Raw genomic sequence first — 57,671 nt, forward strand, 5'->3', positions numbered from 1 at the left:
AGTTGATCGAACGCGCGGTTCAGAAACACCATCTTCGGATGCATGCGGTGCAGCATGATCAGGTCGTCGTCGAGCAGATCGTGGCCGATCACCACCACGCCGTCGCAGTCGCGGCCGATCAGGAAACGCACCGCCTCGATCGCCTGCTCGCGCGGCGACAGCTCGCCGCAACCGGTCGCCACCACCACATGACGGCGCACCGCGCGCAGTTCCGCGTCGGTCTGTTTAAGAATCGTCCCGTAATAGGAGCCGAAAAAGGTCGGCACGAAAATGCCGACCATGCCGAGCGACTGCGTCGCCATCGCGCGGCCGATCGACGACGGCCGGAAGTTCAGCGTTTCGATCGCCGCCTTCACGCGGGCGGCCGCATCGGCCGAGATCGGCCCCTTGCCGGAAATGGCGCGCGACGCGGTGGACATGCCCACGCCGGCCAGTGCCGCGACATCCTTGAGTGTAGCCACGCGGATCTCCGTCAAACCTTGTTGTAGTTGGTCGCGCCGCACACATCGTCATACGGTTGCGCCGCGGTCGTGCCGCAGTTTCGCCGCAGTTGCGTTACAGGCGCTCTCCTCCTGCTTCGTCGAACAGCGAGACATGGTCCCCGGCGAACGAAAACGCCACGGTATCGCCGGTCTCCACCGGCCTCCTGCCCTGATCGATCGAAGCGACCTGCACTCCATGATAGTCGAGCCAGATGACGCGGTGGTTGCCCATCGGCTCCACCAGCGAAACTTTCGCCCGCTCGCTCATCCCTTCGCCGATCTTCACGTCTTCGGCGCGCACGCCGAGCACGCAGGCGGCGCCCCGCGCCGGCGGTTGCCTGAACGCGTAATGGGACACGTCGAGACGCCATTGCGGCGTGCAGAAATAGACGGCAGCGTCGCGCGTTTCCAGCGTGCCCTTGAGCAGATTCATCGCCGGCGTGCCGAGGAAGGTCGCGACGAACAGATTGTCCGGTCGCGCATAGACTTCGGCGGGCGTGCCGAACTGCTGGATCACGCCGCCGCGCATCACCGCCATGCGCGTCGCCAGGGTCATTGCCTCGACCTGGTCGTGGGTCACATAGATCATCGTCGCGCCGAGACGCTGATGCAGTTGCTTGAGTTCGCGGCGCAGTTCGGTACGCAGTTTGGCGTCGAGATTGGACAGCGGTTCGTCGAACAGGAACACGTCGGCTTCGCGCACGATCGCTCGGCCAATCGCCACGCGTTGCCGCTGGCCGCCCGAGAGTTGCGCCGGTTTGCGCTTGAGCAGCGGCCCGAGTTGCAGCATGTCGGACGCACGCGCCACGCGCCGCGCGATCTCCGCTTTCGGCGTGCCGTTGATCCGCAACGCGAACGACAGATTACGCTCCACGCTCATGGTCGGATACAGCGCATACGACTGGAACACCAGTGCGATGCGGCGATCTTTCGGATCGGCCCACGTCATATCCTCGCCGGCAATTTCGATGCTGCCGTCGCTCACGTCGATCAGTCCGGCGATGCTGTGCAGCAAGGTGGACTTGCCGCAACCCGAGGGCCCGAGCAGCACCACGAATTCGCCGGCGCGCACGTCGAGATCGAGGTTGTCGATCACGGTGTTCGCGCCCAGACGGATCGTCAGATTGCGTACCGCCACGTTGGCCGGATTCGTCAGACCGGCCGCGCCCGTCCTGTCCGCCGCGCCTTCGTTATCCTCCGCATGCGTCATGCCGCCCGCGCTCGCCGTCAGATTCGTCGTTGCCATGCCCATTACCCCTTCACCGCGCCGGATGCGATGCCGCGCACGAACCAGCGGCCCGACACGAAGTACACCGCGAGCGGCACCATCGACGTCAGAATGGTCGCCGCCATGTTGACGTTATAGAGCCGCTCGCCGGTCGTCGTGTTGATGATGTTGTTCAGTTGCACCGTCATCGGCAGGTTTTTGGTGCCGGCGAAGACGAGGCCGAGAATGAAGTCGTTCCAGATGCCCGTCACCTGCATGATGACGGCCACCACGATGATCGGCGTCGACATGGGCAGCATCAGTTGCGCGAAGATGCGCCAGAAACCGCCGCCGTCGATGCGCGCGGCCTTGAACAGCTCCTGCGGAATCGACGCATAGTAGTTGCGGAACAGCAGCGTCATCACCGGCATGCCGAAGATCGTGTGGATCACCACGATGCCGGGCAGGGAGCTGAACAGATGCACGCTGGCCAGCACCCGCACGAGCGGATAGACCATCACCTGCACGGGGATGAACGCGCCCATCAGCAGCACGCCGAACAGTAGCCCCGCGCCGCGCGGACGCCAGAACGACAGCGCGTAGCCGTTCACCGCGCCGATCGCGATCGACAGCACCGTGCTCGGCACCACGATGCGCACCGAGTTCCAGAAGCCGACGCGGATGCCGTTGCAATCGAGCCCGGTGCAGGCGGACTGCCATGCGGCGCGCCAGGGCTGCAGCGTGAAATGCGCGGGAAACGCGAGCAGATTGCCGAGCCGGATCTCGCTCATCGGCTTCACCGAGGTCACCAGCATCACGTACAGCGGCAACAGGAAAAACAGTGCGGCGCTCAGCAGAAACGCGTAGACGCCGAGGCGCGCCGGCGAGAAGACCGCACGACGCCGGCGCGGCCGCGCGCGGCCAGGCACGGGCGCGCCGCCCTTCAGCGGAGAACTGACCGTATTCATCACCTATCCTTGCGTAAGGCCGCGCGGTTGCGGGCATAGAAGAACGGCGCGAGAATCGCCAGCACGGTGGCGAGCAACACGATCGACGCCGCCGACGCGAGGCCGATGTTCGCGCGCCCGAACAGATAGTCCATGATGAACTTGGCCGGCACTTCGCTGGCGGTGCCGGGACCGCCTTGCGTCATCGCGACCACCGCGTCGTAGAGCTTCACGACCATCACGAACAGCAGCACGAAGGCCGTGGACATCGACGGCCCCAACATCGGCACGACGATGCTCGCATAGACGCGCCAACGCGGAATGCCGTCGATGCGCGCAGCCTTCCACAACTCGTCGTCGATGCCGCGCAGGCCCGCGAGCAGCAAGGCCATCACCAGCCCCGAGGCCTGCCAGACGGTGGCGATCACGATCGTGTAGATCACCCAGTCCTGATCGACGATCCAGTCGAAGCGTGCGTGCGCGAAGCCGAGCTTGTGCAGCACGGCCTGCGCGCCGAGTTCGGGATTCAGGATCCACTGCCAGACGAGCCCGGTCGCCACGAACGACATCGCATACGGATAGAGAAACACCGTGCGCAGCACGCCCTCCGCCACCACCCGCTGATCGATGAAAATCGCCAGCAGCAAACCGATCGCCATGCACGCGACGATGAAGCACGCGCCGTAGATCACGATGTTCTGCAGCGACAGCAGCCAGCGGTCGTTATTGAAGAGCCGCACGTATTGCGTGAACCCCGCGAAATCGCCGGACGGAAACGTGCGCGAATTGCTCAACGACACGCGCGCGGTCCAGACCATCGTGCCGAGATACGCGCACACGACGGTCAGGATCATCGGCAGCAACGCAAGCCAGGCTGCGACGGAAAACCGCTTGCCGAGCGGCTTCCTTTGCGGCCGGCCGTGCTGCCGCCTGCGCGCGGCCGAATCCCGCGCGCGCGCCGCGTCTTTCGCCGCGCCGCCGGACGCCTTGAGCGCATGCATCTCGCGCCCCTAGCTCTTCAGCGCGCTGGCAAAGGCTTTCTGCGCGTCGTCGACCGACTGGTTCTTGTTCCAGAAGTTGGTGATGACGTCGATCAACGCGCCCTGCGTATCCGGCGACAGCAGCATTTCCGGATTCGGCAACTGACGCGATTTGTCCTTCATGATCGCGATGCCCTCCTTCGCGCAGATGTCGAGACTGCTGGCGTCCACGTCGGGACGAATCGGAATCGAGCCTTTCTTCGCGCTGAACGCGACCTGCGCGGACGGCGAGGTCATCACCGTGGCCAGCAGATTCTGCGCCTTGATCGCGGTGGGATTATCCGTCTTCGGAAACACGAAGACGTCGCCTGCTACCAGATACGGCGAATGCGGGCCGAAGCCGGGGAAGCAGCCGAAGTCCTTGCCCGCGACCTGGTTGGCCGCCGAGAACTCGCCCTTGGCCCAGTCGCCCATGATCTGCACACCCGCCTTGCCGGAAATCACCAGCGCGGTCGCGTCGTTCCAGTTGCGCCCGGGCGAGCCCGCATCGACGAAATCGTGCAGCCGCTTGAACGCGGCCAGCACCTTTTTGAAGGCGTCGGACTTCACCGCGTTCATGTCGCGGTCGCGATACACCTTCAGATAAAGGTCGGGACCGCCGACGTCGGCGAACACCGCGTCGAACGTGATCTTCTCCTGCCATGGCTGGCCGCCCAGCGCGAGCGGAATCACGCCCGCCGACTTGAGCTTCGCGAGATCGGCGAGGAACTCGTCGTAGTTCTTCGGCTCGGCGGCAATGCCGGCCTTCTGGAACACGGGCTTCGAGTAGAAGAACCAGGCGGGCATGTGAATGTCGACGGGCGCCGCGTAGTAATGCCCCTTCACGCGGATGCTGTCGAGAATGGACGGCGGAAACACGCCGTTCCAGTTTTCCTTCGCGGCGACCTCGTCGACATTGTTCAGCAGACCCTGATCGATCAGGTCGTGAAACTGCTTCGACGTATTGAACTGCGCGGCCGTGGGCGGATCGCCGCCGACGATCCGGTTGATCGCGGTGGAGCGCGCCTGATCGGCGCCCGCCACCGCGTTGTCGATCCATTGGCCACCGGCCTTGTTATACGCATCGGCGAACTGGCGAATCGCGGCCGACTCGCCGCCCGAGGTCCACCAGTGAATCACGTTGGCCTTCAAGGGGTCCGCATGCGCGACGACGCCATACAGCGCCAGTGCCGCCACCACACCTCGCAGGGCCATTTTTCTGCTGTTCATTCCGTCTCCCATGTTTCCAAGTCGACATACAAACCAGCGCTGACTGCCTTTCTACCCGCTCGCCATCGTTCTTATCGCCGCGACCGGTGACCCTGTCATGAAGAACGCGCGTTGCGCTCCTTCAAAAACTTCGCCACCAGTTGCGCGCTGCGTTTGAGCGTGCGTTTCTGCGTCGCATAGTCGACGTGCACGATGCCGAAGCGCCGCTCGTAACCGAACGCCCACTCGAAGTTGTCCATCAGCGACCACAGGAAGTAGCCGCGCACGTCCACGCCCGCCTTGATCGCCTGATCGACGGCGGCAAGATGGCGCTTGAGGAAGGCGATGCGCTGGGTGTCGTCGACCTGGCCGTCGGTCACCTTGTCGTCGGACGCCATGCCGTTTTCGGTGATGTAGATCGGCGGCAGGTTCGCGTACGTCTGCCTGAAGCCAACTAGCAGATCGCGCAAACCGTCCGGGTGGACCTCCCAGCCCATCTGCGTGCGCTCCACGCCGGCCAACGGCACTTCCCTGAAACCCTGCGCGCCGTCGCTCTCGACATTGGTGCGGAAGTAATAGTTGACGCCGAGGAAGTCGAGCGGCGCGCTGATGGTCCGCATGTCGCCGTCGAGCACCAGCGGCTCGGTCCCCGGCCACAGGTCGAACAGATCGCGCGGATACTCGCCCTTGAGCAGCGGATCGAGTATCCATGCGTTGTGCTGCACTTCGAACAGATGCGCCGCGCGGCGATCCTCGCGGCTCTCCGTGTTCGGCGTGCCGCGCCCCATGTTGGCGACGATGCCCTTCAACGAAGCGGGATCGTTCGCGCGCAATACCGGCACCGCGAGACCGTGCGCGAGCAGCAGATGGTGCATCGCCTGCGTCGCGAAGCGGCCGTCGGCGAGACCCGGCGCGTGGTGGCCGTTGCCGTAGCCGAGATACGCGGAACACCACGGCTCGTTGAGCGTCGCCCAGGCGTCGACGCTGCCGGCCAGCTCGCGGCTCATCAGGTCCGCGTAATCGGCGAAGCGGTACGCGGTATCGCGATTCAGCCAGCCGCCGCGATCTTCCAGATGCTGCGGCAGATCCCAGTGATACAGCGTGACGGAGGTGGTGATGCCCTGCTCTTTCAGATGCGCGAGCAGGCGCTTGTAGAAGTCGAGGCCCTTGCGGTTCGGCGCGCCGGCCGCGTCCATCACGCGCGGCCATGCGATCGACAGCCGGTAGGCTTCCAGACCGAGGCCGGCCAGCATGTCCACGTCTTCGCGCCAGCGGTGATAGTGGTCGCACGCGACAGCGCCGGTGTCGCCGGCGAGCACCTTGCCGGGCGTTGCCGAAAAGGTGTCCCAGATCGATGGCAGGCGGCCGTCCTCGTGCACGGCGCCTTCGATCTGATACGACGCGGTGGCGGCGCCGAGCAGAAAATCCTTGCGCCACAGCGACGAGTCCGCGGGCGGCGTGAAGGGATCGGCGGTCGATTGAGCGGCGGATGAGCCGGAGGGAGCGGATACAGCGGATGCGTCGTGTGCCACGGATTCTCCTGCGCTGAGGTCGTTGAACCGGGTACGGCGGAAAGCACGGCGCCCGGGCGCCGGGCGGTCGGGCGAGTAGCGAAAGCGTGGTGAAAACGCAGTGGAAGCGCTTCCACACCGGTCCAGCGAACGATATCAGCGCGGCAATCCGCGCAGCAATCAGGGTTTGTCTGGAGCGCGGCGGGCATGCGCGGCGCTATGCTGCGCGGCGGCGTCGAACTCGCCGCGATCGTAGGCCTCGCAGTACGCGGCCCAGTCGGCGGCGACCTGGGCCTCGCATTGGGTCGCCAGTTCGATCAACGGCAACTGCCAGTCGCGGCGATTGCCGAACGCGATCAGTTCGTCCGCGATCGACGAATGCTGGCGTCCGCCGCTACGCAGATGCGCCCACGCGCTCAACTCGGCCATGCTGTTGATGACGGCTTCGAGACGCGGCAGGTCGCCGTTCCAGTCACTGAGCGCGACGCGGTCTTCCGAGGGCTGCAGACTGCGCAGTACATAGGAACGCTGATTGAAATCGACCGCGTGCAGAAACGCTTGCGATACCGCCTGATTGCGCCGCTGCACATCGACGACGCGTTGCGCCTCGCTGTGCCATGTCGGCTGCGGCGTGCGCACGTGCGGCGTGACCGACGAAGGCAGCGCTTCTTTCAGATCGATCAGGAAATTGCCGTCCGGCGAACCCTTGCCCTCCACCAGCATCACGTAACGATCCACGCCGAGACTGCCGGTGCCGGCAATGCGCCGCGCGACATCGAGGATGCGATAGAACGCCGGATTGGGCTGACTCGCCGCGAACTGGTTCATGAACGCCGTGACCGCCGCACGCTGTTCGTCGCTCACGGGCAGCGCCTTCTTGCCGTCCACCTTGAGCACGCGGGTCTTGCCCTTCAGCACGGTGCGCCGGTCCAGGTAAGCGGCACGCGGCCGGCTCGCGAGCGCATCGAACAGATCGCGCACCATGCCGACGGACGTCTGCCCTTCGATCCAGCGCGCCTTGCCGAATGCGAGCGCCGCGCCGTACGCATCGAGCGCGGTATGACAGAGCGCGAGGGCCTGCGCGCGGCTCAGCTTGAGATCGCTCGCGCCGACCAGCACGCTGGTCAAAAGACGCGCGAGCTCATAGAGATTGGGTGCGAGGCAGGCTTCGTCGAAATCGTTGTTGTCGAAATAGACGAGGCGATTGTCGCCCTTGTAGCTGCCGAAATTTTCCAGATGCATGTCGCCGCAAATCCACACTGGCGGCGCCTCGTCGAGCACTTTATCGCGCGGCAGGCGCGCGTAGAAAAGATGACAGGTACCGCGCAGAAACACGAACGGCGACGTGCGCATGGCACGGTACTTCATCGCGAGCCGTTCGGGGTCGCGGCCGGCATTGAAGCCGGCGATGATCTTGACGATGTCGGACATCGGGTTCCTCTTGATAACTGCGTTGCTTCTTCAATGTTTCGGTGCGTCAGGATGCCTCGGCGATTCTCAACGCGGACGGATCGAATCCGCGAGCGCATGCAGGTTCAACGGCTTCACGCGAATCACGCCGCCGCGCGGACTGTCGATATCCGCGATCAGCGTAAACGACAGCGACACCACCAGCGGCACGATCAGCAGCAACCCGGCGCCGGACTTCAGGCCGCGCGCGCCGTAGCCGACCAGCAGATTCGCGCAGACGGCCATCAGGGCCATCAGCGCCCACGCGGCGTACGGAATGCGATTCCACCACGCGGCCTGCGTATAGCCCTGCGTGTTCAGCACGTCGTTCATGCCGGCGACCGCCAGCGCGACCACCGGCGTGGGCTGCGCGCTCGCCGCGTTCTTCACCGCCGACCACATCGCATTCTGCAGGCGTTCGGTCTCGAGATTGACGCGCGCGAGTTGCTGATCGTCGCGCGTCACATAGAAATCGATGCGCTCGTCGAGATACGTTTTCAGCAAACCGCGCACGGCGGCGGCATCGGCAGCCGGCAACAGATCCGCGCGCACGTATTCGGTGCCGATCGCGTTCGCTTCCTCTTCCTCGTAGTTCTTGCGCTGATCGTAACGCCCCACCGCCATCGAAAACGTAAAGCCGATGATGAGCGCCAGCAGCGTCAGCGTGGCGGCCTGAATCACGCCGAAATCCTCGCGGGCATCTTCCTCGATCTTTCTGAAGCGCCGCAACAACGCCGCGCCGATGCGCGCCGCCAGCCACATCGCGATGAACGACACGATGAACACGAGCACGGGATAGTCGAGGATGTTTTGCATGGTTGGGCGTTCTGCTCGGAGGAGTGGATCGGTAAACGCTGTGCCGACTTCGATGCCGATACTGACCGATACTGACGACGTGGCACGACATGACACGACACGACGTGGCGCGCACCACGTCACATCACGTCGCTTCGCTCAGAAACCGGAAACCAGATAGTAGCGCCCGTCGGCAGTCACGTTGACACCGAATCCGCAGGCCGTTACCGATCCATGCGTGAGCACGTCGAGCGTATCCGGCGCGGAGAGCCGGAATTCGAGCAGGCATCGGTCGTCGTGCCGCTCATAAGGCGTGAGATTGCCGATCTTCGCGGTCGCCTCCAGCGGTGCATCGCTGCCGGTGTCGGGCACCGGCACGCGCGCCACGCCGTCGTGGAAACGCACATAGGCCGACACGTTGCCGGTGCTCGCGCCGGGTTGTCCATCGTCGCCGACGGTGGGATGCATGAAATCGCCGTCGATCCGGTACACGCCGTGCCGCCCTTTCACCGGCTTCATCGCAATGCTGTTCCATGCGTCGAAGTTCAGGTAGTGGACGAAATGCGCGCCACCCGGCGGCACGCCCTGCACCACGTCCTTGCCCGCGATCGCCGCGAGCCGTTCGCGCGCGGCATTCACGGCGCGGCCGAGCAGCACGTCGTTCGGGTAATCGTCGCCGCGGCTTACCGCCGTGCGATACGACGCGCGCGCGTCGGACAACTGGCCCAGCTTCGCCTGCACGTCGCCCTGATGCACGTACGCCATCGCCACGCGGGCCCGCGCCGAACTGCTGGCCTTTGGCGAGTTCTCCTCGTCGGCCTGCATCGTGGTCGCCTCGGCGAGTGCGCCTTCCATCGCGACGAGCGTCTGCGCTTCCTTGACGCGGCCCGCTTCGAGCGCCGCGACGCCCAGCGCCGCGCAGGACGCATTGGTGCGGCACGGCACCTCCTTGCCCGCCAGCAGCGCACGGCGGTACAGTTCGGCGCGCGTTTCGCCGCGTTGGGCCTGGGTCGGCTGGGCCTGGGTCGGTTGACCAGGTATCTGCGCCGCGACGATGCCCGGCGCGAGCGCGGTCACCCCGGCTGATGCGACCACGACGACAGCAGCGAAGACGGTTTTGACGTTCATTGGAAGTGACGGGACGGTGGCCATGACGCGTTCAAACGACGCGTTTCGAAAATCCGTTGCGTTGCGTTGCACGACTGCGTGCAAGCGTCCGCGCTATGCACTGCACATAAACCACGGCTGGCGTAGCGGCGCGAGCACTCGCCACGATGCTGACAGAAAAATGTCGATTGCGCGAACCTGTTGCGGATAGGCTCGCGACGCGCCGGTTTGTGCTAGGCCGCGCCGAACTTCTTGCGATACGCGGCGGGACTCGTCAACGCGATGCGCCGGAAATGCCGCCGCAACGACTCCTCGGAGCCGAAGCCCGCCAGCGCCGCGACACGCGACATGGACAACGGTGTCGGCGCCTCGAGTAGTTCGCGGGCCATCGCGACGCGTTCGCGCACAAGCCATTCGTAAGGCGCCATGCCGGTCGCGTCGTGAAACTGCCGTTGCAGCGTACGCGGGCTCATGGCCGCCCGCTCGGCCAGCGAGCGCAAGGTATGCGGCAAGGCCGGATGCGCGCGCACCCAGTCCATCAGCCGCGCGACGCGTCCGTCCTCGTCCGGCGGCATCGGCCGCGGCACGAACTGCGCCTGACCGCCCTCGCGATGCGGCGGCACCACGAGCCGCTGCGCGACCCGGTTGGCGACCGCGCCGCCGTGATCGCGCCGCACCAGATGCAGCAGCATGTCCAACCCCGCCGCCGATCCCGCCGACGTGATGATCTGCCCTTCGTCCACATACAGCGCGTCCGCCTGCACACGCACGTGCGGATAGCGCTGCTGAAGCTTCTCCGCGTAGCGCCAGTGGGTCGTGACGGTCTTGCCGTCGAGCACGCCCGCGGCGGCCAGCACGAACACGCCGGAACAGATCGAACAGAGCCGCGCGCCGCGCTCGTAGGCGGCGCGGATTTTTTTCAGCAGCGCGGGCGGCGGCACTTCGTCCGCGTCGCGCCAGCCGGGAATGACGATGGTGTCCGCGCGCGCCAGCATCCTCGGCGTATAAGGCGCGGCCACGGTGATGCCGCCGGCCGCACGGATCGGACCGGGCTCGATCGCGCACACGGCGAAGCGATACCACTCGACGCCGAGCTCGGGACGTTCGAGCGCGAACAGTTCGGTCACGCAGCCGAATTCGAAGGTGCAGAGCCGGTCGTAAGCCAGCGCGACGACGAGATGATTGTGCATGGCGCGATGTTACCGGAGTATCGCGATCGCGCCATGCGTCGTGACAGGTGACTCGTGAATCATGAGCGGGCGTCCGGGCGGTTCACCCGGCCCGGAATGTAGCGTATTGTTTGCTGATCGGCTTAACCGTACGACGGTGGTTCGGCGCCGGTGAGCGCCTTATATTGCCGGTCGGCATCGTCGTCCGACCAGCGGGTGAACGCACCGTCCGCATGGGCATGCGATGCCAGCTCCCTCGCGCCGATCGTTTCGAAACCGCTGCCCGCGTGCGCATGGCAAAACAGCGCCAGCGCCTTGGGTTCCCGCGAGGCGCGAAGCCCCGACGGCCCCGCGCAGGCCAATTCAACGCATTGTCTCGTGCGCGGCGATGCGAGATACAGCGCGGTCGTCACGTCCACATGCGCGCCTTCGCCGGCGGCTGTCGTATCGACGCTGTAAATCTGCATCACGCCTTGATTGGCAGCCGCCTGCTCGAGCGAGTTCTGTTGCTGTTGCGACGACACCGCGTTCTGAAACAGGATGCCTGTCGAATGTTGCATGGCCTCGTACGGCGTCTGCTGTGCCGCAGCCGGCAATTCGCGCGGCACATGAACATCGGTATGGGTAACGACGCGAGCCTTGTCCGGACCGGACGACGAAGATGTCATGCTGGATTCCCCCTCGGTTGAACGCGCCACGGGCGGCAGCCCGGATCGATGCGCGCAAGGCGCTGCCTCTCATTCGCAGCGTGCGGAATTCTGGCATGCGCGCGGGGTTTTATCCATGTCCGATACGTCGTCGTCCTGGCTCGGCACTTATCTGGCGCTTGTCTGGCGCTTGTCTGGATACTCCCCCGCTGTCACTCACCCGTCACGAGGTCGTAACCCTCGTCGAGCCAGCCGGTGACGCCACCGATCATCACCTTCACCGGACGGCCGAGCTGCGCGAGCACGATAGCCGCACGCGTCGCGCCGTTGCAGTGCGGACCCGCGCAATAGGTGACGAAAAGCGTGTCGGGCGGATAGGCGGCGAGCTTCGACGCGACGATCTTGCCACGCAACAGATTGATGGCGCCCGGCACATGACCGCGCGCGAAATGGGCGGGACTGCGCACGTCGAGCAGAACGAAATCGAATGCGTTCGGGTCGTCGCCCGTCATCGCCGCGTGGACGTCGGCGCAATCGGTTTCGAACGCCAGGGATGCACTGAAGTGAGCGAGCGCGGCAGCGCTGTCGGCGGCGGGCACGGCTGAGACTGGGGACATGCAAGGCTCCGGTTTGAGTGAATCGATGCCATGCATTGTCCGGTTCCCGCCTAAGCGCGACCAGCGGCGTAATCGACATAGTTCGGTAACATCGCGCCACAGTTGCGACGGGGCGGGTTGCGTGCGCTGAGCCCCGACGCCCGGCGCGGCTCACGCGATGAGGCTGAACGTCTAGATGGTCACCTCGATCAGATTGCCGTCCGGGTCGCGAATGACGGCTTCGAAATAACCGTCCCCTGTCCAGCGCGGTGCGGACACCAGGGTGCCTTTGGACGCCATCTGCGTCGCCATGGCGCGCACCGCGTCCTCGTTGCCGAGGGAAATCGCCAGATGCGCCCAGCCGATGCGCGGCCGTTTCTCCGAACGCGCTGCAGGAGAGCTTGCCGCCACCTCGGGCGCCGCCAGTTCCGGCAGGTACATCAGTTCGATGGCTGGACCGTCGGAGAACCGCGCGAAACGCGACATGAAGCCCGGCGTCGTGCTGCTGCGATACGGATCGCCGATCTCGGCCCCGAACGTCTCGCGATAGAAACGGCACGCCCGGTCCAGATCCGACGTCCAGAGTGCCACGTGAGCGATTTTCATAGCACGACGTGTCGCGGCGGGATCAGCGACTCCATCAATGCCTTCAATTCGCTCGCGACGCGATAGCCGTTCTGTTGCTGTTGCCGCCGGCAGAACAATTCGCAACTCCACCAGCCTTTGTAGCCGGTGGCCTTCACCGCGTCGGTCCAGTGCTGAAGATCGAGCACGCCCTCGCCGGTCGGCACGTCCCTGAGCACCACCTCGTCCGGAATGCCGCCGTCGAAACGTAGCGAGTCGCACACGTGCACGCCGTAGATCAGATTGCGGTCGAGCCTGGCGACGTCGTCAGGTGTCACGCCCGACGTATGACAATGCCAATAGTCGATCACGATCTTGACGTTCTCGCGCTCCGCACGGTCGATCAAACGAATCGACTTGTCCAGCCCGTTCACCGGCGACCACGAAAGCGTTTCGAGGTACAGCAACAAACCTGCTTCCCGAGCCATATCGGCCAGCACGGCGAGATTGCTCGCGGTCAGTGCGATCTGTTCGTCTTCCGTGTAACCGAGCACACCCGCGTAGCGATCCGTGCGGCCCGTCGCGGTCCACTCGATGACCGCCCGCACGTCCACCGGACCGGTCAGCACCTGCACGCCCTTTGCACCGGCGGCCGCCGCGAGGCTGAAAATGGTCCGCGCGCGGCGCCACAGCGCTTCGGTCTGTTCGCCCTGCCGTTCGATGTCGATCAGAAAGCCCATGCCCGGCACGTAGACGTCCGCGAGCAGTTTCCTCAGATCGTCGTTCGAATAGCCCGCGTCGAGATAGCTCTCGATCTTGGTGCAGGACAACTCCACGCCGTCGAAGCCTGCCGTTCGCATGATCTCGATATCGGTCAGCAGGTTCGAATACTTCGCGACGGTGGCGTGGAGAACGAGTGCGTTTTCCTTTTCAGTCATCTCCAGTTCCTCTCGTTTGCAACGAATCATTTGCGTAGCTGATCCGCGCCATGCGGGCCGGCCTGCTGGCTGCGATTGTGACCATCCGGAACGCCCATGGCAATTTCGCAGCCGCATCGATCGAAGACGCAAAACGACGCACTTTTTTCGCCGGTTTACGAGGAAGCACATCGACGCTCGACGCGCGTCAGTTCGCGTCGCAAAACGCCAGATAGCGAAATTGCGCACGTTAATTTGCCCTCGAATACTCGGAACTGCGCGTGACTCACCCGCAGTCGTGAGAACCGGCGACGAGTATCGAAACCCATGAGGAGAATGTGCTGTGAAAATGAAATTGAAGCAGGGGCAAGTGTTGGCGCGTGTCGTCGCATCCGCGATAACGAGCATCGCGATCAGCGGCATCGCGGCCGCGCAAACCCGCCAGGTCGAAGTGGTGCACCAGTGGACGTCGAGCAGCGAGTCGTATGCATTGCAGGCGCTCAAGGACGGTCTGCAGAAGAAAGGCGTGGGCTGGAAAGACAGCGCGATCGCCGGCGACGACGGCGCGAACCAGCAGCAGGCGCTTCAGGCGCGACTCGCCGCCGGCAATGCACCGGCCGCCGCGCAGGCGCAGCCCCAACTGCTGTTCTCGTACGCCGAGCAGAACGAACTCGCGAATCTGGATAGCTACGCGAAGGCGGGCAACTGGGATCATCTCGTCACGCCGGAACTGCTGCCTTATCTGAAGTACAAGGGCACGTGGTACGGCGTACCGATGGACGAGCACCGCGAGAACATGTTCTGGATCAACAAGAAGATCCTGCAGAAGTACGGCGGCAAGGTGCCGACCACGTGGGACGAGTTCAACGCACTCGCCGAGAAGATGAAGAAGGACGGCATCATTCCGGTGGCGCTCGGCGGTGAAGACTGGCAGGAAGCGGAAATCTTCAGCGATCTCGTGATCGGCATGGGCGGCCCGGCGTTCTACAAGAAGGCCATCATCGAACACGATCCGGCCGCCGTTCAGAGCCCGACGATGGTGAAGGTCTTCGACGAGCTGCGCAAGATCATCGGCTATACCGATCCGAACCGTGCGGGCCGCGACTGGAACGTCGCCACGCAGATGGTGATCGACGGCAAGGCCGGCATGCAGATTCACGCGGACTGGGCGAAGGGCGAGTTCCTGCGCGCGGGCAAGAAGCCCGGCGTCGATTTCGTTTGTTCCGCCACGCCGGGCAGCGGTCACGCCTTCATCTGGGTGCTGGATTCGTTCGCGTTCTTCAAGCAGCCCTACCCGGCGGCACAGGCGAATCAGGCCTTGCTGGCCAATACGGTGATGGACGTCGACGTGCAGGAGAACTTCAACCTGCGCAAGGGTTCGCTGCCTCCGCGCGTGGATGTGCCGCAGGATAAATTCGACGACTGCGCGAAGATCAACTTTGCCGACCGCACCGCCGGCAACAAGGCGGGCGAAGTACTGCCGTCGTTTATCGAAAACGCGGCACTCGAACGCGATATCCGTGCGGCGTACGTCGACGTGGTCACGCAATTCGTCAATACGCCTTCGATGACATCGGCCGATGCCGTCAAGAAGCTGGCCGCGGCCGCGAAGAACAGCTGATTTCAGTTCTGATTTCAGCGTCTGTGCGAAAGCTCTCCGTTCGAAGGAACGGAGAGCTTAAGTCGATCAGACCAGGCTGATCACGTTATCGACCACCCCGCCACTCGTTTGTCCGGCGCCCGCTTGTCCTCCCGCTTTTCCTCCCGCCTGAATCCCCTTGCCGCGAATCAGATCCGCAGCCTTCTCGCCGATCATGATGCACACCGAGTTCGGATTGCCCGAAATCAGATTCGGCATGATCGACGCATCCGCCACCCGTAGACCGTCGATGCCGCGCACGCGCAATTGCGCGTCCACGACCGCCGCATCGTCGGTGCCCATCCGGCAGGTACCAGCGGGATGCAGCGCGGCGTGCGCCTCCTGCTGACAGAAGCGGCGGATTTCGTCGCGATCGAGCACCGGTTGAAACGGCACGAAGCGCCGCTCGATATATTTGCGAATGGCCGGCTGATCCATGATGTCCATGGCCTTCGCGCAACCCTCGGCCACTGCGTCGAGATCGTACGGATCGCTGAAATACATCGGCGCGACGCGCGGGACGTCGAGCGGATCGCGGCTGTTCAGTGCCACGAAGCCACGCGAGCGTGGCCGGATCTGCCCGAGATTGACGGTGCAGCCGTTACCGCCGGGCACGCCGTCGACGCCCTCCTCGATCCCCGCGCCGACAACTAGAAAGTACTGGATGTCGGGTGTCAATTCCTCGGCATTGCCCCACCAGAACGCGCCGCCCTCGATCAGATTCGACGCCGCGGGTCCGCTATTGAACAGCAGGTACTCCAGACCCGCCATCGCCTTCCAGCGCAGCTTCTTGTACTTGTCGTAGCTATGCGGTCCCTTGAGCTGGTACACGAGCGAGATTTCGATGTGATCCTGCAAATTCTTGCCGACACCGTTCAGTTCGGCGTGAATGTCGATCCCGTGCTTTTCCAGTTCGTCTTTCGGTCCAATGCCCGACAGCATCAACAGCTTCGGCGAATTGATCGCGCCGGCGCAGAGAATGACTTCCCGTTGCGCGCGCAATTGTTTGAGCTTGCCCTTCTCGACGTACTCCACGCCGACCGCGCGGCCCCGTTCGATCAGAATCCTCGTCACGCGTACGCCAGTGCGTACGGTGAGATTGCTTCGGCCTTCGACAGGGTGAAGATAGGCCACCGCCGAACTGCTTCGTCTGCCGTCCCGCGCGGTGATCTGATAGAGCCCGCAGCCGGCCGGGTCGCCGGAGTTGAAGTCTTCGTTGTAGGGCAGGCCGGCCTGCTGACAGGCTTTCAGCCATGCTTTCGTCAACGGATGAATGCGGTCGATATCGGACACGCCCAATGGACCGCCCACCCCGTGCGCATCGTTGCAGAAGCGTTCGTTGTCTTCCGCCTTCCGGAAATAAGGCAGCACGTCGTCGTAACCCCAGCCTGCCGCGCCTGAATCGCGCCACTGATCGTAATCGGAGGGCACGCCGCGAATATAGATCATCGCGTTCACCGAACTGCCGCCGCCGAGCACGCTCGCCTGCACCATCGTCGGCGTGCCGGTGCGATGCTGGTCCGCCGTCGGTTCCCACGGAATGCGCTTCAGCAACGGCCCCTGGGCCGTCTTGTAGTACGCGCCGGGAATATGAATGTAAGGGCTCCGGTCGCGCGGCCCCTCTTCGAGCAGCGTGACCGTCGCACTGCTGTCTTCGCTCAGGCGGGACGCGATCACGCACCCCGTCGATCCGCCACCCACCACGATATAGTCGACCATTGCAAAACCCGTCCGTTTTCTATTTCCGGCTTCCCCCCGTCTCGCGTTGATGAACAGGCGGGAAGCCGATGCTCCGATTTATCCGTGCGTGCGCCGGTCGCGCTCGAACGCCGCGCGTTCGTCCTGCGTGAGCGCCAGGGTCGTCGTGCGGCCTTCGGCGGCCGACATGGCTGCCGCTTCCAGCAGCGCGATCAGCACGACCGCTTCGGCGGGCGTGACCGGATTCGGTCCCGCGCCGCGCAGCGCGCTTTCCAGTTGCACGTAAAACTGCGACTGGTCGCCGCGCGTCGCCGGTATCGCACGCCGCTCGCCCGCATGGCTGCGCGGGTCGTACACGTGGGCCTTATCCGGGTCCACGCCATACGCCGGGTTATCCGGCAGCAGGCCCGCGATCAACTGCTGTTCCTGAATGTCCTGGGCCTGTTTCAGCAGCGAGCGCTTCGTACCGTGCACGATGAAACGCATGCCGAATCCCGGCACGAGTTGCGCGCCGCGCAGAACGACACGCAGGCGGCCGTAGCCCAGAACCACCGTGAACCAGTCGTCGGTTCGCGCGCCATCGCGCTGCTGCGCGAACGACGCCGTGACGGACTCCGGCAAACCGAATTGCAGCAACGCCTGATCGGCGACATGCGGTCCGAGATCGAACCACGTGCCGCCCGCCGGCACGGGCTCCTCGCGCCAGGCGCGCGGCACCTCCGGCGCATAGCGGTCGATGTGCGATTCGAAATGGACGATATCGCCGAGATCTTCGTGACGGATCGCATTGCGCACCGTCAGATAGTCGCTGTCCCAGCGGCGGTTCTGGAATACGGCGAGATGCTTGCCCACGCGCGCGGCCAGGGCCGCCAGCTCTCTCGCCTCGCCGAGCGTCGGCGTAAACGGCTTCTCCACCACCACGTGCTTGCCCGCTTCGAGCGCAAGCTTCGCGAAGCGGTAGTGGCTTTCGTTCACGCTCGCGACGATCACCAGATCGACGGACTCCGCGACGGCGGCCTGCTCGGGGCTCATGACCGCGATGGCGTCGTCGTCGAGATCGACCTGATCGGGGCGTTGCGTGCCGATCGCCACCACTTGCAGACCCGGCACGCTGGATATCAGCGGCAGATGAAAGTGACGCGTGACGAAGCCATAACCGATGATCGACACCTTGATCCTGCTTTGTTGCACGGCAAATCTCCTGTGAGGCTATGAATGATCCGGCGTCGCGCGCGGCATGCTGCCCGCGCACAGCGCGATGGCAATCAGCATCGCGACGACCGAGAGAAAGGCGGCGGCGAGCGACGTATAGCGTGCAATCGCGCCGATCAGCGCCGGCCCGACGAAAATGCCGCAATAGCCGACGGTCGTCATCGCCGCGACAGCGGCATTCGTCGGCATGCGCGTCTGCTCGCCGACCGACGAGAACAGCACCGGCGCGATATTCGAACAACCGGCGCCGACCAGCGCGTAGCCGAACAGATCCACCGGCCACGAAGCCGCAAAAGCCGCCATCGCAAAACCGGCCGCCGCGCACAAACTCCCGCCTACGACGATGCGCACCCTGCCCAGCCGTTCGACAATCCTGTCACCCAGCAAGCGGCCGGCGGTCATGGTGGCGGCGAACGCGGCATAGCCGTAACCGGCGAACGCGTGCGGCATGCCGCGCTCGGCCGTGAGAAACACGCCGCTCCAGTCCAGCACCGCGCTCTCGGTCAGAAACACGATGAACGTGAACACGCTGAGCACCAGCACGACGCCGCGCGGCACGGCAAACAAGGTGGTCTGACTCCTGCGCGGTTCGGCGATCAGGCCGGGATAGGCGTAGCACGAGGCCGCGGCGATCAACGCCGCCGCCAGCGTCACCGACGCGCCTTGCGAGCGTCCCAGCGTCAGCAGCAGACTCGCGCCCGCGGCGCCGGCGATACCGCCGACGCTATAGAACGCATGGAAGCCCGACATGATCGAGCGGCCACTGTCGCGTTCGACTTCGATCGCCTGGATGTTCATCGCCACGTCGATCACACCTGCCGCCATGCCGAAGAGCGTCAGCGCGCACACCGCGGCGGGCACGTCGCCGACCAGGGCCAGCGCCGGCAGCACCGCGCACAGCAGCGCGGCAGATACGGCAATCACCGCGCGACAGCCGAAGCGCGCCGCGAGGCCGCCGGTGAACGGCATCGCGATCATCGAACCCGCGCCTAGACACAGCAACAGCAGGCCGAGTTGACCGTCGTCGAGACCGATACGGGCTTTGACGAACGGCACGAGCGGCGCCCACGATGCGCGCGCGTAACCCGCCACGAGAAAGATCGCGCGCGTCGCGGCGATCCGGTTACGAAACGCACTCTTGTGCAGCGCTAGATCGGGCGGCATTGAAATGATTCGATTAAGGCTTGATGGAATTCAGCTTGATGGAATTCACGCACGCGATGACGGAAACAGGCCGGGAACGGGCAAATAAGCCCCCCGGCCTTGCAGCATTTCCGTTTATCGCGCGGTCTCGACCTGCGTGTAACCCGCGTTTGCGACGTCGCTCTCGCGCGAGGTCGCGTTCATGACCGGCGGCCCAGGGAAGCGCCGCTTCTCCAGCCCGAACCACGCGACCACCAGAATCACGAAGAAACCGATGAAGTAGTGAACGAGGATGTCCGTCGGCGGCTGCAGTCCCACCCAGATGATGAAAATCCCGCCGATGATCGCCACCGCGCCGTACGGTTTCGACAGCACGCCAAGGCGATAAGGCCCATACGTACGATTGCGGGCGAACATCGCGGCGCCGATCGCCATCCCGTAAGCGAGTTGATAGAACAGCGCCGTTCCCGCGACGAGCGCATTGAACGCCGACGAATACAGCGTGACCGCGACGCCCGCGATGGCGCCCGCCCAGATGCCCGTGACGGGTGTGAGGAAACGCGGCGACACGCGGCTGAAGTACTTCGGCAATCCCTGATCGCGGGCGAACGAGTAGACCGCGCGCGACAAACCGGTCAATGCACTGGCACCGCACACGTATGCCGAGATCGTCAGCGAAATGATGATGGCGTCCTTGAGCAAGGCCGGCGCCTGGATCTGTTCGAACAGCATCGAAAAACCGTCGCCGCCTTTCTTCGCGACGGCGGCCGGATCGCTCATCGCCATGTAGAAGAGCACCAGCAACGCGGCACCCATCAGCACGGAGAGGATCACGGAATTGCGCATCGCCCTCGGCACCGCGCGCGCGGCATCGACGGTTTCCTCCGAGACGTGAGCGGCCGCGTCGTAACTGGTGACGATCCACATCGGCAACAGCAACGCGTAACCGAAGGTCAGCAACACGTTCTCGGTACGCGGCACGACGCCACCGCCGGCATCGCCCGTGTTGTTCGTGAAGCTGAACAGATGGGCGAGATTCGCGAGGTGAATGTTGTAGAGCATCACGCCGATCAGCGCGAGCGCGCCGAGAAACGTCACGTATGCGCCGACATTGACGAACCACGAGAGCGTGCGCACGCCGGCATGATTGAGAATCGCCCAGCTCGCCATGATGATCGCGACGCCAGCCACCTGCTGCCCGTAACCCCAATGCGACGTATCGACATGCAGCATGCCGTTCAGGATCAACTGGTTGAACAGCAGGTAAAACGCAACGGACGTGCCGCCCGCCGAGAACACATAGCCGATCAGGTTGATCCACGCGGTCGCCCATCCCCACGCCCGGCCGCCGAGCACCGACGACCAGTGATACAGCCCGCCCGCCGTGGGAATCGCCGAGCTGATTTCCCCCAGCGAGGCGGCGGTCGCATACGCGAGGCCGCCGCCGATCAGCCACGTCACCGTGAGGCCGAATGCACCGGCCGTACCGAGGCCCTGCTGCATGTTGGCGCCCAGCGCCCAGAACAACCCGATCGCCATGAACGACACGGCGAAGTTGCCGAAGCCCGACATGCCACGCGAAAGCTCCTGCTTGTATCCGAATTTCTCCAACAGGTCGGCGTCCTGCCGGCCAATGTCGAGGGGTGCACGGTCATTCATCTAAGTCTCCTGCGACGTCCGCCCGGTGAGAGCTGAACGAATCGAACTGCAACTGATATTCCGATGCGCGTCGCGAGCGGTTCGGCACGCGAAATCACATCACGTCACTTATACGTATAAGCCTTATATTCCACGCTCAAATTTTTGCTGTCAACAACGGCTAAGCCACTGTTTACCCTAGGGTTTACCTGACGCACATCGACCTGCGGCCTGCGTCACTCCGCGTCATGTCGCTGCACGCGGCTTCGAGACGAGCGACACGTCGAATCGTCTGTGGAAACGAAGCGGCTTTTTGCGCTTTCCTTTTGCGCTTTCTTCTGCTCTTCGCTACGCACGCATCCGGACAAAAAGGACGCCCAGGACCGGTGCAGGTCGTGGGCGCCAAGATCGCACTGCTTTGCTAACTCATCAAAACTTGTGACGCAAGCCGACGATCGCGAGCAACTGCGATTGCTTGCCCGCATCGACGTCATACGAACCCACGACGGCCTGCGCATCGCCCGCGCCGTTCTGTCCGTTGGCGTGCGTGTAGGCGCCGGTCAGGTAGACGTCGGTCCGCTTGCTCAGCAGATAGTCGACGCCGAGGTTGGCCTGGTGATACGTCGCGGAAGAATTGCCGCCGGACTTCGTGTAGTTGTAGCCGCCGATCAACTGGAACGCGGGCGTGATCATCCAGCTCGCGAACACCGAACCGTTCTGGAAGTGCTCGTCGCCGGTGAACAGCGACGATGCGTCCGCGCTGTAACGCGTGTACGAGTACGCGGCGCCGGCCGTCACCGGACCGATCACGTACTGGCCGCCCACGCGCGCGATGTTGATCGAGCGCGCCGACGCATACGCCGCGTTCACCGAGCTGTTGAAGAAACTGTCCGACGTGCTGGTGCCGCGCGTCGTCACCGTCGCATTGCCGTTATCGACGTGCAGGAAACCGCCGGCGACGCTCAGCGCGGCGCCGTTGTACGCGGCAGCCGCCGACCACGTCTGTCCGGAACCGGTCGCGCCGGCGACGCCGCCGAGCGCGTACATCGCTTCGACGACGACACCGCCCCACGACGGGCTCGTCCACTTGACCGCGTTGTTGAAGCGCGCGCTGTCGTCGTAGTTGTCGACATCGCCGGGCGTCGCGAACAGACCGCTGTAGCTGTCGGCGGTCAGCGGCTGCAGCAGATCGGTGATCGGATCGTACTGGCGGCCGAGCGTCACCGCACCGAAGGTCGTGCTGCCCAGTCCGACGAAGGCCAGACGTCCGAACTCGCGGCCGTTGTTCGACAACTGGCCGGACCCGAGATCGAAACCGTTTTCGAGCTGGAAGTTGGCCGTCAGACCGCCGCCGAGATCTTCCGTGCCTTTGAGGCCCCACTGATCGCCGGACAGATTGCCGGAGGACATCTTCCACTGCGAGCTTTGGCCGCCGCTGTTGTGGATATACGCGATGCCCGTATCGACGACGCCGTAAAGCGTCACCGAACTCTGGGCATGCGCGCCGGTCATGCAGGCAGCGGCGCCGAGCGCGACGACGGAGATAATCTGACGTTTCATTGATTCACCCTGCTGGATATTTGTATTGAGGACCATTCCGGCGCGCGTGCTCGACGACTTGCGCTTCGCTCTGCCGGACATATCGCTTGCCAGCTGCGTGGCTTGCGTGGACTCGCGGGAGAATCGGTACGCTGTGTCTCCTCACTTGCGTCGAAGTATTGAAATCCAATAAACGCGGCTCAATTTCGCAATTCATCTATTTGTGGCGCACAGCGACGCACCCGTTGCGTCATGAATGTTGTCCCCGATACGTTCGCCCCACGCGGACGTTTTGCATCGCAATTCGCCGTGCGCAATTCACCGTGCACCGTGCACAGCGCACAAAAAAAACGGCACTCTCGCGAGTGCCGAAGATGGAGCCAGCTGAACCGTCGAACCAATTTACGTCGGCTTGCCGAACCGGCGAATGCGGATATCCGCCTGTTCCTTATGTCCGGCAAACCCTTCCATTGCGCAAAGCCGCGAACAGTACTCGCCGACCAGCACCGAAGCCTCGTCGGTCAGCACGCGCTGATACGTGCAGGTCTTGATGAACTTGCCCACCCACAAGCCGCCGGTGTAACGCGCGGACTTCATGGTCGGCAGCGTGTGATTGGTGCCGATTACCTTATCGCCATACGACACGTTGGTCCGGTCGCCGAGGAACAGCGCGCCATAGTTCGTCATGTGTTCGAGGAAATACAGCGGGTCGCGCGTCATCACCTGAACGTGTTCCGACGCAATGCGATCGGCTTCCTCGATCATCTCGTCGAGCGTGTCGCACAGAATGATCTCGCCGTAGTCGTTCCACGCGACCGACGCGACGGAAGCGGTCGGCAGCACCGCGAGCTGGCGCTCGATTTCCGCGGGCAACGCCTCGGCCAGTTCGCGCGAATTCGTCAGGAATACGGCCGGCGAATTGACGCCGTGCTCGGCCTGCCCCAGCAGATCCGCGGCGACGATTTCGGCGTCGCACGACTCGTCGGCGATCACCAGCGTTTCCGTCGGTCCCGCGATCAGGTCGATCCCGATCTTGCCGAACAACTGACGTTTCGCCTCGGCGACGTACGCGTTGCCCGGTCCGACGATCATGTCGACCGGTGCGAATTGTTCCGTGCCCAACGCAAGCGCCGCCACCGCCTGCACGCCGCCGACGCAGTAGATTTCGTCGGCGCCCGCGAGATGCATCGCGGTGATGATCGCCGGATGCGGCTTGCCGTCGAACGGCGGCGCGACCGCGACCACGCGCTTCACGCCGGCCACCTTCGCCGTCAGCACACTCATGTGCGCCGACGCCAGCAGCGGATATTTGCCGCCGGGGATATAGCAACCCACCGAATTCACCGGCACGTTCTTGTGACCCAGAATCACGCCCGGCAGCGTTTCGACTTCCACGTCCTTCAGCGCCGATTTCTGCACCTCGGCAAAACGGCGCACCTGCTGCTGCGCAAACTTGATGTCGGCGATCTCGCGCTCGGACAGCGTCGCGACGCAGGCCGCGATCTGCTCGTCGGTCAGCCGGAACGACGCGGGGTCCCATTTGTCGAAACGACGCGAGTACTCGCGCACGGCTTCATCGCCGTTCGCCGCGACGTCGGCGATGATTTTCTCGACCGTGCCGCGAACTTGCGCGGCGATTTCCGTCTGTACTTCGAGCGGCTTGCTCTTCTTCAGGTACTCGATCACAACTGATCTCCAAAGACATTTCTGGATGCCGTGCCGCGCCGCCGGCATGACCCGGCATGCGCCAAGCGAAACGCGACACAGCGCACATTCCGGCCAATCTTCAACTGGACGAATCCATTCTCGTCGCCGCTTCGATCGAAGGCAATTTCGCACCCGCGCTCGAAGTGACGCCCTCTGACGCACTGTTTGCGTCGCTGTGCGTTGAACTTCGACGCCAACCCGAAATCGGCTCGAAACCCAGGCGTCAACCCACTTGACACGACGAATTTGAAGTCCCAGCATTGACGAACTTATACGTATAAGCTTATTTGACCCTCACAGGAGTTTTCACATGACACGCGTGCTGCATCTCTATGGCGGCTGGCCCGGACACTTCCCGTACGAGGTTGCCGCCTGGACGCGCGAACTGTTTTCGGAGCTCGACTGGGAAGTCGAGCAATCGACGGACATCTTCACGCTGGACCGCGACCTCACCCAGTTCGACCTGATCGTGATCGGCTGGAACAACGCGGTGACGACGGAAACGCTGACCACGTCGCAGGAAAACCGTCTGCTCGAAGCGATCGAGAACGGCACGGGGCTTGCCGCATGGCACGGCGCGGGCGCGGCGTTCCGCGCGAGTCTGCGCTATCACATGGTGCTGGGCGGATCGTTCGTCGAACATCCGGCGGGCGAAGGCTATCCGCATCCGTACCGGGTCAATCTGACGGACCGCACGCATCCGGTCGTGCAAGGCGTGGAAGACTTCGAAGTCCGTTCGGAGCAGTACTACATGCAGGTCGATCCGAACAATCACGTGCTCGCCGAAACCACCTTCGACGGCAATCCGTTCCCATGGCTCAAGGGCAACAAAAGTCCGGTCGCATGGGTCAGGCAGTGGGGCGAAGGCCGTGTGTTCTATCACTCGATCGGCCACGACGTCGGCAATCTGTCGGACCCCAACGTGCGGCGGCTGACCTTGCAGGGTCTTCAGTGGGCCGCGCGCCGCTGAGCGCGCTTTTCATTCGCTTTATCTCTCGCCCATTGCGGCGAAAACGCAGAACGCCGCGTGTCGGCAGCACGCCACGCGGCTATTTATCTCACCTTTGCAGGATCCAGTCATGGCAAAGCTCACAGGCAGTCAAATCGTCGCGCAGACGTTAAAGAACTACGGCGTCGAATACGTGGCCGGTATTCCCGGTCACGGCATCTGGACGCTCACCGACGCATTTCTCGAGAAGGATTCGGAAATCCGTTTCATTCAGGTGTTCCATGAACAAAGCGCGGTCCACCTCGCGGACGGCTACTACCGCGTAGCCGGCAAACCGATGGCGGCAGTCACGTCGATCGGCGCGGGCGCGAGCAACACGGTGATCGGCATGGCCACCGCCTTCACCGATTCGACCAGCGTGATGCTGATCACCGGCGGGCCGCCCACGCATATGCGCGGCCACGGCCTGCTGCAGGAGCTGGAGCGTTACACCGACAACGACTTCCCCAAGATCGCCGAAGCGGTGTCGAAGCGTCACTGGGTCGTGCAGCGCGTCGAGGAATTGCCGTTCGTCATGCACCGCGCGTTCAGCGCGATGGTGACGGGCCGCCCCGGTCCGGTGCATGTCGAGATTCCGATGGACACCCAGGCCGAAGCCGCGGAAGTGACCCTGCACGAACTGGAGGAACGCGTGCCGGTCGGCAAGGTGTTCCCCGATCCGGCCGCGGTGAGCAAGGCAGCCGACGTGTTGCGCAGCGCGAAGCGACCGGTCATCGTGATCGGCGGCGGCGTGATTACCGGCGAAGCTTCGGCGGAAGTACTCGCGCTCGCCGAAAAATGGCAGATCCCGGTGGTCACGACGTGGAACGGCAAGAGCGGCTTTCCCGAAGATCACGCGCTGTTCGCGGGCAGTGTCGGCCAGACCGGCACGCTGTGCGGCAACAAGGTCGCGTCCACCGCCGACGTGATCCTCGCCGTGGGTTGTCGCTTCACCGACTGGTCGTCGTCGAGCTACGCGAAGGGTGTGACCTTCTCGATTCCGCCGGGCCGCCTGATTCACATCGATATCGACCCGCACGAGATCGGCAAGAACTATCCGGTCGCCGTGGGTATCGTCGCGGACGCGAAACATGCACTCGCGCATATTGTCGATGCGTTGAAGAACGACACGCCCGAGCGCGCCGAATACCTCGACCAGGTTGCCGGCTACAAGGCGGAGTGGGAAGCGAAGCTCTCCACGCGGCGCGACTCGGACCGTTTCCCGTTCACGTCGCAACGTCCGCTCGGTGCGCTGCGCAAGATTTTCCCGCGCGACACGATCGTGGTGGTGGGTTCGGGCAATACCCAGGGCGCGGTCAAGCAGACCTTCCCCGTCTACGAACCGCGCACGCACCTCACGTCGGGCGGATTCTCGTCGATGGGTTGGGCCGTGCCCGCCGCGATCGGCGCGAAACTCGCGGCGCCGCATCGGCCGGTGGTCTGCATTCTGGGCGACGGCGACTTCCTGATGACCTCGCAGGAAATCGCCATCTGCGTGACGAACAATATTCCGGTGGTGTTCATCGTGCAGAACAACGCAGGCTATATGTCGATTCGCGGCGGTCAACGCAAGCAGACGAGCCGCCATATCGGCACCGAGTTCAATCATCCGGACGGCACGCCCTACTCGCCGGATTTCGAAGCACTCGGTAAGGCATTCGGTCTGAAGTCGTTCCGCGTGAACAGCAACGACGAACTCGAACCGATCCTGCAGGAAGCGCTCGACAGCAACGCGCCGGTACTGATCGAAGTACCGACCGATCGTGACGCGGCGGGTCCGTGGGTACCGGGATGGTGGGATTTCCCGATCCCGGCGTACATTACCGACGAACGTCAGGACGAGTACACGCAGTTCCGCCAATCGGAACAACATCTGTAAGACGAAGAGGCAGTATGAGCGATGCAACGATAGTTCATCGCGCTGCGTCCGACCTCGATGCCTACGCGCCGGTTCTCCGGCGCGAAGTGCACACGGTCGTTCCCGGCGCCGATGGCACGATGACGTGCGACGTGGTGATCCTCGGCTCGGGCATGGGCGGCTCCACATTCGCCCATAGTCTTGCCGGCAAGGACCTCGACGTGCTGATCGTCGAGCGAGGCGATTTCCTGCCGCGGGAAATCCAGAACTGGACGACCCAGTCGGTATTCGGCGACGGCCGCTATCGCAACGCCGAGCACTGGATCGACGATAGCGGCAAGCCGTTTTCGCCGGGCGTCTTCTACTACGTCGGCGGTAACACGAAGGTGTTCGGCGCGATGCTGCCGCGTTTTCGCGAGGCCGATTTCGGCGCGATCGAACACGCGGAAGGCGTATCGCCGGCATGGCCGATCACGTATGCGGAGATGGAACCCTTCTACGCCGCCGCCGAGCGTTTGTACAAAGTGCACGGCCAGCGCGGCAGCGATCCGACCGAGCCCTGGCGCTCGGGCGAGTATCCGTTCCCGCCGCTCGAACACGACCCGGCGCTGCATAAGCTGCATGCGTCGATGCGCGCGCAAGGTTTGCGTCCATTCGCGATGCCGGCCGCCGTCGACTACGGCGAAGGCCGCCCGTGCGTGCTGTGTTCGACCTGCGACGGTTATCCCTGCATGGTCGATGCGAAAGCGGACGCGGAAGTGTCCGCCTTGCGCCCGGCCGTCGGCAGCGGCCGCGCGCGTTTGATGGTGCGCACGAAGATCGATCGACTCGTCATGTCGTCCGACGGCACACGAATCGAGGAAGCGCACGGCACGCGAGACGGCATGCCCGTTCGCATCAAGGCCAACCGCTTCGTGCTCGCCTGCGGGGCAGTCAATTCGTCGGCGCTGCTGCTGCGCTCGGCGGACCGGCAGCACGCGCAAGGGATTGGCAATAGTTCCGGTCTTCTCGGCCGCAACTATATGGTGCACAACAGTACCTTCATGCTTGCCGTGGACCCGCGCCGCGTGAACGACGTGTTCTTCCAGAAGACGCTCGCCGTCAACGACTGGTATCTCGCGTCGAAGTGGAGCGGCTTTCCGCTCGGCAACGTCCAGATGCTCGGCAAGATTCGCGAGCCGATGGTGACGGGCATGGCGCCGTGGCTACCGAAGGCGGTCTCGCGTTACATCACCGATCACAGCGTCGATCTTTATCTGACGAGCGAAGATCTGCCCGATCCGCAGAACCGCGTGACCTTCAACGCCGAACAAGGCCGCATTCAGGTGCGCTGGCGTCCCAACAATCTGCGGGCGCATGAAGAACTCGTGAAGAAGACCGTCGGCATGATGCGCAAGGCCGGTTATCCGTTCGTCTTCACGAAGCGCATGGGCATTGCGACCAATTCGCACCAGTGCGGTACCGCGTTGATGGGCACGGACCCGGCGAAGAGCGTGCTCGACACCAACTGCAAGCTGCACGATGTGGACAACGCGTGGATCGTGGATAGTTCGTGGTTTCCTTCGTCGGCCGCGGTGAATCCCGCGTTGACGATTGCCGCGAATGCGATGCGGGTCGCGCAGGGTTTGAGTTGACGACGCATTAACGCCCCACCGGGTCGGTTCCACCCTCTCATGCCGGCGCGAGCGATGCTCCGTCGGCATGTTCAATTGATCAAGCGCGTTTCTTTCTGCGCGGCTGAATCGCTTGCGTCGTCGCCCGCACCACGAGTTCCGTGGGCAGTACGACTCGGGGCACCGCGGATTTCCTCGCCGGCGGATTGTTCAGCAACTCGGTCAACACGCGCGCGGCGTTTCGGCCTTTCTCGATCAACGGTTGCCGGATCGTGGTGAGATTGGCGCCGGCGGCTTCGGGTATATCGTCGAAACCGATCACGGAGAACTGCGCGGGAACGGCCACCTGCCGTTCGGCGGCGATCTTGAGAAACGACAGCGCCATGACGTCGGAGGTGGCGGCGACCGCCGTCAAACCTTTGTGCGCGAGCATCTGCGCGGCCGCCCAATCGCCGTGCGCGTAATCGAATCCACCGGCTTCGATGATCACCAGATCCTCGAATTCGACGCCCGCCGCGTGCCCCGCTTTCAGATAACCCTCCAGGCGAGCCCGGACCACGTTTTCCGTCGATTGCTGGAAACGCTCGCGCGTCACTTCGCCTCGCAGGCCATCGGGCCGCAGACGGTCGGCAATGATGCCGATCTTCCTGTGCCCGAGTTCGAGCAGATGTTCCATCTGCATGACGCCCGAACCGAAGTCGTCGATACCGACGAACGGCGTGCCTTCGATAATCGGCGCGTCCACCACGACAAAGGGAATGTTCTGCTTGCGCGCCATCTCGATGACCGGATAGTCGTCGGGCAGGTTGTAGATGATCAGACCGTCGACGAACCCGCGCACGGCGAGACTGACGCTGCCCGGTTCCGCCGGATGATTGGCGAGGTCTTTCTGCAAGGGGAAAAGTGCGAGCGCGACGTTCGCCAGCTCGCCGATTTCACCGATACCGCGCAGCAAACCCGTGGTGGACGGGTCGACGAATGCGTACGGCAGCTCGTCGGAAATCATCAGGCCGATCGCGCCGACGCGGCCCGATCGCAAGCTGCCTCCGCGGACGTTCGGCCCCGGATAGCCGAGCTTTTTGGCGACCTTCAGAATGTGCTCGCGCTGAGCTTCGGAGATCTCGGACGGTTTGTTATAAGCGTAGGAGACGGCGGGCTGCGAAACGCCCGCAGCCAGCGCGACGTCCTTCATCGACACGGTTCTTTTCATTTCGAAAGAGGGCATCCAATCCTTGTACAGCCGACGCGGGTATTGCGCAGTGACTGCGCGATCATTGTACAGGCAGCGTCGGACCGTCCGACATGGGATGCCCTCCTGGACAGCGTGCTCTCAGGTATCGTGGCGGCGTCTTTCGGGTTCTTGTGCTTTTGACGTTCCCGCCGTTGCCGGTCAGGGCACGCGCTGTTCGGTCACCGCGTCGAAGATCAAGGCCTTGGCCGCGTTCGCACTCAGGCGCACGGACTCGCCGGCTCGTCCGACACCCGGCGCGAAGCGGGTCATGATCGACTCGCCCGCTGCCGACACGAGGACGAAGTTGTCCGCGCCGGTCGGTTCGACGACATCGACGGTCGCATCGAACGCGTCGGCATGTTCGGCGAGCGCGAACCATTCCGGCCGGATGCCGAGCACGATGTCCCGCCCGATATAACGCTGCTGCCCCGGCGACAACGCGCCGAGCGCGATCTTCAACGGCTGCTTCCGGTCCTGCCCGCCGACGAAGGATGCCGCGGCGCCATCGCCCTGCAATCGGCCTCTCAGGCAATTCATCGCGGGCGAGCCGATGAAACGCGCGACGAACAGATTGCTCGGCCGGTCGTAGACATCCTCGGGCGTGCCGATCTGTTGAACCTCGCCGCCCTTCATCACCACGATTCTCGTGGCGAGCGTCATCGCTTCGATCTGATCGTGGGTCACGTAGACCGTGGTGGTGCCCACGCGCTGGTGCAGCTTCTTGATTTCCGCGCGCATGTCGGTACGCAGCTTCGCGTCCAGATTCGACAGCGGTTCGTCGAACAGAAAGATCTTCGGCTCGCGGACCATCGCCCGACCCATCGCCACGCGTTGCCGTTGACCGCCCGACAGCTGGCTCGGCTTGCGGTCGAGCAGTTGATCCAGTTGCAGGATCGCCGCCACGCGTTCGACGGCGGCTTCCTGCTCGTGCTTCGGCACGCCGCGCACGCGCATGCCGAACGTCAGGTTCTTGCGCACCGTCATGGTCGGATAGAGCGCGTACGACTGAAACACCATCGCGATGTCGCGTTTCGCCGATTCGACGTCGTTCACCACCGTGCCGTCGATCACGATCTCGCCGTCCGACACCGGTTCGAGTCCGGCGATCGCATTCAGCAAGGTCGACTTGCCGCAGCCGGACGGCCCGAGCAGCACGAGAAACTCGCCGTCGTCGGCATCGATATTGATGGCCTTCAGACAGGCCACGTTGCCATAGTTCTTTCGAACGTCCCGGATATGCAGAGAAGCCATCATTACCCCTTGACCGCGCCGGCCATCAGCCCGCGCACAAAATATTTACCCGCCAGCACATAAATGACCAGGGTCGGCAGCGCCGCCAGCAGCGCCGCCGCCATGTGCACGTCGTAAGGACGCTCGCCCGCGCTCGCGCTGACCATGTTGTTGAGCGCGACCATGATCGGCGTGTTCTGTCCGCTCGTGAACGAGACGCCGAACAGGAAGTCGTTCCAGATACCGGTGAATTGCCAGATCACGGTGACCACGATCATCGGCACCGAGAGCGGCAGCACGATATGAATGAAGGTGGTCCAGAATCCCGCGCCGTCGACGCGGGCGGCCTTGATCAGATCCTGCGGCACCGTCATGAAGTAATTGCGGAAGAACATCGTGGTGAACGGCAACCCGTACACGGTATGCACGAGCACGAGTCCCGCGATACTGCCCGACAGCCCCAAGGTGCCCAGCGTCTTCGCGAGCGGAATCAGCACGGCCTGATACGGCGTGAAGCTGCCGAACAGAATGATCGCGTAGACGAACCGCGAGCCCCTGAAGTTGAATTTGGTCAGCGCGTAGCCGTTGAGCGCGCCGATCAGCGCCGACAGCACGACCGCCGGCACGACCATCCAGACCGTATTGATGTAGAAGCCGCGCAGCCCGACGCAATCGACGCCCACGCAGGCGTTCTGCCACGCATCCACCCAGGGCTGGAAGGTCGGCCGCAGCGGAATGGAGAGAATCGACGTGGAGCGGATGTCCGCCATGTCCTTCAGCGACGCGAAGATCATCACGACCAGCGGCATGATGAAGAACGCGGCGAAGCCGATCAGCACCGCGTAGAGCACGCAGCGGCCGAGCACCCTGGCAAGACGCCGGCGCGCATTGCGCGGACGCGCCGGACGGTGGGCGAGATTAGAGGCTATCGTGGTGCTCACGCTTGAACTCCGAGTAGAGATACGGAACGATCACGGCCACCACCACTAGCAGAATCATCACGGAACTGGCCGCGCCCTGCGCGAGCTGCCCACGGCTGAAGGTGAGGTTGTACATGAAGGTGGTCGGCAGATCGCTCGAAAAACCGGGGCCGCCGTTGGTCAGCGCCACGACCAGATCGAACGAACGCACCGCCTGATAGATCAGAATGACGATCACGCTGAACACGGACGACCTCAGCATCGGAATCACGATCGTCGCGTAGATGCGAAAAGCGCCTGCGCCTTCCATCTGCGCCGCCTTGACGATTTCGCCGTCCACGCCGCGCAGACCCGCCAGAAAGATCGCCATCACGAAGCCGGCCGTTTGCCATACGGCCGCGATCACCAGCGTGTACACGGCCATCTGCGGATCGATCAGCCAGTTCACGTGCACGCCGGTCAGGCCGATGTCGTGAAACAGCGCCTCCAGTCCGAGGCCGGGATTCAGAATCCACTTCCACGCGGTACCGGTCACGATCAGCGACACGGCCATCGGATACAGATAGATCATTCGCAGCGTGCCTTCGGCGCGCACTTTCTGATCGAGGAAAATCGCCAGCAGCAAACCGATCGCCAGCGAGATCACCATGAACGCCGCCGAAAAAAGACCGAGGTTCACCACGGCCACGTTCCAGCGGTCGGAGTTCCACAGCCGCACGTACTGCGCGAGTCCGACGAAGTCGTAATTCGGCGCGAACTTCGAATTGGTGAACGAGATCAGCACCGACCAGCCGATAAACACATAGACCGCGATCGTCAGCACGACGATGCTCGGCGTCAACGTGACGAGCGCGGGATTCATACGCCGTTTTCGCCGGGGCGCCTGCGACTTTGCGCGGCCACTCGCGGCGCCGAAATTCGGCGCCGCATTCAGTCCGCGACTCGTATCCACTTCCATAGCCTTGCCTCGATAGAAACCCGTCATGGGAATGGAGTATTCGCCGCTAAAAAAATGCGCTCAATTTCGCAGATCGCGCAAACGAGACGCACTGTGACGCACGGAAAGCAGTACACTGAATCAACGCGAAAAGCATAGGCAGGTAGCGGCTTTTCGTACTTCACGTTGCGGGGTTCCAGCAGGTTTTCACCAGTTGGCAGCGCGTCGCCGGACGCGTACCATCCGGCGATTTTGCCTGGCCGCTTTGCTCGCGCAACGCCCTGTTCAACGATCGGCATCGACCGACGCTTTTCTTCGCTTACAGACATGGATCGACAGAACGACCTCGCCCATCTCACCGCCAATCTGTCCTTGCTGGTGGCCTCGTTCGATTCGGTCGCGGACTTCTGCCGAAAGCTCAATGTCAATCGGCAACAGTTCAACAAGTACCTCGCCGGCTATCACGTGCCTTCGCAGAAAGTCCTGTTGAAGATCGCCAAGTTCTTTCTGATGGAACCGGCCGATCTGTTTCTGCCGCCGGCGGAATTTCGCAGCTTCTATGAAGGACTCGAATACGAGTTGCCGGTGGATCTGAAGTCCGCGCCGCAACTGGTGCGCTTCCTGCCGCTGATCAAATCGTCCAGCGCGCCGCTGCAGGATTTTCTCGGCGTCTATTACCGCTATCACAACTCGTCGATCTACAAAGGGCGCATCCTGCGCTCGGTCACCTGCCTCTACGAACACGATTCGACCGTGCGCTACGTGACGGTCGAACGTTTTCCGTTGCAGGACAGCACCAACAAGGTCGCCTATTCGTTCACCTATCACGGCTTCTGCTTTCTGCTCGGCGACCGGATCTTCATGATCGACTTCGAGGGCCGGCAGAAGAACGAGATGACGTTCTCCGTGCTCACGCCGCAACATCGGCGCCCTATCCGCTATCTGTACGGCGTGGTCACCGGTGTCGCGTCGTCGTCGTTCCGGCAGCCGTTTTCCACGCGCCTTGCGCTGGGTTTCGTCGAGCGCGGGTCGATCCGCAAGAAACATCTGCGCGCGGCGACCGTGCTGCGGCCCGACGATCCGTCGTTGCCGCACGAAATACGCGAGTACATGACCGGCGACCAGTCGACCATGCTGTGGGGCGGCGAAGGCTGACGTGCTTCCGTACCCCCGTGCTCTAGAATGCGCGGTATCACTCAGTCAGGTTCGTTCACAGGAGTCGCCCATGCTGACTTACGAGGCCCTGCCCGACGAACGTCAGCAGATCATCCGCTCGCTGCTCGCGTCGAAGGGCAAGGTATTCGCCGCGGAGTTGTCCGCCCGGTTCGAGGTATCGGAACATACGATTCGCCGCGACCTGACGGATCTCGCGAAGGCCGGGGCATGCCGCAGGGTCTACGGCGGTGCGGTCGCCATCCCGCCCGACGGCGGCAGTCTGCAGCATCGAACGGAACTTGCGCCGGAACGCAAGGACGCGCTCGCCACCGCTGCGGTGACGCTGCTCGGCGACGGACAGTGCGTGTTTCTGGACACCGGCAGCACCAACCTGGCCATCGCGCGCGCCATTCCCGCGCAACGCAAGCTGACGGTCGTGACCAACTCGCCGGTCATCGCGGCCGCGCTGCTCGATAAAGACAACGTGAGCCTGATCGCACTCGGCGGGCAGATCGATAAGACGCTCGGCGGGACGGTCGGCGTGCTGGCGGTCGAGGCCATTCAACGGCTGTCGTTCGACCTCGCCTTTCTCGGCGCCTGCGCGATCGACGCGCAGGAAGGATTGACGGCCTTCAGTCTCGAAGACGCGTCGTTCAAGCGCGCGGTGCTCGCACGCAGCGGCGCCGTCGCGGTCGCCGTGGTCAATGAAAAGTTGCTGAGCGTCGCCACGCACGGCGTCGCGAGCGTGGAGGCGATCTCGACGCTCGTCGTGGAGAACGACGCGCCGGCGCAGCAGGTCGATGCGTTTGCCGCGCAAGGCGTGCAGGTGCTTGTCGCCTCGCCTCGCCTTGCCTCGCCGCGCCAGTGATTGAAGGCCGGCACGCCGCTTGATTCGACAACGAGCGCGACTGCCGGCGTCCTCCCCCGCTCGCTTATCCGGCCAGTTTCCGCACCGCGTGCGTAGCCGCATCGAGACGCGCGCGATCCAACACCCCGCTCTCGACCGCCGCCACGATCGCCCTCGCCACCTCGGCTAGATGCGGCACCGCCTTCGGCGACAGCAATAGCAGATCGGCGCCCGCTACGAGTGCCGCGATAGCGGTGTCAGCAAGCGAGCGATCGCCGAGCGTCGACCTGTGATCGAGATCGCAGGTCATCACGAGGCCGCCGAACTTCAAGTCGCCGCGCAGTATCCCGATCAACTCGCGCGATAACGACCCCGCCGTTGCCGGCACCAACGCGTCGAAGCGCGCCGGTCCCATCATCACCGCACTGACGCCTTCGTCGATGCCGGCCTCGAACGCGGCCCACTGCGCCCGTAATTCATCCAGCGATAAGGCGACCGTCGCGTCGTCCTGCGATAGGTGACCTTGCAGAACGGGATGCTCAGGGAAATGCTTCAGCGTAGTCCGGAGACCCGCGCGATGCGCGGCGCGCACGTACGAGCGAACCATCCGCGCGGCGGTCTGCGCATCGTCGGCCAGCGTGCGGCCTTCGAGCCATGCGTTGCGGCCCGTCAGCACATCGGCGGTGGGCGACAGCACCAGGTTGATCCCGGCGGCAACCACGCCCCGCGCCGCCTCGAAGCAGACCTGCTCCAGCTCCGCCGGCGACAGGCGTTGCGCGGCCTCGCGAGCGGGCAACGGCGCGGCCACGCCTTGCAAACGATGCACGGCGGCGATGTCGGCATCGGCCGCCAGGATCAGCTTGCCCGCGCGCGCAGTCGCCGATTCGATCGCGCGATGCCAGGCGTCGGGCGTCTCGCGTGCGAGCCGCGCATCGCTCATGCGTCCCGTCACGTACTCCTCGCCCGTCTCGCCGAACAGCAGACTCTTGCCGCCGTGGTCGAGAAAGCGGCGGATGGGGTCGTTGAACTCCAGCGTTTCAAGAACAGGGAACAGCACCGCGTGCGCATCGCGCAGAAGTTCGCTCATGACGATTGCTCGCCAGGGTTGCGGTTGGCGTGGACATGCGTGCCGGCGTCAACCCCGGTCTCATGCCCACCCTCCAGTTCGCGCGCCAAGGTCCGCACCCGGCGCGCCGCCTCCGCGAGTCGATCGGCGGCAAGCGCGCCGCGCTCCACGGCTTCGACCACGGTACGCGCGATCGTGTCGAGCCCCGCCTGGCTCGACACGAGCAGAAGATCGCAGCCCGCCGCGAGCGATGCCACCGCCACCGCCTCGACCGTGCGCCCGCGCAGGATACCTGGCGCGTCGAGATCGTCGGAGATCACGAGGCCGTCGAAGCCCAGATGCTCGCGCAGGAACGCGACCGTGCCGCGCGACGTGCTCGACGGCGCTTCGCTGTCGAATGCCGGCACCAGCGCGGGGCCGGTCATCACGGCCTTGACGCCCGCGCCGATCACCTCGCGAAACACGCCGAGGCCCGGCTGCAACTCGTCCAGCGTCGCGCTCACGATCGCTTCGTGCAGCGCCGGGTCGAGCCCGGTCACCGGATGGCCGGGGAAATGCTTGGCCGTCGCGGCCACGCCCGCCGACTGCACGCCACGCACGAACGCGCTCGCGATCCGGCTCACCTCGTGCGGATCGACGCCCAGGTTACGCCGTTCGAGCCACGGGTTGATGCCGCTCACCACGTCGACGATCGGCGCGAGAAACAGATTGACGCCGAGACCGCGCGCCGCCCGCGCGACTTCGGCGCAACGTTGCGCGATGTCGTCCGCGGACAGGCCGCGCGCGGTATCGAAGCCGGGCAGCGCGGGCGCGAGCCGATGCAGCCGCTGGATGCCGGCCAGTTCCTGATCGATCGCGACGATCACGCCGCCGCCGGCTTGCCGGCGCGCACGCTCGACGACATCGTTGAATTGCGCGGCCGACTCGTTCGCGCGCCGTTCGTCGCTCATTGCGCGCGCAACGTACTCGTCGCGGCTTTCGCCGAGCAGCACGGACACGCCGCCGCGATCGAGATGGCGCAGCACGGCGTCGTCGAGTTCGAGTCCGCCGAACGCGGGGAGAAGGACCGCGTAGGCGTCCTGGATGAGATCGTTCAAGGAAATATCTCCTGATTCCGGTAAATGGTCAGTGGCGCGCCGCGAACCCGCCGGTTGGCCGGACAATGTCCGCTCGATTGAGCTATATCGCGCGTTGTTGCTCATTATAGCTCGTTTATGTCGAGACACAACGCACAACCGAGCACTAAACGCGCATCAAACGAGCACCAGCCACTGCGCGTTCATGCTCGATCCAAACCAACCCAGTTCACCATGACTCGCCTGCTTGACACGCTTGCACCATCGCCGTTTCCAATCCCTAACATATTGAAAATCAATTAAATAAACGCCGTGAACTGTCGATAACTAGTTCAGCCGCTTCCTTCGCAGCGGTTGGACTTAACATGCAGAGCTCATACAATTTTTGGCTGGTCGGCATTTCGTTCGTGGTCGCGACGCTCGCGTCGTACACCGCGCTCGATCTGACCGGCCGCATCTTCCTGCTGGCGTCGACGCGTCTGCGCCACGCATGGCGCCTGGGCGGCGCCGCCGCACTCGGCGTCGGCATCTGGTCGATGCACTTCGTCGCGATGCTGGCTTTCTCGCTGCCGATTCCGCTCGGCTACGACCTCGCCACCACCGCCTGCTCGCTCGGCCTCGCGATCGGCGCGTCGTATCTGGCGCTCTACCTGACCACGCTCGAACGCCTCACGGCGACCCGCCTGCTGGCCGGCGGCAGCGTGATGGGCTGCGGCATCGCCGGCATGCACTACACCGGCATGGCCGCGATGCAGATGTCGCCGGAGATCCACTATCAGCCGGCCTGGTTCGCGGGCTCGCTGGTGATCGCGGTCGGCGCATCGACCGCCGCGCTGTGGATGGCGCGCGCGCTCAGCGACGAAGGCGCGAGCCACGTGGTGCACAAGCGCGTCGGCGCGGCGCTGGTGATGGGCGTCGCGATCAGCGGCATGCACTACACCGGCATGGCAGCCGCCGATATCCTGCCCGGCGCGATCTGCGGCGCGGCCAACGGCGTGAACGCCGCATGGCTCGCCACCTCGGTGATCCTGCTTACGTTCGCGATCCTGATCGTCACGCTGATCCTGTCGCGCTTCGATGCACGCACCACCTTTCTGGCCGGCGCGGTCTCGAAGCTGAACGGCCAGATCGTGCGGCTCGCCACCATCGATACGCTGACCGGTCTGCCGAACCGCAGCACGCTGACCGAGCGCATCGAACGGACCATTCAGGTTTCGCGCCGGCAACGCTCGCTGTTCGCGATCCTCTTCATGGACCTCGACGGCTTCAAGACCATCAACGATTCGCTCGGCCACTCGGCGGGCGATCAGGTGCTGACCGCATTCGCCGAACGTCTGCAGCAATGCGTGCGTTCGAGCGATACCGTCGCGCGGCTGGGCGGCGACGAATTCGTGGTGCTGGCGGAAAACCTCGCTTCGCGCGAAGACGCCGGCAAGCTGGCCGAGAGCGTACTGGAGCGCATGCGTCACGGCGAATGGCGCGACGAGCAGCCGTTGCAGGTGATGCCGAGCATCGGCATCGCGATCTATCCGTTCGATGGCGACAGCGTCGACGAACTGCTGAAGCATGCGGACGCGGCCATGTACGAAGCCAAGCGCGCGGGCCGCAGTACGTACCGCTTCTTCGAGCAGAGCATGAACGAAGCCGTCACGCGCACGCTGCAGATCCAGAATGCGCTGCACGACGCGCTCGCCGCCGGTCACTTTTCGCTGCACTTCCAGCCGAAGTTTCATGGCGGCGACGACAGGCTGGTGGGCGCCGAAGCGCTGATCCGTCTGAATCATCCGCAACTCGGTTCGCTCGCGCCGCTCGAATTCATCCCGATCGCCGAGCGCTCGGGGCAGATCGTGCAGATCGGCTACTGGGTCGTGCGCGAGGCGTGCCGCCAGATTCGCGAGTGGGTCTCGCAAGGCTTGCCGTCGATGAAGGTGGCGATCAACCTCTCGCCGCGCCAACTCACGCAGCCGAACCTCGTCGCGACCGTGCTGGAGATCGTCAAGTCCGAAGGCGTGGCCTGCGACCAGATCATGTTCGAGATCACCGAAACGGTCGCGATGCAGGACGCGCCGAAAACCATCGAGATGATCCGCGAGTTCCAGGCGAGCGGCTTCGAGATCGCGATCGACGATTTCGGCACCGGCTATTCGAGCCTCGCGTACCTGCAGCGTTTTCGCGTCAAGCAGTTGAAGATCGACCGCTTCTTCACCAATGGCCTCGACGAGCACGGGCCGGAAGGCAGCGCGATCGTGTCGGCGATCATCGCGCTCGCGCATTCGCTGGAGATGGACGTGGTCGCCGAGGGCGTCGAAACGGAATCGCAACTCGACATGCTCAAGGGCATGATGTGCGACGAGATGCAAGGCTTCCTGCTCGGCAAACCGCTTAGCGCCGACGATTTCGGCGACCTGCTCAAGAACCGGATGGTGACCGCGTGATGCCGCTCCCGCACGGGACGTCGTTGTACGAATGAAGCACAACAAGCAGTTCAGGGGCTGGAGATTTCATGAAATTCGACGTAGCGACGTTCACTTCACTGTGGTTGATCACGTTTCTTTGCTGCGCCCTCATTACCACCGCTTTATCACGCATGTTCGCGCGGGTCGCCGCGTTCCGCTTCTGGGCTATCGGTTTCTATCTGCTGGCCGCGTCGTCCGCCTGTTTCGCACTGCACCTCAGCTGGCGCACTGACTGGCTGCTGCTCGCCACCGCGACGCTCGCGTTGCAAAGCCGTCTGCTGATCTGGAGCGGCACGCGCGACCTGTTCGGCGAATCCACGCACTGGCGCACCGGGCTGGCGATCTCGGCGATGTTCTGCGCGCTGTACGGCGGCGCGCTGCTGTTCCGCGTGCCGATGCTGTTGCGCGCGGTCCTGCTCACGCTGTTCTTTCTGCCGTGCCGCGCCGCGACGCTGTATGAAGTGTGCCGCCGGCAGCGGCCGGAACTCGGTCCCGCGCGGCTGATCGTGGTGATCGGCAGCGTGATCGCGATGCTCAACGCGATCGTGCCGGTCATGCTGGTGCTGCTCGACCGCACCAATCTATCGCTGCTGCTGGGCAATCCGCAAACCACCTCGGCGCTGTACGCGGTGGTGTTCGCGGGCGATCTGCTGCTGGCGTGCGGACTGATCGCGCTGGCCTTCAAACTGCTGGTCGTCGAACGCGACATGCTGGCCACGCTCGACCGTGGTGCGATCGACCGGCTTGCTCATGCACGGCTCGCGCGCGTCGAGCGCGAAGCGCTGGAGACGGCGCGCAACGAAGTGCTCGGGCACGATGGAACGACGCAGCGGCAGACCTTGCCGGGAGCAATCTGATCAAGTGACGAGGCGCGGGGGTGGGCGCCTCGCCCGTCGCACCATCGACTTTCAGGCCGGCTGCCCAGCCTCCCGCTGCTCGGGCAACGCCACTTCGTCAAACGCCGCATCCAGCTTCACCAGACGCTCGACCAGCGATGCACTGGCGCGCGTCATCGGCATGCGCAACTCGTCGCGCAGCACACCTTGCGCGGCCAGCAGCGCCTTCACCGGCGCCGGATTCGGTTCGGCGAACAAGGCCTGAATCAACGGCGCGAGCGCATGAAACAGACGGCGCCCCTCGTCCAGCCGCCCTGCCTTCAACGCCCGGTACAGCGCAACGAAACGCTCCGGCCTCACGTGCGCGGACGCCGCGATCGCCCCGCTTCCCCCCAGGCACAAGGTGTTGAAAATCTGCACGTCCTCACCGGTCAGCACCTGCAAACGGCCATCGCGAATCAGCGCGAGCGTGGTGTCGAGCGAGCCGGCGCAATCCTTCACCGCCTGGATCCGCGGATGCGCGGCGAGCGTCAGCAGCGTGTCCAGTTCGAGCCGCACGCCGGTGCGGTACGGAATGTCGTACAGCACGACCGGCTTGTCGCTGGCGTCGGCCAGCGCGGTGAAATGCCCGACGATGCCTGCCTGCGACGGCCGGATGTAGTACGGCGCGGCCATCAGCACACCGGCGATCGGCAGCCGGTTCAGCGCCGCGATTCGCGTCAGCATGCTCGCGGTGTGATTGCCCGATACGCCGACGAGTACCGGCAACGGGCCGCCCTGCGTTGCGGCGGACTGCGTCTGAGAATGGGCCCGAACCTCCGCCAGCGCCCGAGTCTCGTCGAGGATCGTCGCCAGCACGGCGTCCTGTTCAGCGTCGTCGAGCGCGGCCGGCTCGCCGGTGGTGCCGAGCGCGACCAGCCCGGCGACGCCCGCGCCCGCATAGCGGCGCACCAGCGCGCGCAACGCGGCGTGATCGACCGCGCCATCGGCGAACGGCGTGATCAATGGAATCCAGATACCCGAAAAAATAGACATGTCTCTACCTCGATGACGACCGTATCGATTCCGTGCAGCGGTGCGAGGGAGAAAACAGGAGGGGCCGGGAGGACTGACCGCTGTTCCGTCGCACATCTGACGACGGAACAACGCGCTCCGGTCAGATGAGCGGTTGTTTTTTGGCTTTGGCGCCCACGAAGCGCGCCGGCGAACGCGTCCACACGCAGGTCTGCGAGTGACTGGACGAGCAGTTCGACGAACGGGGTCGGAGCGTGGGGCCGGTAAGCATGAAGCGCAGTGTAACCGCGCGGGGCGCGGCGTGGCAAAGCGCATCGCAAAATTGCTTGACTTCCGCCGCAGGGAAACTAATATACGCACCGCGTACATTCGAGATCCGGGTTAGTTCCACTTTCGCCCGCTTCTCTTTCCCCGACAGGTGCCCTCATGAGCGTCCCGCAACAAGCCTTCCTCCGCGACGCGATGCGTCGTCTGAACATGACCCGCGACACGTTCGCAAGCCGTATCGGCGTGTCGAAACGGGCGCTGGACACCTGGCTGCTGCCGGACGACTCGCAGGAATCGCGCGCCATGCCGGAGATCGTCGAGCGCTTCGTGTCGGAAATCGTCGTGCACGGCGAACCCGGCGACAAGCATACGCAAAGCGTAGATTCGCAGTCGCTGGCCAGCCAGATGCTGTTCGAGGGCAAGCCGCAGCTGTTGTCGGTGGATCAGTTCTCGCGCGATTCGGTGGAAGCGCTGTTCCGGGTGGCCGACATCATGCAGCCCATCGCGCGCCGCCGCAAAATCTCGCGCGTGCTCGAGGGCGCGGTGCTCGGCAATCTGTTCTTCGAAGCCAGCACGCGGACCCGCGTGAGCTTCGGCGCGGCGTTCTGCCGGCTCGGCGGCTCGGTGTGCGACACGACCGGCTTCACGTTTTCGTCGATGGCCAAGGGCGAATCGATCTACGACACCAGCCGCGTGATGAGCGGCTACGTGGACGCCCTCGTGATCCGCCACCCCGAGCAGGGCTCGGTGGCCGAATTCGCGCGCGCCACCAACGTGCCGGTGATCAACGGCGGCGACGGTCCCGGCGAGCACCCGAGCCAGGCGCTGCTCGACCTGTACACGATCCAGCGCGAGTTCTCGCGGCTGGGCAAGATCGTCGACGGCGCGCACATCGCGCTGGTCGGCGACCTCAAGTACGGCCGCACGGTGCACTCGCTGGTCAAGCTGCTGGCGCTGTACCGCGGCATCAAGTTCACGCTGGTCTCGCCGCCGATGCTGGAAATGCCGGCGTACATCATCGAACAGATTTCGCGCAACGGTCATGTGATCGAGCAGACCCACGACCTGCGCAACGGCCTGCGCGGCGCGGACGTGGTGTACGCCACGCGTATCCAGAAAGAGCGCTTCACCGACGAATCGTTCGAAGGCTATACGCCCGACTTCCAGATCAATCAGGCGTTGATGGACAGCGTCTGCGGCCCCGACACGCTGATCATGCACCCGTTGCCGCGCGACAGCCGGCCGGGCGCGAACGATCTGAGCGTGGATCTGAATCACGATTCGCGGCTGGCGATTTTCCGCCAGACGGACAACGGCATTCCGGTGCGGATGGCGATTTTCGCGGTCCTGCTGGGCGTCGAGAAGCTGGTCCAGCATTCGATGCGCGATGCCGCATGGCGTCCGCCCGTGTATCTCGGCCCGGACGATGCGGTGTTTCACGGCATCGATTGAACGCCGTTCGAGGTCGCGCCGGAATGAGAAACGCCGCGGCTTGAAGTCGGGCCGCCATGCTGGCGAGCTCCCACCATGCTGGCGAGCTCAAGCCGCGACGCTGCCGCTGCGGCGGAAGCCGCCGGCAAAAAACAGCACCTGGTATTTCACGGCATTGGACCAGTAAGTCCACGTATGGCCGCCGGGCCGCTCCGCGTAGTCGTGCGGCACGCCGAGTTCGACCAGGCGCGCGTGCAGCGTCCGGTTCGATTGCACGAGCGAGTCGTTCACCCCGCAATCGATCGTCAACGCGATATGCGCATTGCCGAAGGTGCGGGCGTTCGCCACGATCGCCTCGTTGTTCCAGAAGTCCGCGTGCCGGGCCGGGTCGCCGAATACGTCGTCGATGCCCGGCTCGTCCTCGCAGCCGCGCGGGTCCACCGCGCCGCTGATGCTGCCCGCCGCGCCGAATTCGTCGGGCCGGTCCAGGGCGATATGCAGCGCGCCGAAACCGCCCATGCTCAAGCCGGTGATCGCGCGGCCTTCGCGCGTGGCGATGGTGCGGAAATGCGCGTCGATATAGCCGACCACTTCCGTTCCCACATAGGTTTCATAGCGGCTGCGCGGATCGACCGGACTGTCGATATACCAGCTCTCGTGACCGCCGTCCGGCATCACCAGAATCACGTGATAACGGTCGGCGAGTTTGCCGATATGCGAATTCGCGGTCCAGTCGGTGTAGTCGCCGCCCGAGCCGTGCAGGAGATAGACGACCGGAAAACGGTCGCTTGCCTTGCCGCGCCGGTATTGATCGGGCAGCACCACCGTCGCTTCGAGCGTCTTGTGCATCGCCGCGCTCGGAATGGCGACGACCCGCGCCTGGAACGCCCACGCGGGAGTCGTAACGAACAGCATCAGAACGAGCCACAACGCACGCGCATGATTCATGGTTTGCCGCTCTCCGTTGGCGCATTGACGCTAACGCTAGCAAGGAGGACTTACAACCATATTTCAGCGAAACCTACGATCCGTCAGCTTGAAACGGCGCCCGCGGGAGACCATTGCGACGGCGGCGTGAGGTGGTTCTTCAAACCACGCGCCGTCCCTCGACGGGATAGCCCGGGTCCGTATAGCCCGGCGTCGATGCATGCCCAGGCGCAACGAGACCATCCACCAGCGCCTCGTCGTCGGCGTTCAGTTGCAGCGTCAGTGCATCCCGATACCCATCCCATTGCGCTTCGGTGCGCGGACCGGCAATCGTGCTGCTGATCAAGCGGTTTTTCAGCACCCAGGCGAGCGCGAACGCAATCGAGGTCGTGCCGCGCCGTGCCGCGTGATCGGCGATGGTCCGCGCGATATGCAACGACTCGGGCCGCCACTCGGTCTGCGCGATCCGCTTGTCGCCACGGCCCGCGCGCGAGTCGGCGGGCGGCGGCGCGTCGAGCGCGTACTTGCCGCTCAGCACGCCTCGCGCGAGCGGACTGTAGGGCACCACGCCAAGACCGTAATGATGCGCGGCGGGCAACTGCTCGACTTCCGCCGTACGGTCCACGAGGTTGTACAGCGGCTCGCTCGCCACCGGCCGGTCGATACCCAGTTGATCCGCGAGACGCACGATTTCGGCGATACGCCAGCCGCGAAAATTCGACACGCCGTAGTAGCGGATCTTGCCTTGCCGGAGCAGATCGCCGATCGCGCGCACGCCCTCTTCGAGCGGCGCATCGGTCAACGCCCGATGAAAATACAGCACGTCGATATAGTCGGTGCCGAGCCGCTTCAGGCTCGCTTCGACGGACTGCATGATCCACTTGCGCGACTGCCCCTGCCGGTTGGGGCCGGCATCGGCGCTGGCGGGGTAGCCGAACTTGGTGGCCACGACCCAATCGTCGCGACGCGACGCAATCGCCCGGCCGACGATCTCCTCCGAACGGCCGGCGTGATACACGTCCGCCGTATCGATGAAATTGATGCCCTGGTCGTACGCCTTGTCGATGATGCGCGTCGACGTCGCTTCGTCGGTCTCGCCGCCGAACATCATCGCGCCGAGACACAGCGGCGACACTTTGAGGGCGCTGCGGCCCAGATACCGGTAATCCATTCGTCGTTCTCCCTGACTCGAATTTTGCGTGCGACATCACGCAACGCGGTGCGTCCGCTTAAGCGTCCCGTGCCGCGAAGACCTGACGCGCGACGCCGAGCGCCGTGCTGGCCGTCGGCCAACCCGAGTAGAACGCCAGATGCGTGATCAACTCGATCAGCTCGTCGCGCGATACGCCGTTATCGAGCGCCTTGCCCAGATGAAACGGCAATTCGTTCTGGCGATACAGCGCGACGAGACTGGCCACCGTCACGAGACTGCGCTCGCGTGGAGACAACCCCGGACGCTGCCAGACCTCGCCGAACAGCACCTTGTCGGTGTAGTCCGCGAGTGCCGGCGCGATATCGCCGAACGCCTTGCGTGCGGTGTCGGATACGTTCGTCATGCGCTGTTCTCCCTTTTTTCCCGTTCGTTTCGCGAGCGCGGTCGTCACGACCGGGACGGCGCCACCCGTGCGCCATGTCCGCTTGCTCGCGGGAAGTGCCCAATTTAAGCGCTGCGCGCGGTCGCGACTAGACGGTAGAATCGGCAAACACCCATGAGCGGGATTCATGAATGGCACGCGACAATCTGAACGACCTGCTGGCTTTTCTCGCGGTGGCGCGCGAGCGCAGTTTCACGAAAGCGGCCGCGCAACTGGGCGTGTCGCAATCGGCACTGAGTCACACGATCCGCGGACTCGAAACGCGGCTCGGCCTGCGCCTGCTCACCCGCACGACGCGCAGCGTCGCCCCGACGCCGGCCGGCGAGCGGCTGCTGACGACCGTCGGACCGCGCTTCGATGAAATCGACGAAGAACTCGCCGCATTGCGCGAGTTGCGCGACAAGCCGGCCGGCACGATCCGCATCACGAGCGACGAATATGCGGCCACCAGCCTGCTGCAACCGAAGCTGGCGCAACTGCTGCCCGGCTATCCGGACATCCGGATCGAACTGGTGGTGGATTACGGTCTGACCGATATCGTCGCGCAACGCTACGACGTCGGCATCCGCCTCGGCGATCAAGTGGCGAAAGACATGATCGCGGTACGCATCGCGCCCGATATGCGCATGGCGGTGGTCGGCGCGCCCACGTACTTCGTAAAGCGCAAACGGCCCAAAACGCCGCAGGATCTGACGGAGCACAACTGCATCAACTTGCGGCTACCGACCTACGGCGGTCTGTACGCGTGGGAATTCGAAAAGGCCGGGCGCGAACTGCAGGTGCGGGTCGATGGACAACTCGTGTGCAACGGCACGCAGCAGATGCTCGACGCCGCCCTGTCCGGCTGCGGCCTCGCCTACGTGCCCGAAGCGCTGGCACTGCCGCATGTCGCCGCGGGGCGGCTGAAGGCGCTGCTCAACGACTGGTGCCCGACGTTCCCCGGCTACCACCTGTACTACCCGAGCCGCCGCCAATCTTCGCGCGCGCTCGCGGTGCTGATCGACGCGTTGCGTTACCGGCCCTAGCGCGCGCCGCCGATCGCGTCCAGTTCGGCGCGAACCTCGTCGCCAAGCGTCAACTGCGCGGCCTGCAGGTTTTCGCGCAGATGCTGAACGCTCGACGTGCCCGGAATCAGCAGGATATTCGGCGCGCGTTGCAGCAGCCACGCGAGCGCGACCTGCATCGGCGTGGCCTTCAGCCGCGCGGCGATGTCGGACAGCGAGCTCGACTGGATCGGCGTGAAGCCCCCGAGCGGAAAGAACGGCACGTACGCAATACCCTGGCGCGCGAGGTCGTCGATCAACGCGTCGTCGTCGCGATGCACGAGGTTGTAGTGGTTCTGCACGCAGACCACGTCGGTCACGCGCTGGGCTTCGGCGATCTGCGCGGCCGTCACGTTGCTCAACCCGATATGGCGGATCAGACCGCGCTGCTGCAGTCCGGCGAGCACTTCGACATCCTTGCCGATCGATCCTTCCGACGGTTCGTGAATACTGCCCATGACCCGCAGGTTGACGACGTCGAGCACATCGAGGCCGAGATTGCGCAGATTGTCGTGCACGCCGCGCTCGATCTGCGCCGGCTCGAAGGCCGGCAGCCAGCCGCCTTTATCGTCGCGGATCGCGCCGATCTTGGTGACGATCGTGAGGTCGTCCGGATATGGATGCAGCGCCTCGCGGATGATCTGGTTGGTCACGTGCGGCCCGTAAAAGTCGCTCGTGTCGATATGGTCGACGCCCGCGGCCAGCGCCTCGCGCAGCACCGCGACCGCCGCCGCGCGATCCTTCGGCGGCCCGAATACGCCCGGGCCGGCCAGTTGCATCGCGCCATAGCCCATGCGGCGCACGCTGCGGCCGGCCAGCGCGAACGTCTCGGCGAAAGTGGAATTCGACATGCTGCTCTCCTTGAATGTGTGAGGTCTGAGCGCAGTATGGTCGCGTTGCGTTGTTGAATAAACCGGTCTAACGTGTACGGGTTGTTCAACAATGTGCACAGTGACCATGGAATTGAACGATCTCGCCGCCTTCGTTTCGGTGGCCCGTGCCGGCGGCTTTCGCGATGCGGCGCGCAGCAGCGGCGTGTCCGCGTCGAGTCTGAGTATCGCCGTGCGCCGTCTCGAAGCGAAGCTCGAACTGCGCCTGCTCAATCGCACCACGCGCAGCGTCGCGCCGACCGAGGCCGGCCTGCGTCTGCTGGAAAAACTCACGCCGCTATTCGGCGAAATGGAAGCCGCGCTGGACGTGCTCAACGGCTTTCGCGACAAACCGACCGGCACGCTCCGGCTCAACGTGCCGTCGAGCGCCGCGCGCATCGTGCTGCCCACGGTGATCGCGCCGTTCCTGAAGACGTATCCCGACATCCGCATCGAGATCGTCGTGGAAGACGGTTTCGTCGACGTGCTGTCGATCGGTTGCGACGCCGGTATCCGCTACGACGAACGGCTCGAACAGGACATGATCGCGGTGCCGATCGGCCCGCGCGTGCAGCGTTTCGCGACCGCCGCGTCGCCCGCCTATCTGGACGCGCGCGGCCGTCCGCGACATCCGCGTGAATTGCTGGAGCACGCGTGTCTGCGCGGTCAGTTTTCCGGCGGGGCGTCGCCCACGTGGTATTTCGAGCGCGCCGGCGAGCTGCTGCAACTGAACCCGTCCGGGCCGCTGCTGGTGCGGCCCGGCGCGGCGATCGACCTCGCGGTCAGCGCCGCGGTCGCCGGGCTGGGCGTGATTCATCTGTTCGAGGAGATGTTGCGCCCGCATCTGGACAGCGGTGCGTTGGAGCCGATTCTGGAACCGTGGTGGCAGACGTTTTCCGGGCCGTTTCTCTACTATCCGGGGCGCCGTCACCTGCCCGCGCCGCTCAGGGCGTTCGTCGATTTTCTGAAGGCCAGCCACGAGGCGGGGGAAAACGGCTGAGCGAACCCGCTGCCTCAGTGCCCCTGGCGGCACAGCTGCTCGACGGTGGTCAAAAACAGTTCCGCGCCCACCGGCTTGCGCAAGCAGGCATCCCAATGCTTGCCCTTGCCGTCGGGCGGCGGCACGGCGGTATGGATCAGGATCGGCACTTTGGCCAGTTCCGGCATCGCCCGCAGGCGCCGGCACAATTCCGCGCCGTCCATGAGCGGCATCATCCAGTCGGTGACGATCAGGTCGGGAATCGCGGGCATCGCGGCCGCGACCCGCGCGACCGCGTCCACACCGTTGCTCGCGCAACCGACTTCGTAACCTTCGTTTTCGAGTATGAGCCGCCAGGCCGTCAAAATTTCCGGCTCGTCGTCCACTAACAGGATTGAATGCATCAGGGTCGCCGGTAAAGATCTTTATCGTCTGCTTACGTTCCCGCAAGCGGTGTTCCACAATCCAGAACGACGGCGATATGATGCAATTTGCCGGCCGCCGGGGCTTGCCCGGGCGGCAAATCCGGGCACCGTGCCCGCCGGCCAACCCTCGCGTTGTTTCCAGTCGCCTCGTCGTTCGATCGCGGATCGCGTTCATCGCCCCCGGTCGCGAGCGTCCAGAATGATTCGAGCCGATGCAGGTTGTAGAAACTTCAACGCAACGCACCATCATGGCCGAGACCCTTGTCAGCCCGCTGCGCAATTTCGCCGAATTCGTCCGCAGCGAACGGACCCGCTTCACCGAACAATGGATGAAAGCCGTTTTCGGCGACGACGAACTCGTCGAAGCGGACAAACTGACCTACCAGCAACTCGCCGACCATCTGCCGGAAATTCTCGAAGGGTTGTGCAGCGCACTCGATCTCGAAGACCTCGAACGGGTCGAGCCGGTCATCGAACGCGATGCGAGAAAACACGGCAACGTGCGCTGGCGCCAGGGCTACCGGATCGAGGAGCTGGTGCGCGAACTCGATCTGTTTCACCAGGTGCTCGCCGACGCACTGGACGAATTTGCCGAACGCGACCGCGCATTCACCCGGCGTCACGAGCGGCGCGCGCGCCGTCTGATCGCCGAGGCGCTCAGCGTGGTCACGCTCACGTCGATCAAGGAAGTGGTCAGCGAACGCGACCGCAAGATCGACGAATACACCGGCCGGCTCGAACGCGCGAATCACGAACTGACGCTGAAACAGCGGCTCGTCGGCGAACTCTACGAATCGCGCATGCAGATTACCCGTAGCGTGGTCCACGATCTGCGCAATTTTCTGAACGCGTTTTCCATCGCGTTGCAACTGATCGGCCGCGCACCCGCGAAAGCGGACAGCGCGTTGGCGCTCGCGAACCGGCAAGCGGTCGACATGAAACAGCTCGTCGATCAGATGGTCGAGTACTCGGTCGTGCTCGGCGACGGCGCGCCGCTCGTCGCCGAACCGGTGGACCCGCGCGAGCTTTTCGACGAGCTCGTGGCGTCGTCGCGTCCGTCGATCGAGGCCAAGGGTTTGAAGCTGCGCACGGTGTTCGATCCGGCCGTGCCCACCGTGATATCCAACCGGCTGAAGCTCAAACAGATCGCGGTGAATCTGCTGTCCAACGCGACCAAATACACCCGCTCCGGCGAGATCGAATTCGGCTTCGCGATGGCCGGCGCAGACCACTGGTCGATCCGCGTCGCGGACACCGGCGAAGGCATCGCCCTCGCGGATGCCGACCGCGTGTTCGACGAATTCGAACGCGCGGCGGGCGAGGATATTCCGGGCACCGGTCTCGGCCTCGCGATCGTCAAGGAACTGTGCCGCGTGCTGAATGGCCAGATCGATTTTGTTTCGCGTCCCGGCGTGGGCACCACCTTCGACATCCGCTTTCCGCTCGTATTGCAAATCGACGAAACGCAATAGCGAAGTCGTCCGGGATATTTTCCGGTTGATTGCGCAAACCTTCTTTATCAATGCAATCTGATGCAGTGCGGCAATTAATTATTACATTTAACAAACTATTATATTTACAGAATGTAATTATTAAACCGCATGCGTCCGGATAGCGCGCATAGCCGCTCAGGCCTTTAGATTCAAGCTTCCGATATTCAAATTACGTAATTTCGATAAACGCTTGACAAGGTCATGGCAGGTCGCCTATTTTTCTCCTGCCGCAGATATTACGAATTCTTACCCAGCGAACTTCACGGAAATTTTTTCCGGGAAACGTCGTTTTATTCAATTCGTATATTTCGTTATTTCACGTATTAAGCATGGCATTTTTTAATGCCGTTGCATCAGTACGTCTGTCGCTTTTCAAGTCGTTTGCTGTCCACTAAAAACACGCCGGCGATGCATCGAAAATAATTCCAGGCCCGATGCAAATTCATCCGCGAAGAGACCCTTTGTGAAACGGTAGCTGAACCCTCCACCAAGGAATGAGATGAAACGACACGAGCGTCTTAGAGGCAAGAACCCTCTGCGCCAGCGTAAGCTGCCGGCCCTGGGGACTGTAGCGGTCGCGGCCCTGCTGCTCGCCGGTTGCGGCGGCGGCGACGGCAGTTCGTCCAGCGGCGCCGCGGCGAGCATGAAGCAGACTCCGGCGGGCCAGCAGCTCAATGCCCAGGCCAATGCGCAGTCGCAGGCGCCGGGCGCCAACCAGACTTACATCGACCCGGTCGCCTACTCGCTGAACGCCGGCGACGGCCTCTCGCCCTCCCAGGTCTCGGAGAAGGCGGCGGTCATGCATTACCAGTGGACCCAGGGCAAGACCCCGATCAACTACACGACCACCACCGGTCACCTGACCGCGACGGACGCGAGCGGCAATCCGGAAGCGTCGATGTCGTACGTCGCGTACACGGTGCCGAGCACGAACGGCGCGCCGCGTCCCGTCACCTTCGTCTATAACGGCGGCCCGGGTTCGTCGTCGATCTGGCTGCGGCTCGGCTCGTTCGCGCCGACCCGCGTGGCCACGCCCGATCCGGTGTTCGGCAACTGGCCGAACTATCCGCTGGTCGACAACAAGGACAGCCTGATCGACACCACCGACATGGTCTTCATCGACCCGCCGGGCACGGGCCTGTCCGAAGCGGTGCTGCCGAATACGAACCAGAAGTACTGGACCACCGACACCGACGTCGACATCATGCGCGACTTCATCCAGCGCTATCTGACGGTCAACAATCGCGCCAGCTCGCCGATCTATCTGTACGGCGAGTCGTACGGCACGCCGCGTACCGACATGCTGGCGCTCGCGCTCGAATCGGCCGGCGTGCATCTGACGGGCATCGTGCTGCAGTCCGCGATCCTCAACTATTTCGCGGATGCGATCGAGGCCGTCGCGATCACCAACTCGACAAGCGCGCTCGCGCTGGACACGGACACGCTGGCCGGCTACTTCCCGGGCTATGCGGCGGTTGCCGCGTACTACAACCAGGCATCGCCCGCGCCGCTCAGCCAGGGCCTCTACGCGTTACAGACGAGCCTGTTCGTGACCGCCGAGTACAGCCGTCTGAAGCGCTACTCGCAGGCCTGGGTGCTGAGCCAGCTCGGCGCGCCGAATGCGCTCGGCAAGCCGGTGTTGCCGAACGACAAGACGCTGCAGGCATGGACCATTCCGTCCGGTCTGACGATGCAGGCGCTGCAAGGCTACTTCAACGTCAACGGCTTCTCGACGAGCCTGCTGCCCGGCACGACGATCGGCCGCTACGACGGACGCGTGTCGCTGCCGAATTCGGACCCGCGTCTGCAGAGCGACGGCGATCCGTCCGACATCCTGATCTCGCAGCCGTTCACCAACGCGCTCGCGACGCAGATGCCGGATTACCTCGGCTACACCGCGCCGAACGCGACCTACATGCCGCTGAACGACAACATCATCGAGGTGTGGAATTTCTCGCACGACGGCCAGCCGATGCCTGACACGATCCCCGATCTGCTGGGTGCGCTGACGCTGAATCCGAAGCTGAAGGTGTTGTCGGAAAACGGCTTCCACGATCTGGCCACGCCGTTCTTCAATACGGAGAAGCAACTCGCGCGTCTGCAGACGGTGCCGGGCATCAATCCGGATCTGCAGGTCAACTTCTTCCCGGGCGGCCACATGATCTATCTGGACGACACCGCCCGTCCGGCGATGAAGCGCGATCTGGTGCGCTTCTATCGCGGCACGCCGATGCCCGATGCGCTCTCGCTGTGGACACTGCCGACCCCGTGGCGCGACGAAAGTCCCGCCAGCGAGCCGACCGCCACGGCCAGCGCGGGCACGCAACTGCCGTCGCAATGAGCGGCCCGGCGGATGGGCGTGAATCGCGATACCCTAATCAATCAAATCCTGTGAGCCATCATGTCTCTTATCAATAGATTGCGGCGTCTTTCCCCGTTGCTGGCCGTCGTCGGCCTGATCGGCAGCGCGCATGCGTTGCCGCCGCAGGCGGTGGCGCCGGCCACGCCGCCGAGCGGCGCGCATGGCGTCGACGGTCCGTTCTTCCCGCAGAACCGGGCGGTGCCGGTTGCGCCGTCCACCGGCACCGCGTTGCAGCAGCAGGCGCAGCAACGGCTGGAGGCGCGCCTGGGCGCCAATGCCGCGCTGAGCAACGGCGCGGCGGTCACGAAGACGCAGGCGCAAAGCGAAGGGCTCGGCTATGTCGCGAAGCACTTCGATCAGATCGACAGCAGCCATAAAGGCAGCGTGACGTTGAGCGACGTGAAGCAGTATCTGCAGCAGCAGGGACGTTGATTGCATCGCTCACGGCTCGTTGGTTCGTTGCTCGCTGGTTCGATCGATGAAGCGCTCGCTCAGTCGCTGACCGCGTCGCTAGCTGAATCGCCGGCGAAGTCGCCGGCCTGGTGGCGAAGTTAGCAACGGTACGGACACAGCGTGACTGCTACCTCCAACGCTCCCGGTTCCGTCAGGAATCGGGAGCGTTTTCATTGGCGAGGCCCGCGCCAACCTCATCCCCTGTTCCTTTGACGCGCGACAGACACGCGCTCATCGCACCGCCCGGTTCGTTCAAACCGCGCATCATGACCTCGGACGCCTTGCCGTCGCGTCGCGCCAGTTCGGCGAGATCGAGCAGCGCGGCGTAACGCGCCGCACAATCCTGCGACGTCTGAAACTCGCGCAGCACCCGGCGCGGTTCAGCGCGAGCCGCCATGAAACGGCTCGCCGCGATCGCCAGGCCCGCCGCGACGACGATGGTCGCGAACGCGCCGGTTTTGCGCCAGGCGCTGGTTGCGGATACGTCGAGCGGCAGTTCAGGCATGTGATGGGACGCGTCGATCGATGCGCGACGCCGGCGCATGGCGTTCAGCCAGTTCTTGACTTGCATGGCGTACCTCATCAGGACCAGTGCGCCGGCACCCAGACATTGCCGACCCAGTGCCCAGGCACCCACACGACCGGACGCGGCGCCGGGGCGACATAGACCGCGCGCGGAGCGACGTACACGGCACGCGGTACGGGCGGCGGCGCGTAGACGACCACCGGTTTCGGCGGAACGTAGACGACCGGCGGCGCGACCACGATCGGCTTCGGCGGCACATAGGCCACGGGTGGCGGCACGACGATTACCGGCTTGGGTGGCGGCACGACGACAACCGGCTTGGGCGGCACATAGGCGACCGGCGGTGGAGGCGGCACGACTACGACGGGCGGCGGCACGTAGGCGACAGGCGGCGGCGGAGCGACGACCACGGGCGGAGGCACCACGGCCACGACCGGAGGCAGAGGCGGCGGGGGCACCACCACCGGCGGCGCCACGACCACCGCGCCACCCGTCGCGACCACGGTCCCGCTCGACGTCACCGTATTGCCGTGCACGCCGGTGACGCTGGTCGACGTCGTCACGACGCCGGGCGCGACCCGTGTCGCCGTACCCGCATGCTCGACGGTGCCGCCGTTCGCGCCCGTGACGGTACCGGAACGCGAACACGTCGAACCCGCGCAGTTCGTCGATGCCGAATGGTCGACCGTGTTGCCGTTCGCCCCCGTGATCGAACCGGACGACGAGTATTGCCCCGGCCCGTTTCTCGTCACCTCGCCGGAAGTCGTCGCGGTCTTGCCGTCCGGTCCGGTCAGCGTGCCGGTATGCGAGCACGTGCCGCCCGCGCAACTGGTATCGCCTGCGTGCTGGACCGAATTGCCATAGCGTCCAGTCGCGGTGCCCGAGTTCGAGAATTGCCCAGGCGCGGTACGCGTGACAGTCCCGGTGTTGGTCGCGAGACCGCCGTAGGGACCGACCACGCCGCCCGCATGCGAGCAGCTACCGCCGCCGCACGAGCCGAACCGCGCGCCGTTGTATGTACCGCGCGATGTATAGGCGGTGCCGTGCTGCGACCACGCGAAGGCCGACGCGCTGCCGAACGCGCATGCGGTGACGGTCGCGCCGAGCACTAACTTGCGCAGCGCGTCACGCAGCGACGAAGCCAGCGAAACCTGGGAAACCTGGAAAGCCGAGGAATGCGAAGCAGGCAAAACAGCCGCAACAGGCGACGTTTGCGCAACCGCCTGAGCGCCGACAGATATGAGGAATGAGCGTTTTTTCACGGGATGTCCTTCGTGGATTCGGGCCACGGCGGACAGTGCGGCGTGGCGACGAACGGACTATAGAAGGATGCCTCGGTGTTATCAGCAACGAAGATATGTCGCCCTGTTTCACCGCGAAGCCGCCCCGCGCGACAAGGGTTTGCGGGCGTTTTTCGGCGACCGTGACATCTCCCGACATGGATTGGCAGCGGCAGGAGACCGGCGGTATCGCCTTCGCTTGCCGCGTCTAGCATTCGTTCGTGCCAGCCCCGGCTAGCCCGGCGCGCTTTCTACCGACGCCTGGTCAACCGCCTACCGCGCACCGCCCGCTATGCGCGCACCAAGCTGATGAAAACACCCCACTTCGCTTGCAAGCCGCCTACGTTTTTCCGAAAACGCGGGCTTATGCGAAATCCGCTGTTTTTACCGCTGTAAAACCATGTAATCTCTCGGTTTTCTTCAAGCCGCAGAACCGATGAACCGCGTGTTGGCCCGTCCTTTACGACAACAAAAACAGAACGCGCCCCGCACGCGCCGCCGGTCACTCGCTCATCAACTGCGCAGCACCGCGGTACTGCTGGCGGGCGGCTTCGCTGCAATCGCCATATTCGCGCGTCCCGCGCACGCCGTCGACCTTGCCTGCCAGACCGTGGGCGGCCCATCCGGCCGCCCGGCGGTCGGCCTCGTGCTGTCCGGCGGCGGCGCGCGCGGCTACGCGCACCTGGGCGTCCTGAAGGTTCTCGAGGAAAACCGCATTCCGGTGGACTGTATCGCCGCGACCAGCATGGGCGCGGTGGTCGGCGGTCTGTACGCGAGCGGGATGACCGCGCAGGACATGCAGAACCGCCTGTCGGGCGTCAACCTGGCCGACATCGCGTTCGACGTCACCGAGCGCGCGGATCTCCCGCAATCGCGCCGCGAGGACGAGCGCCTGTACGTGAACAGTCTCGCCCTCGGGTACGGCGCCAACGGTTTCCGCCTGCCGGTCGGCCTCGTGCAGGGCAACCGTCTGCAGGCGCTGTTGCAGGACTGGACCGCGGCGGTGCCGGGCAACGTGCGCTTCGACCGCTTGCCGATTCCGTACCGCGCGATCGCCACCGACTTGCGCACCGGCGAGAAGGTCGTGCTCGACCACGGTTCGTTACCGCAGGCGATTCGCGCGAGCATGGCGCTGCCCGGTCTGTTCGCGCCGGCGGACATCGACGGGCGCACGCTGGTGGACGGCGGCATCGTCAGCAATCTGCCGATCGAAACGGCGCGCGATATGGGCGCCGGCGTCGTGATCGCGGTCGACATCGGCTCGCCGCTGCGTCCGCTCGACGCGCTCGCCTCGCCCGCCGACGTGATGCAGCAGATGATCGGCATTCTGATTCACCAGAACGTCGCGCGGCAGCGCGAGCAGTTGCAGTCCGGCGATGTGCTGATCCAGCCCGCGCTCGGTTCGCTGAGCTTCACCGATTTCGCCAACGCGAGCCAGGCGATCGCGGCGGGCGCGGCCGCCACGCGCGCGATGCTGCCGCAACTCCAGCACCTCGCCCTTTCGCCGGCCGACTACGCCGCCTGGCGCGCGCGGCACAGCGCATCCATCGCGCGGCCGGTCCGCATCACGCAGATCGATATCGAGTCGCACGGCGCGGTGCCCGAATCGCGCATTCGCTCCGCGCTGCACGTGAAACCCGGCGACGTCTACGATCCCGTCGCGCTGAACAAGGACCTGCTGGCGCTCACCACCGCGGGCGACTTCGACAGCGTGAACCAGCAACTCGTCGACGATGGCGACCAGCACAAGCTCGTGATCAACGCCCATGAAAAAACGTGGGGTCCGAATTTCCTGCTGTTCGGTCTGGGCCTGTCGAGCAGTTCGACGGATGAAGGCGGCTACCGCCTGCACCTCGGATATCGCCGCCCGTGGCTGACCGAATCCGGTCTCGAAGGACGGGTGGACAGCACGGTCGGTAGCGACCTGATCGACCTGCATGCCGAGCTGCGTCAGCCGCTGTCCAGCTCGTTCGGCTACTACGTCGCGCCGTACGTGGATTTTCAGCGCCGCTACGCGAACATCTACAACGATTCGGGCGACGTCAAGTACACCCAATATCTGTTGCAGACCGAACGCGTGGGTCTCGACTTCGGCCTGCCGCTCGCGCGGCTCGGCGATTTCCGGATCGGCGTCGCGTATGCGCACGGTTACGGTTCGCCGCGCTACAACCTGCCGATCGACGACGGCGACGACGGCGGCCCGAATTCGCCGCTGCTGTTCCCAGACATCTCCGGCCGGCAGCTCAGCGCCCGCGCGCGGCTCGTGATCGATCAGCTCGACGATCCGCTGTTTGCACGCAAGGGGTATTTCGGCGAGCTGCGCGCCGAGCGTTCGCTGTTCGCCGGCGACGACAGCTTCACCGAGGTCTACGGCAAGGCGCTGGTCGCCGCGAGTTACGGACGGCACAGCATCAACGCGAGCATCGAGGGCGGCAACGACTTTGGCGGCACCAATCTGACCAATCCGTTCGGCTTCACACTCGGCGGCTTCCAGCATCTGTCCGCGTATGCCGCCGATCAACTGTCGGGCAACTCGATGGTGTTCGGCCAGGTCACCTATATGAATCAGCTCGCCACCTTCAACGCGTCGCCGATTCGC

General features: G+C 64.3%; 51 protein-coding genes (2 of these 51 only partly in view). 16 read left to right on the plus strand and 35 right to left on the minus strand.

The genetic code is table 11. The features are described from left to right. The 14 genes from LFL96_RS22540 to LFL96_RS22605 form a co-directional block, all read right to left on the minus strand. Positions 1 to 461 carry the 5' end (the start) of a substrate-binding domain-containing protein gene (locus tag LFL96_RS22540; protein WP_281002917.1) on the minus strand. Its footprint begins 598 nt before the window's first position, so 461 of the gene's 1,059 nt are visible here — the first part of the coding sequence; it begins with the start codon at positions 459 to 461; the stop codon falls past the left edge of the window. Positions 462 to 555: 94 nt separating this feature from the next. Next, positions 556 to 1,692 (minus strand): ABC transporter ATP-binding protein, encoded by a 1,137-nt coding sequence (locus tag LFL96_RS22545; RefSeq protein ID WP_281003834.1) that lies wholly within the window; start codon positions 1,690 to 1,692, stop codon positions 556 to 558. Between the two features lie 41 nt (positions 1,693 to 1,733). Continuing rightward, positions 1,734 to 2,657: a carbohydrate ABC transporter permease gene (locus LFL96_RS22550; protein WP_281002918.1), complete on the minus strand. Its 924-nt coding sequence runs from the start codon at positions 2,655 to 2,657 to the stop codon at positions 1,734 to 1,736. Further along, a complete protein-coding gene (locus LFL96_RS22555; RefSeq protein WP_281003835.1) occupies positions 2,657 to 3,490 on the minus strand; it encodes a sugar ABC transporter permease in 834 nt (277 codons plus the stop codon). Before LFL96_RS22555 ends, LFL96_RS22550 begins: the two co-directional genes overlap by 1 nt. A gap of 156 nt (positions 3,491 to 3,646) precedes the next feature. Continuing rightward, complete coding sequence (locus LFL96_RS22560; RefSeq protein WP_281002919.1) at positions 3,647 to 4,885, minus strand: ABC transporter substrate-binding protein; 1,239 nt, start codon at positions 4,883 to 4,885, stop codon at positions 3,647 to 3,649. A gap of 95 nt (positions 4,886 to 4,980) precedes the next feature. Next, positions 4,981 to 6,396, minus strand: a complete 1,416-nt coding sequence (locus tag LFL96_RS22565; RefSeq protein WP_281002920.1) for a GH1 family beta-glucosidase — start codon at positions 6,394 to 6,396, stop codon at positions 4,981 to 4,983. 159 nt (positions 6,397 to 6,555) lie between these two features. After that, entirely contained in the window at positions 6,556 to 7,806 is a 1,251-nt protein-coding gene (locus tag LFL96_RS22570; RefSeq protein ID WP_281002921.1) for a DUF2252 domain-containing protein, read from the minus strand. A gap of 66 nt (positions 7,807 to 7,872) precedes the next feature. Then, on the minus strand, positions 7,873 to 8,640 hold the full coding sequence (locus LFL96_RS22575; protein ID WP_281002922.1) for a hypothetical protein: 768 nt from the start codon (positions 8,638 to 8,640) through the stop codon (positions 7,873 to 7,875). Positions 8,641 to 8,778: 138 nt separating this feature from the next. Further along, on the minus strand, positions 8,779 to 9,747 hold the full coding sequence (locus LFL96_RS22580) for a hypothetical protein (RefSeq protein WP_281002923.1): 969 nt from the start codon (positions 9,745 to 9,747) through the stop codon (positions 8,779 to 8,781). 212 nt (positions 9,748 to 9,959) lie between these two features. Then, positions 9,960 to 10,916: a transcriptional regulator FtrA gene (gene ftrA, locus LFL96_RS22585; protein ID WP_281002924.1), complete on the minus strand. Its 957-nt coding sequence runs from the start codon at positions 10,914 to 10,916 to the stop codon at positions 9,960 to 9,962. Positions 10,917 to 11,038: 122 nt separating this feature from the next. After that, entirely contained in the window at positions 11,039 to 11,563 is a 525-nt protein-coding gene (locus LFL96_RS22590; protein WP_281002925.1) for a RebB family R body protein, read from the minus strand. A 191-nt stretch (positions 11,564 to 11,754) separates the two neighbouring features. Then, a complete protein-coding gene (locus LFL96_RS22595) occupies positions 11,755 to 12,159 on the minus strand; it encodes a rhodanese-like domain-containing protein (protein WP_281002926.1) in 405 nt (134 codons plus the stop codon). A 171-nt stretch (positions 12,160 to 12,330) separates the two neighbouring features. Then, positions 12,331 to 12,744 (minus strand): VOC family protein, encoded by a 414-nt coding sequence (locus tag LFL96_RS22600; RefSeq protein ID WP_281002927.1) that lies wholly within the window; start codon positions 12,742 to 12,744, stop codon positions 12,331 to 12,333. Then, positions 12,741 to 13,640 carry a sugar phosphate isomerase/epimerase family protein gene (locus tag LFL96_RS22605; protein ID WP_281002928.1) on the minus strand — a complete coding sequence of 300 codons (900 nt, stop codon included), beginning with the start codon at positions 13,638 to 13,640 and terminating at the stop codon, positions 12,741 to 12,743. The genes LFL96_RS22600 and LFL96_RS22605 overlap by 4 nt, the downstream gene beginning before the upstream one ends. Positions 13,641 to 13,968: 328 nt before the next feature. Between LFL96_RS22605 and LFL96_RS22610 the strand changes: the two genes are divergently transcribed. After that, positions 13,969 to 15,240 carry an ABC transporter substrate-binding protein gene (locus LFL96_RS22610; RefSeq protein ID WP_281003836.1) on the plus strand — a complete coding sequence of 424 codons (1,272 nt, stop codon included), beginning with the start codon at positions 13,969 to 13,971 and terminating at the stop codon, positions 15,238 to 15,240. 66 nt (positions 15,241 to 15,306) lie between these two features. Here LFL96_RS22610 and LFL96_RS22615 read toward each other — a convergent pair whose 3' ends face one another. The 6 genes from LFL96_RS22615 to hisD form a co-directional block, all read right to left on the minus strand. Continuing rightward, complete coding sequence (locus tag LFL96_RS22615; RefSeq protein ID WP_281002929.1) at positions 15,307 to 16,977, minus strand: GMC family oxidoreductase N-terminal domain-containing protein; 1,671 nt, start codon at positions 16,975 to 16,977, stop codon at positions 15,307 to 15,309. 78 nt (positions 16,978 to 17,055) lie between these two features. Beyond that, the gene (locus LFL96_RS22620) at positions 17,056 to 18,147 is read right to left on the minus strand and encodes a Gfo/Idh/MocA family oxidoreductase (protein WP_281002930.1); all 1,092 of its coding nucleotides are present in this window, start codon (positions 18,145 to 18,147) and stop codon (positions 17,056 to 17,058) included. Positions 18,148 to 18,165: 18 nt separating this feature from the next. Continuing rightward, positions 18,166 to 19,332 (minus strand): MFS transporter, encoded by a 1,167-nt coding sequence (locus LFL96_RS22625; RefSeq protein ID WP_281002931.1) that lies wholly within the window; start codon positions 19,330 to 19,332, stop codon positions 18,166 to 18,168. A gap of 114 nt (positions 19,333 to 19,446) precedes the next feature. After that, positions 19,447 to 20,970 (minus strand): amino acid permease, encoded by a 1,524-nt coding sequence (locus tag LFL96_RS22630; RefSeq protein WP_281002932.1) that lies wholly within the window; start codon positions 20,968 to 20,970, stop codon positions 19,447 to 19,449. 408 nt (positions 20,971 to 21,378) lie between these two features. Then, positions 21,379 to 22,509 (minus strand): porin, encoded by a 1,131-nt coding sequence (locus LFL96_RS22635; protein WP_281002933.1) that lies wholly within the window; start codon positions 22,507 to 22,509, stop codon positions 21,379 to 21,381. 381 nt (positions 22,510 to 22,890) lie between these two features. Further along, a complete protein-coding gene (gene hisD, locus LFL96_RS22640; RefSeq protein ID WP_281002934.1) occupies positions 22,891 to 24,174 on the minus strand; it encodes a histidinol dehydrogenase in 1,284 nt (427 codons plus the stop codon). Positions 24,175 to 24,230: 56 nt separating this feature from the next. On the opposite strand from hisD, the gene LFL96_RS22645 reads away from it, so the two are divergent. The 4 genes from LFL96_RS22645 to LFL96_RS22660 all read left to right on the plus strand — a co-directional run bounded on the left by LFL96_RS22645 (position 24,231) and on the right by LFL96_RS22660 (position 28,675). Beyond that, positions 24,231 to 24,431, plus strand: coding sequence for a hypothetical protein (locus LFL96_RS22645; RefSeq protein WP_281002935.1), 201 nt, complete (start codon positions 24,231 to 24,233; stop codon positions 24,429 to 24,431). Positions 24,432 to 24,505: 74 nt separating this feature from the next. After that, positions 24,506 to 25,165 (plus strand): ThuA domain-containing protein, encoded by a 660-nt coding sequence (locus LFL96_RS22650; protein WP_281002936.1) that lies wholly within the window; start codon positions 24,506 to 24,508, stop codon positions 25,163 to 25,165. Positions 25,166 to 25,274: 109 nt separating this feature from the next. Beyond that, positions 25,275 to 27,062 carry a thiamine pyrophosphate-binding protein gene (locus LFL96_RS22655; RefSeq protein ID WP_281002937.1) on the plus strand — a complete coding sequence of 596 codons (1,788 nt, stop codon included), beginning with the start codon at positions 25,275 to 25,277 and terminating at the stop codon, positions 27,060 to 27,062. A 14-nt stretch (positions 27,063 to 27,076) separates the two neighbouring features. Then, a complete protein-coding gene (locus LFL96_RS22660; protein ID WP_281002938.1) occupies positions 27,077 to 28,675 on the plus strand; it encodes a GMC family oxidoreductase in 1,599 nt (532 codons plus the stop codon). A gap of 79 nt (positions 28,676 to 28,754) precedes the next feature. On the opposite strand, the gene LFL96_RS22665 is transcribed toward LFL96_RS22660, so the two are convergent. The 5 genes from LFL96_RS22665 to LFL96_RS22685 all read right to left on the minus strand — a co-directional run bounded on the left by LFL96_RS22665 (position 28,755) and on the right by LFL96_RS22685 (position 33,271). Then, positions 28,755 to 29,879: a LacI family DNA-binding transcriptional regulator gene (locus LFL96_RS22665; protein WP_281002939.1), complete on the minus strand. Its 1,125-nt coding sequence runs from the start codon at positions 29,877 to 29,879 to the stop codon at positions 28,755 to 28,757. Positions 29,880 to 30,044: 165 nt separating this feature from the next. Then, entirely contained in the window at positions 30,045 to 31,136 is a 1,092-nt protein-coding gene (gene ugpC / locus LFL96_RS22670; RefSeq protein ID WP_281002940.1) for a sn-glycerol-3-phosphate ABC transporter ATP-binding protein UgpC, read from the minus strand. 2 nt (positions 31,137 to 31,138) lie between these two features. Then, positions 31,139 to 31,924, minus strand: coding sequence for a carbohydrate ABC transporter permease (locus tag LFL96_RS22675; protein WP_281003837.1), 786 nt, complete (start codon positions 31,922 to 31,924; stop codon positions 31,139 to 31,141). Between the two features lie 109 nt (positions 31,925 to 32,033). Further along, the gene (locus tag LFL96_RS22680; protein WP_281002941.1) at positions 32,034 to 32,897 is read right to left on the minus strand and encodes a sugar ABC transporter permease; all 864 of its coding nucleotides are present in this window, start codon (positions 32,895 to 32,897) and stop codon (positions 32,034 to 32,036) included. A 119-nt stretch (positions 32,898 to 33,016) separates the two neighbouring features. Then, positions 33,017 to 33,271, minus strand: a complete 255-nt coding sequence (locus LFL96_RS22685; protein WP_281002942.1) for a hypothetical protein — start codon at positions 33,269 to 33,271, stop codon at positions 33,017 to 33,019. Between the two features lie 28 nt (positions 33,272 to 33,299). Between LFL96_RS22685 and LFL96_RS22690 the strand changes: the two genes are divergently transcribed. Beyond that, complete coding sequence (locus LFL96_RS22690) at positions 33,300 to 34,127, plus strand: helix-turn-helix transcriptional regulator (protein WP_281002943.1); 828 nt, start codon at positions 33,300 to 33,302, stop codon at positions 34,125 to 34,127. A 70-nt stretch (positions 34,128 to 34,197) separates the two neighbouring features. Next, the gene (locus LFL96_RS22695) at positions 34,198 to 34,995 is read left to right on the plus strand and encodes a DeoR/GlpR family DNA-binding transcription regulator (protein ID WP_281002944.1); all 798 of its coding nucleotides are present in this window, start codon (positions 34,198 to 34,200) and stop codon (positions 34,993 to 34,995) included. Positions 34,996 to 35,059: 64 nt separating this feature from the next. Here the strand turns inward: LFL96_RS22695 and LFL96_RS22700 are convergent, their stop codons facing one another. Together LFL96_RS22700 and LFL96_RS22705 are read right to left on the minus strand one after the other, a co-directional pair. Then, complete coding sequence (locus tag LFL96_RS22700; RefSeq protein ID WP_281002945.1) at positions 35,060 to 36,061, minus strand: glycoside hydrolase family 3 N-terminal domain-containing protein; 1,002 nt, start codon at positions 36,059 to 36,061, stop codon at positions 35,060 to 35,062. Next, positions 36,058 to 37,137, minus strand: coding sequence for a glycoside hydrolase family 3 N-terminal domain-containing protein (locus LFL96_RS22705; protein ID WP_281002946.1), 1,080 nt, complete (start codon positions 37,135 to 37,137; stop codon positions 36,058 to 36,060). Before LFL96_RS22705 ends, LFL96_RS22700 begins: the two co-directional genes overlap by 4 nt. A gap of 344 nt (positions 37,138 to 37,481) precedes the next feature. On the opposite strand from LFL96_RS22705, the gene LFL96_RS22710 reads away from it, so the two are divergent. Together LFL96_RS22710 and LFL96_RS22715 are read left to right on the plus strand one after the other, a co-directional pair. Next, positions 37,482 to 39,551, plus strand: a complete 2,070-nt coding sequence (locus LFL96_RS22710) for an EAL domain-containing protein (protein ID WP_281002947.1) — start codon at positions 37,482 to 37,484, stop codon at positions 39,549 to 39,551. A gap of 68 nt (positions 39,552 to 39,619) precedes the next feature. Further along, entirely contained in the window at positions 39,620 to 40,429 is an 810-nt protein-coding gene (locus tag LFL96_RS22715) for a hypothetical protein (RefSeq protein WP_281002948.1), read from the plus strand. Positions 40,430 to 40,480: 51 nt separating this feature from the next. On the opposite strand, the gene dapA is transcribed toward LFL96_RS22715, so the two are convergent. After that, on the minus strand, positions 40,481 to 41,443 hold the full coding sequence (gene dapA / locus LFL96_RS22720; protein WP_281002949.1) for a 4-hydroxy-tetrahydrodipicolinate synthase: 963 nt from the start codon (positions 41,441 to 41,443) through the stop codon (positions 40,481 to 40,483). A 405-nt stretch (positions 41,444 to 41,848) separates the two neighbouring features. Here dapA and LFL96_RS22725 point away from each other — a divergent pair, with 405 nt between their 5' ends. Then, entirely contained in the window at positions 41,849 to 43,141 is a 1,293-nt protein-coding gene (locus LFL96_RS22725) for an aspartate carbamoyltransferase (RefSeq protein ID WP_281002950.1), read from the plus strand. Positions 43,142 to 43,228: 87 nt separating this feature from the next. On the opposite strand, the gene LFL96_RS22730 is transcribed toward LFL96_RS22725, so the two are convergent. From LFL96_RS22730 to LFL96_RS22740, 3 genes are all read right to left on the minus strand, one after another. Further along, positions 43,229 to 44,068 (minus strand): alpha/beta hydrolase family protein, encoded by an 840-nt coding sequence (locus tag LFL96_RS22730; RefSeq protein ID WP_281002951.1) that lies wholly within the window; start codon positions 44,066 to 44,068, stop codon positions 43,229 to 43,231. A gap of 139 nt (positions 44,069 to 44,207) precedes the next feature. Then, entirely contained in the window at positions 44,208 to 45,218 is a 1,011-nt protein-coding gene (locus tag LFL96_RS22735; RefSeq protein ID WP_281002952.1) for an aldo/keto reductase, read from the minus strand. Between the two features lie 58 nt (positions 45,219 to 45,276). Continuing rightward, complete coding sequence (locus LFL96_RS22740; RefSeq protein WP_281002953.1) at positions 45,277 to 45,603, minus strand: carboxymuconolactone decarboxylase family protein; 327 nt, start codon at positions 45,601 to 45,603, stop codon at positions 45,277 to 45,279. Between the two features lie 170 nt (positions 45,604 to 45,773). Here LFL96_RS22740 and LFL96_RS22745 point away from each other — a divergent pair, with 170 nt between their 5' ends. Beyond that, positions 45,774 to 46,667 carry a LysR family transcriptional regulator gene (locus tag LFL96_RS22745; protein ID WP_281002954.1) on the plus strand — a complete coding sequence of 298 codons (894 nt, stop codon included), beginning with the start codon at positions 45,774 to 45,776 and terminating at the stop codon, positions 46,665 to 46,667. Here LFL96_RS22745 and LFL96_RS22750 read toward each other — a convergent pair. Next, positions 46,664 to 47,536, minus strand: coding sequence for an aldo/keto reductase family oxidoreductase (locus LFL96_RS22750; RefSeq protein ID WP_281002955.1), 873 nt, complete (start codon positions 47,534 to 47,536; stop codon positions 46,664 to 46,666). The two genes, LFL96_RS22745 and LFL96_RS22750, sit on opposite strands and share 4 nt — an antisense overlap. Before the next feature lie 106 nt (positions 47,537 to 47,642). On the opposite strand from LFL96_RS22750, the gene LFL96_RS22755 reads away from it, so the two are divergent. Then, positions 47,643 to 48,554 (plus strand): LysR family transcriptional regulator, encoded by a 912-nt coding sequence (locus LFL96_RS22755; RefSeq protein WP_281002956.1) that lies wholly within the window; start codon positions 47,643 to 47,645, stop codon positions 48,552 to 48,554. Positions 48,555 to 48,568: 14 nt separating this feature from the next. On the opposite strand, the gene LFL96_RS22760 is transcribed toward LFL96_RS22755, so the two are convergent. Next, positions 48,569 to 48,937, minus strand: coding sequence for a response regulator (locus LFL96_RS22760; protein WP_281002957.1), 369 nt, complete (start codon positions 48,935 to 48,937; stop codon positions 48,569 to 48,571). Between the two features lie 269 nt (positions 48,938 to 49,206). On the opposite strand from LFL96_RS22760, the gene LFL96_RS22765 reads away from it, so the two are divergent. From LFL96_RS22765 to LFL96_RS22775, 3 genes are all read left to right on the plus strand, one after another. Further along, positions 49,207 to 50,430 carry a sensor histidine kinase gene (locus LFL96_RS22765; RefSeq protein WP_281002958.1) on the plus strand — a complete coding sequence of 408 codons (1,224 nt, stop codon included), beginning with the start codon at positions 49,207 to 49,209 and terminating at the stop codon, positions 50,428 to 50,430. A 520-nt stretch (positions 50,431 to 50,950) separates the two neighbouring features. Beyond that, entirely contained in the window at positions 50,951 to 52,792 is a 1,842-nt protein-coding gene (locus LFL96_RS22770) for a peptidase S10 (RefSeq protein ID WP_281002959.1), read from the plus strand. A 60-nt stretch (positions 52,793 to 52,852) separates the two neighbouring features. After that, positions 52,853 to 53,245, plus strand: coding sequence for a 2-oxoglutarate dehydrogenase (locus LFL96_RS22775; protein WP_281002960.1), 393 nt, complete (start codon positions 52,853 to 52,855; stop codon positions 53,243 to 53,245). Between the two features lie 172 nt (positions 53,246 to 53,417). On the opposite strand, the gene LFL96_RS22780 is transcribed toward LFL96_RS22775, so the two are convergent. Together LFL96_RS22780 and LFL96_RS22785 are read right to left on the minus strand one after the other, a co-directional pair. After that, complete coding sequence (locus LFL96_RS22780) at positions 53,418 to 53,837, minus strand: hypothetical protein (protein ID WP_281002961.1); 420 nt, start codon at positions 53,835 to 53,837, stop codon at positions 53,418 to 53,420. A gap of 11 nt (positions 53,838 to 53,848) precedes the next feature. Then, positions 53,849 to 54,982, minus strand: a complete 1,134-nt coding sequence (locus LFL96_RS22785) for a hypothetical protein (RefSeq protein WP_281003838.1) — start codon at positions 54,980 to 54,982, stop codon at positions 53,849 to 53,851. Positions 54,983 to 55,508: 526 nt separating this feature from the next. On the opposite strand from LFL96_RS22785, the gene LFL96_RS22790 reads away from it, so the two are divergent. Then, positions 55,509 to 57,671: the 5' portion of a patatin-like phospholipase family protein gene (locus tag LFL96_RS22790; protein WP_281002962.1), read on the plus strand. It continues 195 nt past the right edge of the window; 2,163 of the gene's 2,358 nt are visible here — the first part of the coding sequence; its start codon is at positions 55,509 to 55,511; its stop codon lies beyond the right edge, outside the window.

The sequence above is a fragment of the Paraburkholderia sp. D15 genome (genome assembly GCF_029910215.1).
In the GTDB taxonomy this organism is placed as follows: domain Bacteria; phylum Pseudomonadota; class Gammaproteobacteria; order Burkholderiales; family Burkholderiaceae; genus Paraburkholderia.

Bases quoted from the DNA above. Each gene is read 5' to 3' on its own strand.
- LFL96_RS22735 (WP_281002952.1), bottom strand. From the start codon at position 45,218: ATGGATTACCGGTATCTGGGCCGCAGCGCCCTCAAAGTGTCGCCGCTG.
- LFL96_RS22625 (WP_281002931.1), bottom strand. From the start codon at position 19,332: ATGCCGCCCGATCTAGCGCTGCACAAGAGTGCGTTTCGTAACCGGATC.
- LFL96_RS22590 (WP_281002925.1), bottom strand. From the start codon at position 11,563: ATGACATCTTCGTCGTCCGGTCCGGACAAGGCTCGCGTCGTTACCCAT.
- LFL96_RS22575 (WP_281002922.1), bottom strand. From the start codon at position 8,640: ATGCAAAACATCCTCGACTATCCCGTGCTCGTGTTCATCGTGTCGTTC.
- LFL96_RS22580 (WP_281002923.1), bottom strand. From the start codon at position 9,747: ATGAACGTCAAAACCGTCTTCGCTGCTGTCGTCGTGGTCGCATCAGCC.
- LFL96_RS22725 (WP_281002950.1), top strand. From the start codon at position 41,849: ATGAGCGTCCCGCAACAAGCCTTCCTCCGCGACGCGATGCGTCGTCTG.
- LFL96_RS22595 (WP_281002926.1), bottom strand. From the start codon at position 12,159: ATGTCCCCAGTCTCAGCCGTGCCCGCCGCCGACAGCGCTGCCGCGCTC.
- LFL96_RS22695 (WP_281002944.1), top strand. From the start codon at position 34,198: ATGCTGACTTACGAGGCCCTGCCCGACGAACGTCAGCAGATCATCCGC.
- LFL96_RS22665 (WP_281002939.1), bottom strand. From the start codon at position 29,879: ATGCCCTCTTTCGAAATGAAAAGAACCGTGTCGATGAAGGACGTCGCG.
- LFL96_RS22645 (WP_281002935.1), top strand. From the start codon at position 24,231: ATGCGCCAAGCGAAACGCGACACAGCGCACATTCCGGCCAATCTTCAA.
- LFL96_RS22690 (WP_281002943.1), top strand. From the start codon at position 33,300: ATGGATCGACAGAACGACCTCGCCCATCTCACCGCCAATCTGTCCTTG.
- LFL96_RS22660 (WP_281002938.1), top strand. From the start codon at position 27,077: ATGAGCGATGCAACGATAGTTCATCGCGCTGCGTCCGACCTCGATGCC.
- LFL96_RS22635 (WP_281002933.1), bottom strand. From the start codon at position 22,509: ATGAAACGTCAGATTATCTCCGTCGTCGCGCTCGGCGCCGCTGCCTGC.
- LFL96_RS22730 (WP_281002951.1), bottom strand. From the start codon at position 44,068: ATGAATCATGCGCGTGCGTTGTGGCTCGTTCTGATGCTGTTCGTTACG.
- ugpC (WP_281002940.1), bottom strand. From the start codon at position 31,136: ATGGCTTCTCTGCATATCCGGGACGTTCGAAAGAACTATGGCAACGTG.
- LFL96_RS22560 (WP_281002919.1), bottom strand. From the start codon at position 4,885: ATGAACAGCAGAAAAATGGCCCTGCGAGGTGTGGTGGCGGCACTGGCG.
- LFL96_RS22680 (WP_281002941.1), bottom strand. From the start codon at position 32,897: ATGAATCCCGCGCTCGTCACGTTGACGCCGAGCATCGTCGTGCTGACG.
- LFL96_RS22630 (WP_281002932.1), bottom strand. From the start codon at position 20,970: ATGAATGACCGTGCACCCCTCGACATTGGCCGGCAGGACGCCGACCTG.
- LFL96_RS22710 (WP_281002947.1), top strand. From the start codon at position 37,482: ATGCAGAGCTCATACAATTTTTGGCTGGTCGGCATTTCGTTCGTGGTC.
- LFL96_RS22545 (WP_281003834.1), bottom strand. From the start codon at position 1,692: ATGACGCATGCGGAGGATAACGAAGGCGCGGCGGACAGGACGGGCGCG.
- LFL96_RS22775 (WP_281002960.1), top strand. From the start codon at position 52,853: ATGTCTCTTATCAATAGATTGCGGCGTCTTTCCCCGTTGCTGGCCGTC.
- LFL96_RS22610 (WP_281003836.1), top strand. From the start codon at position 13,969: ATGAAATTGAAGCAGGGGCAAGTGTTGGCGCGTGTCGTCGCATCCGCG.
- LFL96_RS22745 (WP_281002954.1), top strand. From the start codon at position 45,774: ATGGCACGCGACAATCTGAACGACCTGCTGGCTTTTCTCGCGGTGGCG.
- LFL96_RS22760 (WP_281002957.1), bottom strand. From the start codon at position 48,937: ATGCATTCAATCCTGTTAGTGGACGACGAGCCGGAAATTTTGACGGCC.
- LFL96_RS22685 (WP_281002942.1), bottom strand. From the start codon at position 33,271: ATGCCGATCGTTGAACAGGGCGTTGCGCGAGCAAAGCGGCCAGGCAAA.
- LFL96_RS22765 (WP_281002958.1), top strand. From the start codon at position 49,207: ATGGCCGAGACCCTTGTCAGCCCGCTGCGCAATTTCGCCGAATTCGTC.
- LFL96_RS22655 (WP_281002937.1), top strand. From the start codon at position 25,275: ATGGCAAAGCTCACAGGCAGTCAAATCGTCGCGCAGACGTTAAAGAAC.
- LFL96_RS22615 (WP_281002929.1), bottom strand. From the start codon at position 16,977: ATGGTCGACTATATCGTGGTGGGTGGCGGATCGACGGGGTGCGTGATC.
- LFL96_RS22700 (WP_281002945.1), bottom strand. From the start codon at position 36,061: ATGAGCGAACTTCTGCGCGATGCGCACGCGGTGCTGTTCCCTGTTCTT.
- LFL96_RS22740 (WP_281002953.1), bottom strand. From the start codon at position 45,603: ATGACGAACGTATCCGACACCGCACGCAAGGCGTTCGGCGATATCGCG.
- LFL96_RS22555 (WP_281003835.1), bottom strand. From the start codon at position 3,490: ATGATCCTGACCGTCGTGTGCGCGTATCTCGGCACGATGGTCTGGACC.
- LFL96_RS22750 (WP_281002955.1), bottom strand. From the start codon at position 47,536: ATGTCGAATTCCACTTTCGCCGAGACGTTCGCGCTGGCCGGCCGCAGC.
- LFL96_RS22715 (WP_281002948.1), top strand. From the start codon at position 39,620: ATGAAATTCGACGTAGCGACGTTCACTTCACTGTGGTTGATCACGTTT.
- LFL96_RS22780 (WP_281002961.1), bottom strand. From the start codon at position 53,837: ATGCAAGTCAAGAACTGGCTGAACGCCATGCGCCGGCGTCGCGCATCG.
- dapA (WP_281002949.1), bottom strand. From the start codon at position 41,443: ATGTCTATTTTTTCGGGTATCTGGATTCCATTGATCACGCCGTTCGCC.
- LFL96_RS22675 (WP_281003837.1), bottom strand. From the start codon at position 31,924: ATGCCGCTGGTCGTGATGATCTTCGCGTCGCTGAAGGACATGGCGGAC.
- ftrA (WP_281002924.1), bottom strand. From the start codon at position 10,916: ATGCACAATCATCTCGTCGTCGCGCTGGCTTACGACCGGCTCTGCACC.
- LFL96_RS22755 (WP_281002956.1), top strand. From the start codon at position 47,643: ATGGAATTGAACGATCTCGCCGCCTTCGTTTCGGTGGCCCGTGCCGGC.
- LFL96_RS22770 (WP_281002959.1), top strand. From the start codon at position 50,951: ATGAAACGACACGAGCGTCTTAGAGGCAAGAACCCTCTGCGCCAGCGT.
- LFL96_RS22605 (WP_281002928.1), bottom strand. From the start codon at position 13,640: ATGACTGAAAAGGAAAACGCACTCGTTCTCCACGCCACCGTCGCGAAG.
- LFL96_RS22550 (WP_281002918.1), bottom strand. From the start codon at position 2,657: ATGAATACGGTCAGTTCTCCGCTGAAGGGCGGCGCGCCCGTGCCTGGC.
- LFL96_RS22570 (WP_281002921.1), bottom strand. From the start codon at position 7,806: ATGTCCGACATCGTCAAGATCATCGCCGGCTTCAATGCCGGCCGCGAC.
- LFL96_RS22600 (WP_281002927.1), bottom strand. From the start codon at position 12,744: ATGAAAATCGCTCACGTGGCACTCTGGACGTCGGATCTGGACCGGGCG.
- LFL96_RS22650 (WP_281002936.1), top strand. From the start codon at position 24,506: ATGACACGCGTGCTGCATCTCTATGGCGGCTGGCCCGGACACTTCCCG.